Source organism: Polyangium jinanense (assembly GCF_028435365.1).
In genome coordinates, this window is record NZ_JAGTJJ010000031.1 from 1 (window position 1) to 57,671 (window position 57,671).

46 protein-coding genes (1 of these 46 running past the window's edge) are annotated in these 57,671 nt (G+C 69.5%); 24 read left to right on the forward strand and 22 right to left on the reverse strand.

From position 1 onward, the window contains the following. Window positions 1-194: 194 nt before the first annotated feature. Window positions 195-1,037, forward strand: a complete 843-nt coding sequence (locus KEG57_RS34770; protein WP_272424890.1) for a DUF6748 domain-containing protein — start codon at window positions 195-197, stop codon at window positions 1,035-1,037. A gap of 47 nt (window positions 1,038-1,084) precedes the next feature. Then, entirely contained in the window at window positions 1,085-1,300 is a 216-nt protein-coding gene (locus tag KEG57_RS34775) for a hypothetical protein (RefSeq protein WP_272424891.1), read from the forward strand. A gap of 154 nt (window positions 1,301-1,454) precedes the next feature. On the opposite strand, the gene KEG57_RS34780 is transcribed toward KEG57_RS34775, so the two are convergent. Further along, window positions 1,455-5,219, reverse strand: a complete 3,765-nt coding sequence (locus KEG57_RS34780; protein WP_272424892.1) for a serine/threonine-protein kinase — start codon at window positions 5,217-5,219, stop codon at window positions 1,455-1,457. Window positions 5,220-5,328: 109 nt separating this feature from the next. Between KEG57_RS34780 and KEG57_RS34785 the strand changes: the two genes are divergently transcribed. From KEG57_RS34785 to KEG57_RS34800, 4 genes are all read left to right on the forward strand, one after another. Further along, window positions 5,329-5,874: a GNAT family N-acetyltransferase gene (locus KEG57_RS34785; protein ID WP_272424893.1), complete on the forward strand. Its 546-nt coding sequence runs from the start codon at window positions 5,329-5,331 to the stop codon at window positions 5,872-5,874. A gap of 106 nt (window positions 5,875-5,980) precedes the next feature. Beyond that, window positions 5,981-7,543 (forward strand): LA_2272 family surface repeat-containing protein, encoded by a 1,563-nt coding sequence (locus KEG57_RS34790; RefSeq protein WP_272424894.1) that lies wholly within the window; start codon window positions 5,981-5,983, stop codon window positions 7,541-7,543. Window positions 7,544-7,966: 423 nt separating this feature from the next. Then, window positions 7,967-9,118, forward strand: a complete 1,152-nt coding sequence (locus KEG57_RS34795; RefSeq protein ID WP_272424895.1) for a hypothetical protein — start codon at window positions 7,967-7,969, stop codon at window positions 9,116-9,118. Window positions 9,119-9,364: 246 nt separating this feature from the next. Beyond that, window positions 9,365-10,492: a monooxygenase gene (locus tag KEG57_RS34800; protein ID WP_272424896.1), complete on the forward strand. Its 1,128-nt coding sequence runs from the start codon at window positions 9,365-9,367 to the stop codon at window positions 10,490-10,492. A gap of 12 nt (window positions 10,493-10,504) precedes the next feature. Here the strand turns inward: KEG57_RS34800 and KEG57_RS34805 are convergent, their stop codons facing one another. Together KEG57_RS34805 and KEG57_RS34810 are read right to left on the reverse strand one after the other, a co-directional pair. Further along, entirely contained in the window at window positions 10,505-10,903 is a 399-nt protein-coding gene (locus tag KEG57_RS34805; protein ID WP_272424897.1) for a hypothetical protein, read from the reverse strand. Between the two features lie 152 nt (window positions 10,904-11,055). Next, complete coding sequence (locus KEG57_RS34810) at window positions 11,056-12,522, reverse strand: Ig-like domain-containing protein (protein WP_272424898.1); 1,467 nt, start codon at window positions 12,520-12,522, stop codon at window positions 11,056-11,058. 109 nt (window positions 12,523-12,631) lie between these two features. On the opposite strand from KEG57_RS34810, the gene KEG57_RS34815 reads away from it, so the two are divergent. Continuing rightward, window positions 12,632-13,534 (forward strand): dienelactone hydrolase family protein, encoded by a 903-nt coding sequence (locus KEG57_RS34815; RefSeq protein ID WP_272424899.1) that lies wholly within the window; start codon window positions 12,632-12,634, stop codon window positions 13,532-13,534. Between the two features lie 10 nt (window positions 13,535-13,544). Here the strand turns inward: KEG57_RS34815 and KEG57_RS34820 are convergent, their stop codons facing one another. After that, entirely contained in the window at window positions 13,545-15,608 is a 2,064-nt protein-coding gene (locus tag KEG57_RS34820; RefSeq protein WP_272424900.1) for a WD40/YVTN/BNR-like repeat-containing protein, read from the reverse strand. Window positions 15,609-15,685: 77 nt separating this feature from the next. Here KEG57_RS34820 and KEG57_RS34825 point away from each other — a divergent pair, with 77 nt between their 5' ends. Continuing rightward, window positions 15,686-16,267 (forward strand): hypothetical protein, encoded by a 582-nt coding sequence (locus KEG57_RS34825; RefSeq protein ID WP_272424901.1) that lies wholly within the window; start codon window positions 15,686-15,688, stop codon window positions 16,265-16,267. Between the two features lie 39 nt (window positions 16,268-16,306). Here the strand turns inward: KEG57_RS34825 and KEG57_RS34830 are convergent, their stop codons facing one another. Then, window positions 16,307-16,633 (reverse strand): FHA domain-containing protein, encoded by a 327-nt coding sequence (locus tag KEG57_RS34830; RefSeq protein WP_272424902.1) that lies wholly within the window; start codon window positions 16,631-16,633, stop codon window positions 16,307-16,309. A 103-nt stretch (window positions 16,634-16,736) separates the two neighbouring features. On the opposite strand from KEG57_RS34830, the gene KEG57_RS34835 reads away from it, so the two are divergent. Together KEG57_RS34835 and KEG57_RS34840 are read left to right on the forward strand one after the other, a co-directional pair. Continuing rightward, a complete protein-coding gene (locus KEG57_RS34835; protein WP_272424903.1) occupies window positions 16,737-17,417 on the forward strand; it encodes a TetR/AcrR family transcriptional regulator in 681 nt (226 codons plus the stop codon). A gap of 221 nt (window positions 17,418-17,638) precedes the next feature. Continuing rightward, entirely contained in the window at window positions 17,639-19,729 is a 2,091-nt protein-coding gene (locus KEG57_RS34840) for a PAS domain-containing sensor histidine kinase (protein ID WP_272424904.1), read from the forward strand. A gap of 4 nt (window positions 19,730-19,733) precedes the next feature. Here the strand turns inward: KEG57_RS34840 and KEG57_RS34845 are convergent, their stop codons facing one another. Then, a complete protein-coding gene (locus KEG57_RS34845; RefSeq protein WP_272424905.1) occupies window positions 19,734-20,486 on the reverse strand; it encodes an alpha/beta fold hydrolase in 753 nt (250 codons plus the stop codon). Window positions 20,487-20,816: 330 nt separating this feature from the next. Here KEG57_RS34845 and KEG57_RS34850 point away from each other — a divergent pair, with 330 nt between their 5' ends. Together KEG57_RS34850 and KEG57_RS34855 are read left to right on the forward strand one after the other, a co-directional pair. Then, window positions 20,817-21,413, forward strand: a complete 597-nt coding sequence (locus KEG57_RS34850; RefSeq protein ID WP_272424906.1) for a hypothetical protein — start codon at window positions 20,817-20,819, stop codon at window positions 21,411-21,413. Between the two features lie 58 nt (window positions 21,414-21,471). Next, window positions 21,472-21,840: a DUF4180 domain-containing protein gene (locus KEG57_RS34855; protein ID WP_272424907.1), complete on the forward strand. Its 369-nt coding sequence runs from the start codon at window positions 21,472-21,474 to the stop codon at window positions 21,838-21,840. A gap of 6 nt (window positions 21,841-21,846) precedes the next feature. On the opposite strand, the gene KEG57_RS34860 is transcribed toward KEG57_RS34855, so the two are convergent. Together KEG57_RS34860 and KEG57_RS34865 are read right to left on the reverse strand one after the other, a co-directional pair. Beyond that, window positions 21,847-27,399, reverse strand: coding sequence for an Ig-like domain-containing alpha-2-macroglobulin family protein (locus KEG57_RS34860; protein WP_272424908.1), 5,553 nt, complete (start codon window positions 27,397-27,399; stop codon window positions 21,847-21,849). 44 nt (window positions 27,400-27,443) lie between these two features. Then, window positions 27,444-28,811, reverse strand: coding sequence for a hypothetical protein (locus KEG57_RS34865; protein WP_272424909.1), 1,368 nt, complete (start codon window positions 28,809-28,811; stop codon window positions 27,444-27,446). 161 nt (window positions 28,812-28,972) lie between these two features. Here KEG57_RS34865 and KEG57_RS34870 point away from each other — a divergent pair, with 161 nt between their 5' ends. Next, on the forward strand, window positions 28,973-29,617 hold the full coding sequence (locus tag KEG57_RS34870; protein ID WP_272424910.1) for a hypothetical protein: 645 nt from the start codon (window positions 28,973-28,975) through the stop codon (window positions 29,615-29,617). A 3-nt stretch (window positions 29,618-29,620) separates the two neighbouring features. Here the strand turns inward: KEG57_RS34870 and KEG57_RS34875 are convergent, their stop codons facing one another. Beyond that, window positions 29,621-30,187 (reverse strand): hypothetical protein, encoded by a 567-nt coding sequence (locus KEG57_RS34875; RefSeq protein WP_272459224.1) that lies wholly within the window; start codon window positions 30,185-30,187, stop codon window positions 29,621-29,623. Window positions 30,188-30,306: 119 nt separating this feature from the next. On the opposite strand from KEG57_RS34875, the gene KEG57_RS34880 reads away from it, so the two are divergent. Further along, window positions 30,307-31,695, forward strand: coding sequence for a PAS domain-containing sensor histidine kinase (locus KEG57_RS34880; RefSeq protein ID WP_272424912.1), 1,389 nt, complete (start codon window positions 30,307-30,309; stop codon window positions 31,693-31,695). Here KEG57_RS34880 and KEG57_RS34885 read toward each other — a convergent pair. Genes KEG57_RS34885 through KEG57_RS34895 form a run of 3 tightly spaced genes read right to left on the reverse strand, consistent with a single transcriptional unit; the run spans window position 31,692 to window position 37,378 of the window. Next, window positions 31,692-33,572, reverse strand: a complete 1,881-nt coding sequence (locus KEG57_RS34885; protein ID WP_272424913.1) for a cytochrome-c peroxidase — start codon at window positions 33,570-33,572, stop codon at window positions 31,692-31,694. The two genes, KEG57_RS34880 and KEG57_RS34885, sit on opposite strands and share 4 nt — an antisense overlap. Continuing rightward, window positions 33,544-34,977 carry a phospholipase C gene (locus KEG57_RS34890; RefSeq protein ID WP_272424914.1) on the reverse strand — a complete coding sequence of 478 codons (1,434 nt, stop codon included), beginning with the start codon at window positions 34,975-34,977 and terminating at the stop codon, window positions 33,544-33,546. Before KEG57_RS34890 ends, KEG57_RS34885 begins: the two co-directional genes overlap by 29 nt. A 46-nt stretch (window positions 34,978-35,023) precedes the next feature. Further along, entirely contained in the window at window positions 35,024-37,378 is a 2,355-nt protein-coding gene (locus KEG57_RS34895) for a transglycosylase SLT domain-containing protein (protein WP_272424915.1), read from the reverse strand. A gap of 98 nt (window positions 37,379-37,476) precedes the next feature. Here KEG57_RS34895 and KEG57_RS34900 point away from each other — a divergent pair, with 98 nt between their 5' ends. Then, a complete protein-coding gene (locus KEG57_RS34900) occupies window positions 37,477-38,166 on the forward strand; it encodes a Uma2 family endonuclease (RefSeq protein WP_276074139.1) in 690 nt (229 codons plus the stop codon). 124 nt (window positions 38,167-38,290) lie between these two features. On the opposite strand, the gene cheB is transcribed toward KEG57_RS34900, so the two are convergent. The 7 genes from cheB to KEG57_RS34935 are packed head-to-tail and all read right to left on the reverse strand — an operon-like array spanning window position 38,291 to window position 46,487. Further along, complete coding sequence (gene cheB / locus KEG57_RS34905) at window positions 38,291-39,403, reverse strand: chemotaxis-specific protein-glutamate methyltransferase CheB (RefSeq protein WP_272424916.1); 1,113 nt, start codon at window positions 39,401-39,403, stop codon at window positions 38,291-38,293. Window positions 39,404-39,437: 34 nt separating this feature from the next. Further along, a complete protein-coding gene (locus tag KEG57_RS34910) occupies window positions 39,438-40,340 on the reverse strand; it encodes a CheR family methyltransferase (protein ID WP_272424917.1) in 903 nt (300 codons plus the stop codon). Beyond that, window positions 40,340-42,550 (reverse strand): HEAT repeat domain-containing protein, encoded by a 2,211-nt coding sequence (locus KEG57_RS34915; RefSeq protein WP_272424918.1) that lies wholly within the window; start codon window positions 42,548-42,550, stop codon window positions 40,340-40,342. Before KEG57_RS34915 ends, KEG57_RS34910 begins: the two co-directional genes overlap by 1 nt. A 10-nt stretch (window positions 42,551-42,560) precedes the next feature. Continuing rightward, a complete protein-coding gene (locus KEG57_RS34920; RefSeq protein ID WP_272424919.1) occupies window positions 42,561-43,055 on the reverse strand; it encodes a chemotaxis protein CheW in 495 nt (164 codons plus the stop codon). A 30-nt stretch (window positions 43,056-43,085) separates the two neighbouring features. After that, window positions 43,086-43,667 (reverse strand): chemotaxis protein CheW, encoded by a 582-nt coding sequence (locus KEG57_RS34925; protein ID WP_272424920.1) that lies wholly within the window; start codon window positions 43,665-43,667, stop codon window positions 43,086-43,088. After that, on the reverse strand, window positions 43,657-46,047 hold the full coding sequence (locus tag KEG57_RS34930) for a chemotaxis protein CheA (RefSeq protein WP_272424921.1): 2,391 nt from the start codon (window positions 46,045-46,047) through the stop codon (window positions 43,657-43,659). Before KEG57_RS34930 ends, KEG57_RS34925 begins: the two co-directional genes overlap by 11 nt. Next, window positions 46,044-46,487, reverse strand: coding sequence for a response regulator (locus KEG57_RS34935; RefSeq protein ID WP_272424922.1), 444 nt, complete (start codon window positions 46,485-46,487; stop codon window positions 46,044-46,046). Before KEG57_RS34935 ends, KEG57_RS34930 begins: the two co-directional genes overlap by 4 nt. Before the next feature lie 256 nt (window positions 46,488-46,743). Between KEG57_RS34935 and KEG57_RS34940 the strand changes: the two genes are divergently transcribed. From KEG57_RS34940 to KEG57_RS34955, 4 genes are all read left to right on the forward strand, one after another. After that, the gene (locus KEG57_RS34940; protein ID WP_272424923.1) at window positions 46,744-47,820 is read left to right on the forward strand and encodes a VWA domain-containing protein; all 1,077 of its coding nucleotides are present in this window, start codon (window positions 46,744-46,746) and stop codon (window positions 47,818-47,820) included. 83 nt (window positions 47,821-47,903) lie between these two features. Beyond that, entirely contained in the window at window positions 47,904-48,296 is a 393-nt protein-coding gene (locus KEG57_RS34945) for a response regulator (RefSeq protein ID WP_272424924.1), read from the forward strand. Window positions 48,297-48,333: 37 nt separating this feature from the next. Then, window positions 48,334-49,629 carry a sensor histidine kinase gene (locus KEG57_RS34950; protein ID WP_272424925.1) on the forward strand — a complete coding sequence of 432 codons (1,296 nt, stop codon included), beginning with the start codon at window positions 48,334-48,336 and terminating at the stop codon, window positions 49,627-49,629. Window positions 49,630-49,686: 57 nt separating this feature from the next. Next, window positions 49,687-50,040, forward strand: coding sequence for an Hpt domain-containing protein (locus KEG57_RS34955; RefSeq protein WP_272424926.1), 354 nt, complete (start codon window positions 49,687-49,689; stop codon window positions 50,038-50,040). On the opposite strand, the gene KEG57_RS34960 is transcribed toward KEG57_RS34955, so the two are convergent. The 3 genes from KEG57_RS34960 to rlmN form a co-directional block, all read right to left on the reverse strand. Beyond that, window positions 50,030-50,545, reverse strand: coding sequence for a response regulator (locus KEG57_RS34960; protein ID WP_272424927.1), 516 nt, complete (start codon window positions 50,543-50,545; stop codon window positions 50,030-50,032). The genes KEG57_RS34955 and KEG57_RS34960 overlap by 11 nt on opposite strands. Beyond that, window positions 50,542-51,444, reverse strand: coding sequence for a serine/threonine-protein kinase (locus KEG57_RS34965; RefSeq protein WP_272424928.1), 903 nt, complete (start codon window positions 51,442-51,444; stop codon window positions 50,542-50,544). Before KEG57_RS34965 ends, KEG57_RS34960 begins: the two co-directional genes overlap by 4 nt. 150 nt (window positions 51,445-51,594) lie before the next feature. After that, window positions 51,595-52,746 carry a 23S rRNA (adenine(2503)-C(2))-methyltransferase RlmN gene (rlmN, locus tag KEG57_RS34970; protein WP_272424929.1) on the reverse strand — a complete coding sequence of 384 codons (1,152 nt, stop codon included), beginning with the start codon at window positions 52,744-52,746 and terminating at the stop codon, window positions 51,595-51,597. A 173-nt stretch (window positions 52,747-52,919) separates the two neighbouring features. Here rlmN and KEG57_RS34975 point away from each other — a divergent pair, with 173 nt between their 5' ends. The 5 genes from KEG57_RS34975 to mtnA all read left to right on the forward strand — a co-directional run. Then, window positions 52,920-54,575, forward strand: coding sequence for a hypothetical protein (locus KEG57_RS34975; RefSeq protein ID WP_272424930.1), 1,656 nt, complete (start codon window positions 52,920-52,922; stop codon window positions 54,573-54,575). Between the two features lie 2 nt (window positions 54,576-54,577). Continuing rightward, window positions 54,578-55,414, forward strand: coding sequence for a hypothetical protein (locus KEG57_RS34980; protein ID WP_272424931.1), 837 nt, complete (start codon window positions 54,578-54,580; stop codon window positions 55,412-55,414). A gap of 66 nt (window positions 55,415-55,480) precedes the next feature. Beyond that, window positions 55,481-56,329, forward strand: coding sequence for an SDR family oxidoreductase (locus KEG57_RS34985; protein WP_272424932.1), 849 nt, complete (start codon window positions 55,481-55,483; stop codon window positions 56,327-56,329). Between the two features lie 4 nt (window positions 56,330-56,333). Beyond that, a complete protein-coding gene (locus tag KEG57_RS34990) occupies window positions 56,334-56,654 on the forward strand; it encodes a hypothetical protein (protein ID WP_272424933.1) in 321 nt (106 codons plus the stop codon). Further along, window positions 56,651-57,671, forward strand: the 5' portion of a protein-coding gene (gene mtnA / locus KEG57_RS34995; RefSeq protein ID WP_272424934.1) for an S-methyl-5-thioribose-1-phosphate isomerase. 74 nt of this gene lie beyond the right edge of the window; the window shows 1,021 of its 1,095 coding nt (coding positions 1-1,021); the start codon lies at window positions 56,651-56,653; its stop codon lies beyond the right edge, outside the window. The genes KEG57_RS34990 and mtnA overlap by 4 nt, the downstream gene beginning before the upstream one ends.

Here is a 57,671-nt window from a genome sequence, read left to right on the forward strand (position 1 = left end):
ATGTGCCCCTGAACAGAACAACAGGGAAGGATGTTTCCATGACGAACCCCCGTTGCTCTCGGACGAACCCAAAGAGGAGGGCGCGGAGGGATGGGAACGACTACGAACTTTGGGGATGATGTACTAGTCCGACCGGTTTTGGGAGGCCGTACGGCGGCACCCGGCTTGCTGGGGAGCGGATGGAGGAGGTATCCGTGTCACCCCACCGCACCCTTGCTGTTGCCTCTCTTGTATTCGCGCCGATCTTTGCAGGTTGTCTCGGCTCCGACGCCTCCGAGGCGCCGGAGGCCACCGCGACGCACGAAGCGGATATCTCCTTCGCGACGTATTACATCGCCCGGCGGGATCTTCGTCGCTGCGCGTCTCCCCTTTGCGGCGGCTTCTTCGTCTCCGCCGTCAATCAGGACAAGACGGTTTGCGCCGACGGCACCACCGCCGAGGAGTGTTACGTCGCCGATATCCAGTTCTCCAGCCTCCTCCAGCTCGCCGGCGTCGAGGGCACGGTTCGCGAGGCCATCGGCGTGCAGCGCGAATCGACGCGCGCCGTCCTTTTCGGCGATCTCTTCCCCGGCCAGAGCGGCCTCGGCTCGCTCTCGCTCCGGTTTGCCTGGGTCGCCCTCGAGAACGCCGAGCTCCGGGGCGGATTCTACCGCGTCTGGCACAACGGCGTCGTCTGCGTCGCCGCGCCCTGCCCGAGCTTCGATCAGGAGCACCTGAACACGGGCGCGGTGCGGACGATCCACGAGATCGATCTCAAAGAGGTCCCCGGCAATGGCCGGGACGATTTCGAATCGGGGCGCGCGCTCTTCTCGCAGCTCGGCATGATCCTCACCGGCCAGGACGTCCGCATCGAGAACTATGGGCCGGCGGGGGATGCCACCGTCCTCCAGGCGACGCAGGGCTTCCTCCCGGTCATCCTGCCGACGCTCCGCGGTGCCCGCGCGCCCGTCGACAACGGCCCGGTCATCGGCCGCGGACCGGTGGACGGAGGCGGCGAGGGCGGCAGCGGCGGCATCCGCAGCAGGAACGTGCAGTAGGGTCGATCATTGCAGCGCGCGCCCGGACGCGTCACGATCCTGGTGTCATGGACATCGAATGGCGGACGAACGTGGACCCGGGCGCGCGCCGCGCGATCGAGGCGCTCGTTTCTTCGCAACGCACCCTCGAAGACGTCGTCCGCTGGGGCCTCTCGCTCGCGTCGCCTCGGCTCATCGCGGACGTGGTCGTTCAGGACGAATACAACCACGACGTCGTCCTCGAACATTCGGCCGGCGTTTATCTCGTCTACGACACGACCTGACTGGGCGGTTTGACGGCGGTCGCCGTCTGGGATCACAAGCCGACCGCGGCGGAGATGCTCGAAGCGCGCCTCGCGCGCGGCTGGACACCCACGCCCACGGCCACGCGGGACGGGCCCGTCGTCCTCGGGTACGCCGCCTGCGCCGTCTCGCGTCCTAGCTCGCCCCCAGCAACGTGAGCACGGCGCTCTCGCCGAATTGCTCCCGCGCCAGCCGCGCGGCCTCTGCATTCGCCGGCACGTCACGCAAGAGGCGGGTTTGTCCTTCCGGATCCCGCACGTCCGCAAGCTCGCGCCCGATCAGCCGCAGCGCCGCGCGAAGCTCCCCCTCGAACCCGTCGGCGTCGCCCGCTGCGTAGAGCGCCTCCGCCGCCGCCATCCGCAGATCCACCTCACCCGCGCCGAGGCCCCCGGCCGCCCGCATGTCCGCGAGCGCCGCGCGTGAAAGCGCCTCTGCTTCCGCGACCCGCCCGAGCCGCGACAGCGCGCGAATTCGCGTCGCCGTGAGCGACAGCCGCCGCAGGCCCATGCGATCGACGAGCTCGAGCCCCCGATCCACCTCGCCGAGCGCCCGCGCGGCGTCCCCCTCCGCGAGCGACACCCGCGCCGCGATCCCCCACGCGATCCCCGCGTCGAACGGCCCGATCCCCGGCTCCGCGACGAGCTCCGCCGCGAGCGCGCGCGCCTCCTCACGCGCCTCCTTCGTGGCTTGCTCCGCCAAGAACGTCGCGCGCAGGATCCGCACCCCGATCTTCGTCAGCGCGTCATCCATCGCCGTCGCCTGGGCCTCTGCCTCCGCGAACCGCGCCTCGGCCTCGCCGAGCGCCCCGAGCGCGCCGAGCGCCTCGCCGATGCGCGCCACGCAGAGCGCCCGCATCCGCGCGTCGCCCGCCGCTTCGAAGGCGAGCGTCGCGTCCTCGATGATCTCCAGCATCGCGAGTGGCTCGTTCGTCGTGGTCCGACCGTACTCGTAGGCCGCGAGCCGCGCCCACCCGTGCGCGCTCGGATCCACCGCGCCCGTCCGCTCCAGCGTCTCGCGCATCCGATCGAGCGCCTTGTGCGACTCGCCCCGATCGAGCCGCATCGCGAGCAAACAAAGCAGCCGCCCGAGGCACTCCGCGTACGCCCCTTGTGCCTCCAGATCCGGCGTCAGCGCGAGCAGCTCGTCGAGGTACGACGGGAACGCCTCCGCGTTCACCCCGAGCCCCGTCAGCGTGCAGACGAGCCCGAGCACCCGGCAGTGCCACGTCGAGCCCTTCGGCAAGAGCGGCAGCGCCTCGATCCCCATCTGGCACGCCTCGGCCCAGGCCTTGTTCCAGTACAGGATGCAGCACGCCATCCCGCGCACGAGCCCGAGCTCGGCCCCTGCCGCGCCGAGCTCCTCGGCCTTCGCCGCGTGCGTGCGCGTCCCTGCGAGGTCGTTCCGTTCGAACGCCTCGCGCGCCGCGCGCACGTGCAGCACGCGCGCGCGCGCCGTATCGCCCCCGCGTTGCCAGTGCTCGGCGAGCACCTGCGCCTCGTGCTCGCCCGCGGCCTCCAGGAACGCCGCGGCCCGCGCGTGCCCGAGCGCGAGCTCCTCCTCCCCGAGCAGCCCATACGCCGCCTCGCGTACGAGCACGTGCCGGAAGCCGTACTCCACGTCTCCCACGAGCCTGCTCGTTCGTTGCTTCTCCAAGAGCTCCGCCCGCACGAGCGCCGTGAGCGCCTGATCCACGAAGGCCCCGTGCCCCTCCCGATCCATCAACGCGAGCACGCCTCCGCGCCAGAACCGCGTCCCGAAGATGCTCGCCGCGACCAGCGCCCGCCGCGCCTCCGGCCCGAGCCGCCCGAGCCGCGCTTGCAGCATCGCCACGAGCGTCGCCGGCCGCTCCCCCTCCTCGCCCGCGTCTCGCGCCGCGCGCGCGAGCTCCTCCACGAACAGCGGATTCCCCGCGGCGCGCGTCGCGATCCGCTCCACCACGGCCTCGCTCTCCTCCGGGCCGAGCGCGGCCCGCGCGAGCTCCTCCGCGTCGCGACGAACCAGCGGCGACAGCATCATCCGCTCCGCCCGATCGCCCCACAGCCGCGGGTAGACGTCCTCCACGTCCGGCCGCGCCAGCGCCAGCACGAAGAGCGGCTGATCCTGAAGCTCCACGAGCGCGCGTTCCACGAGACGCACGCTCCGCGCGTCGGCGTGATGCACGTCCTCGAGCGCCAGCACCACCGGACGCGCGGCGCTTTCGCCACGCAGGAACTCCAGGAACGTCCGCTCGATCTCTGCCCGCGCGACCCGCCCATCCACGAAGCCCCGCGACGCTTGCCTTTCGCTCGTCGTCGACAGCTCCCGCGGCCCGCGCCCGCGCAGCGCGTCCGCGAGCATCGCGTACGCCGTCGCCCCGAGCGGCTCGGCTCGACCGACGAGGAGCAGCACGTCCTTCTCGCGCGCCTCGATCCTCGCGCGGAGCTCCCGCAAGAGCCGCGACTTGCCCATGCCCGCCGGCGCCACCACCACGACCGCCCTCGAAACCGGCTCCTCGCGTATCGCCTCGAACGACCGCAAGAGCAGCTCGAGCTCGCGCTTGCGCCCCACGAACGGCATGGTTTTTCCGAGCAGCGACCGCGCCTCGTCCCGCGCCGCCCCGCTGCCCGTGAGCAGGAGCCGCCCGCCCTCGCGTGTCGTCGCGAAGCGACCTCCGACGAGCCCCGCCGTCACCGCGTCGACGATCACCATCCCGCGCGGCGCGCCCTCGCGCAGCGCCTCCACCGCGCGCTCCACCGCTTCTCCGACCGGCTGCTCGCCCGACACGAACCCCGGCCCCGTCGCGATCGCGATCGTCGTCTCCGGCTGGGCCGCCTTCACCGCGAGCGCCGCGCGTGCGGCCGCCGCTGCCTGATCCGTCGCGTCTCCGCCGAACCGCGCGAACGCCGCGACCACCCACCGCTCGGACCGTGACCCGTGCGAAAATGCCCCGTTTCGCAGCAGGATCCGCGCGAGCTCCTCGCGCGAGGCTCCCGCGGGTGGTGCCAGCACGAGCACGCTCAAGAGCTCCGGCACGTCCCGCGCGACCGATGGAGAAAACGCGCCCCTCCGCGCGCCGATCTCCAGGAGCGCCGGCAGCTCTTCGAGCAGGTTCGACACGCTCGCCGGCCGTTTGTCCGGATCCTTCTGCAAAAGGCTCCGCACGAGCGCCGCGACCGGCGGCGGCACCCCGGGCCGGAGCGGCAAGAGCTCGGGCGGATCCTCGCTCAGGATCTTCGACATCACGAGCACCGCGTCTGCCGCGACGAATGGCGGCCGACCGGCCAGGCACTCGAACAGGATGCAGCCGAGCGAGAACATGTCCGACGCAGGCCCGATCGGCTGCTCGCTGCCCACCTGCTCCGGCGACATGTATTCGGGTGTCCCGATCGATCGACCCGTCGCCGTGATGCCCGTCGCCGGCCCCATCGAGCGCGCGATCCCGAGGTCCACGATCGTCGCTTGATCGATGTCGCCTCCACGCAAGAGCACGTTCGAGGGTTTGAGGTCCCGGTGCACGATCCGCCGCGCGTGCAGCGCGGCGAGCCCTTCGGTGATGCGCCGGAGCAAGAGCAGGGCCTCGCGGGTCGAGAGCGGCCCGCGGGCCAGCCGTTTTGCGAGGTCCTCGCCGTCGAGCCATTGCATCGCCAGGAAATGCCAGCCGTCCTCGCTCTGTCCGTGCGCCACGTACGACACGACACGCGGGTGCCGGATCTCGGACAGAATTCGCGCTTCCCGGGCGAAGCGCTCCGTATCGAGCGACGTCGCGTCCGTATGCAGGAGCTTCAGCGCGACGTCTTCTCCGGTCTCCTGATCGGCGGCCCGGTAGACCTCGCCCATGCCGCCGCGCCCGGCGAGCGAGCGGACCACGAAACGCCGCGCGACCAGCGTTCCGGCGGGCAGGGTCTTGCTCCTCGGGGCCATGCGCGCCCATTGGTTTCATACCCGGGCGCGCCTGCTGTCAAGCACTTCGCCGCAGCGCGTCGGCCTTTGACACTTGCGAGAGCGCCGAAGCTTTGAGAAATTCGAGGTCGTGTCGTGCCCCAAGCTCATGACCGAGCGCCTCGAGATGGTCCCCATGACCGTGGAGCTCGTCGAGGCCGTGCTCGATGGGCGCCGTGCCGATACCGAGAAGCTCCTCGGCGCGAAGATGCCCAACGCCTGGCCGGGCCGCGCGCTCGTCGAGCGTGCGTTCCTCGCGCGGCTCGACGCCGTGCGTGCCGATCCCGAGCATCGGCTCTGGGGCGACCGCGTGGCCCTGTCGCTCGATCCTTCCCCGCGCGTGATTGGCAGCGTGGTTTTCCATGGCGGACCGGATGAGAACGGCATCGTCGAGGTCGCGTACGGCATCGAGGAGGAATCGCAGCGGCAGGGCTTCGGCTTCGAGGCCGTGAGCGCGTCCGTGGCGTGGGCGCTCGCCGAGCCGCGCGTGCGCGCCGTCCGGGCCTCGACGTTCACGTGGCACTTCGCGTCTTGCCGCATCCTCGAGAAGCTCGGCTTCCGCATCGTGGACAGGGAGGACGACCTGCTCGGCGAAATGCTCAAGTACGAGGTCGTCCCGAGCGCGTTCCGCAGGTAAGCGCCTCCGCCCTGGTTTTCCTGGGGAACCTTCCTGTAAGCTCCCCGGGGGCACCACGTTCATGCTGGACGACATGGGAATTCGTACTCCGAGGCAGAGGGGGCTCGTGGCTTTCCTCGTCGGGCTGGGCTCCGTTTTCGCGAGCGCGCCTCGCGCGTGGGCCCAGGAGGCCGCTGCCTCGCCGCCCGAAGAAGCGCCGCCGCCCCCGCCGATCGAAGCCGCCCCGGAGATTCCCCCGCCGCCCGTCGAACTCGCCACGGACATCCCGCCGCCGCCTCCACCGCCGCCACCGCCACCGCCGTACGTACCGCCGCCGTACGTGCCGCCGCCTTTGCCGACCAAGCCGAGCCGCTGGTATTTCCTGCACCCCGGCGTCTTCCCCGAGGCCGACCTCTTCGCGGGCGCCCTGCAGATCGGCCTCGTCACGCCGTCGGCGAAGGAGTTTTACGGCGGCGCGCAGGTGGGCCTCTTCGGCGCCAAGGCCGAGCACTTCACGGGCCTCGCGCAGGTCGGTCTTTTGCACACCAACGTCGAGCGTGTCTTCCGCGGCGGCGTCGAGCTCACGCTCGGCCGAAACCTTGTGAAGGAGTTTTACGGCGGCGCGCAGCTCGCCCTCTACCGCAACGTCGTCACGGACATTTTCGTGGGCCTCGCGCAGTACGCCTTCCTGCGCAACGACACGCACCGCTTCCTCGGCCTCGCGCAGATCGGTACGATCAACGGCACCGACGCGTTCATCGGCGGCTTGCAGCTCGGCGCCTACAACGTCATTGGCGCGGGCCTCGACTGGGACGACGATGGCGGCGGCGGACCGCGCGGCGGCGGCGGATTTGTCGGCGCGCTCCAGATCGGCGCGTACAACAAGATCGACCACGGCAATTTCTCCGGCATCGCCCAGATTGGCGGCTTCAATGCGGTCGAGGACGGCGATTTCCGCGGCGTCGCCCAGATCGGCCTCCTGAACGGGGACGACGAACGTTTTTACGGCGCGCTCCAGATCGGCGCCGCGAACTTCATCGACGAGGAGTTTTATGGCATCGGCCAGCTCGGCGTCGTCAACATCGTCGATGACGATTTCCACGGCGTCTTCCAGGCCGGCGTCGCGAACCTCCTCCTGGAGGACAGCTTTTACGGCTTTGGTCAGTTCGGCCTCGGCGCGTACGTCGACGAGGAGTTCCGGGGCGTCTTCCAGACGAGCGCCCTCTTCAATTACGTCGACGATTCCTTCTCCGGCGTCCTGCAGCTCGGCGGCCTCTTCAACTTCGTCGACGACGACTTCCGCGGCGTCTTCCAGATCGGCGCCTTCAATGGCGTGCGCCAGGAGTTTTACGGCGTCTCGCAGATCGGCGTCGTGAACATGACCGGCGACGATCAATTCGGCGCGCAGCTCGGTTTCGTCAACCTCGTGAAGGACCACATGCACGGCCTGCAGGCCGGGTTTTTCGCGAGCGCCGAGGAGGTCACGGGCATGCAGCTCGGCGTCGTCAATTTCTCCGATCGCCTGACCGGCACCACGATCGGCCTCTACAACCGCTCGAAGCACGTCCGCGGCGTCCAGATCGGCCTCGTCAACCAGACCGAGCGCCTCCGCGGCGTCCAGATTGGCCTCGTGAACGTCTCCAAGTACGGCGGGCTCCCCTTCTTCCCCGTGATGAACATCGGCCTCTGAGAGGGCGGACCGCCTGTACCCGCGCCCACTCTCGACCCCCGGCGAAGTCGGACCGCCTGTACCCGCGCCCACCCTCGACCCCCGGCGAAGCCGGACCGCCTGTACCCGCGCCCACCCTCGACCCTCGGCGAAGCCGGACCGCCTGTACCCGCGCCCACCCTCGACCCTCGGCGAAGCTGGACCGGCCCTGCCTGCGTCGTTCCTCCGGCTTCATCACGCGCCTCCGGCGGCCCTCTGCGCCCACGCACGAGCGGGTGAGGACCCAAGGCATCACTCGTCGCGGAGTCGAGGCATCGACCTACCCGCGCGTCCCGACACCCCTACGCAGGTTCCTCGGCACTTTCGCGCGTTCTCCCTCTGGCACATCGTTTGCCGTTGCGCGCACAACGTCCCGCCCTGTACACCCTTCGGTTTAGAGGAACCATGTCTCGACGAACCCTCCTATCGGCCTCGATGCTGGCCGCCCTCCTCTCCGCACCTCTCTCGGCCCGCGCGCAGGACGCGGCCGCCAAGCAATACGTCGACGTCAAGATCGCCGAGCCGCCCAAGCAGGTCGGGCTCGAGATCACCATGAAAAATGGCGCCACGTTCTCGCTCGTGGATACCCGCGACGTGGTCGGCGTCACGCCGAATGGCTCCACGCTCACCGTGGGCCTCAAATTCGACGGCGTCGCGACCTACCGCAATGGTGGCCACGAATGGCGCACGGTGCTCGGCATCAACGAGGCGCTCACGAAGACGCCGGCCCTCGAAGAGCCCGTCAAGAGCGCCGATGCTTTCAACGTGGAGAGCACCTACCTCTATTTCGTGCGCCCCTGGTTCGGTCCCTTCGCGCGCTTCACCGTCGGCACGCCGCTCTTCCGTGGCTTCGACGTTCGCCCCACCGACACCACGTACACCATCGCCCGCGTCACCGGCGTCACCGATACCGTCACCTCGCGCCGCCTCACGCTCACCGATCCCTTTCATCCGCTCACGCTGAAGGAGACCATCGGCCCCTTTGCGCGTCCCGTCTCCGGCGATCGATTCAACTTGGAGACCCGCGTCGGACTCGGCGGATTGCAGACCTTCGCGGACGGCCAGCTCATCCTGAAGGACGACGCCGCCACGGCCGATCGCGTCGAGGTCCAGGAGCTCCGCGACGTCCTCCAGGTCGGCGTCGAGGGCTCGCTCGAGATGTGGGGCTCGTTCCAGGCGAAGAAGATCAGTTACAAGGTCGGCGTCGGCGTGCTCATCCCGGCGTGGAACAACGACATGCCCGCGGCTGGAGAAGCGAAGAAGAATCCCATTCAGCTCACGAACCTGGACATTGGCGCGGCCATTTCCTTCAAGGTCGTCGAGTGGGCGACGCTCGATTACGAGCTCAAGCTCGTCCGTCAGCCCCAGCTCACCGAGCAATGGCAGATACGTAACGGAATGATGCTCACGCTCGGCCTCGGATACTCCAGGAAACCCCCGGCGCCGCCTGCGCCGCCCGCAAAACCCACGCCCGACGCGGCTCTGCCCGCGGCCCCTGCGCCCGCGGCCCCCGCGCCCGCGGCCCCTGCGCCTGCGCCCGCCCCCGTCACGAAATAGTCATCGTTCGTGGCGGACGCCCGGCGTGAACGCCGGGCACGTTGCGTGCAAACCCCCGCGCGTCCGTTTACTTCTGCGAAGGGACGGCCCATGAACCACGGGGGGAATCGATTGAAATCCATCAAATACATTGTGTTCATCGCGGCGCTCTTTGCGCCGGCTTGTGCACCCGAAGAACCATCCACCCAGTCTGCGGGAAAATCGCTTCTCGACCCGCCCGCGGATGGCTCGGGACTTCAATATCGCATGACCTCCACCATCGCCCCGGGGAGCGAATCCTATGGTTGTCGCCTCTTCCAGGTGCCGCCGGAGGGGCTCGTGATCCGCGGGCAGGACGTCGCGTTCGGTCCGGGCGGACATCACGTCCTGCTTTACCGGACCCCGTATCGGGCGATTCCGTCCCAAGACGAGCAGGGGATCGCCGTTGACGCCCTCACGGAGCACGATTGCTCCGAGGGCGCCACCGCGCGCTGGAAGGTCGACGCCGTGGTCGGCGGATCCGAGAGCTTCGGCAGCGTGGGTATGCTCCATCGATTGCCCGACGGCGTCGGCGTCGTCCTCGAGCCGAACGTGGTGCTCGTGATGAGCACCCATTACCTCAACACCACGAGCGCCCCGCTCGAGGTCGACGCCCGCATCAACATGCACACGATGCCGCGCGAAGAACTCCGCATCGAGGCCGGGCTCCTCTACATGGACAACCACGTCCTGCGCGTCGCGCCCTTCGGCGAGGCCTCGGCGCGCATGCGTTGCCCCGTGCCCGAAGACGTGCACGTCGTGAGCTTGCAATCGCACATGCACGCGCGCGGCGCCGCCTTCGAGGCCTCGCTCATCGCGCCCTCGGGGACGACCACATCCATCTATTCGACGACGTCCTGGCAGGAGCCGCCCGTACGCGAGCTCGATCCGCCCCTGCTCTTCCCTCGGGGGAGCACCGTCGAGATCCGCTGCGATTACAAGAACAGCGAAGCCCGGCCCGTCGCGTATGGCCTTTCCTCATCCGACGAGATGTGCCAGCTCATCGGCCCGTATTTTCCGAAAAACGCTCGCTTCGAGCGTTGCGAGGACGAGAGCGGCGCGACGGCGGCGACGTGGGTGGGCAGCGGGAAGGCCAGCGGGGCGGAGACCGTCCATTGCCTCAGGGAGGCGATGACGCGCGAGAAGGGCGTGGGTTACGCGTATTACGATTGTGTACACGCCGCCTGCTCTACCCTCGCGGCCGAGGTTTCCGCAGTCGTGCGTTGCCACGAGGCGAAGCGCGCCGCGGACTGCGCGAATCGGTGCCAGGGGGGTGACGCCGAAGATTGCGTGTCCTGCCTCGCGCAAGCATGCGCCGCGGAGGAGCAGGCCGCGCGGCACGCGGACTCTCCTTGAAGGGGCGTCGGGTCAGCCGTTTGACGCGACCGACGCGCCCACCTTCGTGACCTCGGGCTTCATCCGACCCCGTCGATAGGCTCCCACCGCGACCACGATTCCGCCGATGACGTTCATCGCCAGCGCGAGACCGACGTTGTGCAGCGACTCGGCCGTCCCCATCGCGACGACGCGAATGAATTGATCGAGGTCGAAGGTGCGATCGCTGGCGGCGTACGTCAGCGTCGTGATGATCCCCGTGAAGAAGCCGAGGAAACCTGCGGTCAGGGTGAGGAGCGCGAGCACGGCGGGCAGGACGAGCCGCCCTTTGCCGGGGTTTCTGGCGTAACCGATGGCCGCGCCGAAAAGAATGATGCCGAAGAACAGCGTCGGGTACATGCCGAAGCCGCCGTTTCTGAATGCCTCTCCCATGGGATACCTCCGTTTGTCAGGGTCGTTCGTGGGTCGTGCGTCGCCCCGCCGCGCATCCGACCGGAGCTCGGTCCGCGCCGATACGAGATCCAGCGGGGCGGGGCAGACGGACCCCGGGTGCGCGTGGAAGTTCCCGAGGCCCCCCAAAATCGCTAGCGCTTCTTCACCCGCCCGATCGAGCCGTCGTAGTGTCCTTCCCTCCGGACATAGTACACGAAGTAGAGCCACTCCTCGCCGTCTGCCGTTCGCGCCACGCTCGGCTCGCCGATCCCCACGATGTCGCCCGGCCCCTCGGGCGGCGCGTCGAGCCCGACCTCGACGACCGGATCGCCGAACGACGCCGAAAGCGCCGGATCGCCGCCCGAATACGCGCTCGTCGAGATGTCGCGGAAGCCCCGCGAGAAATAGAGCTTCGACGCGGCCTCGTCCACGAACGGCTGGAACTCGTCGACGTCGGGCTTGCTGATCGCGGCCACGACCGTCTCGGAGAACGTCGCGCCCGGCAGCGCGCCCGAGGGTTTGGCGACGAAAAGGTCCTTCTGCACCGGCCCCTCGGTATCGAACCAGACGTAGCCGTGACCGAACGAGGGGTTCGATTGGAATGGATCGAGCGGCACGAGCGGGAGCTGCGTCACGGGGAACGGGTCGGCGATGAGGAAGTTGTTCTCGAACGAATACTTTCCGAGGCTCACGGGCGCGCCGAGCGTGAGGTCGGCGTGATACAGATCGGGCGCCGTATCCGGCCCGTGCAGCGGGTCGAACGCGAAGAGCACGGACGCCGCGCCGTCCTTCGGCGCGCCGAGGTACGTGAAGCCGAACGGCGAATACGTGTATCCGTTCATGTCGATCGCGATCACGAACGGCTCGGCGAACGACCCGTCCGCTTGCTTGCGGAACCCGTACGCGGCCACGGGCGGCAATGCGAAGAGCGCCTCCAACACGCCGAGCTGGGGGATCGTGTGGTCGATCTCGGTCTCGGACAGGATCCGCCCGACGCCGGGCATCTCGGGCCGCTCGGGGGCCGCGGACGGGCCGTACGTCGCATTGCATCCGGGGGACGCCGGGTTCGCGGCCTCGCCCGAGCAGCCGGGCAGATCCTTGCCCGCGATGCAGCAGAGCAGGTCGACGGGTGAATACGTGCTCACGATGAGCCATTCGCCGTCCGGGCTCACCTCGGCCGAATCCTCCGTGCCCGCGGTATTGACGAGCCCGGGCACACGCTCCGGCTGCCCCCACGCCGCGCCCACGACGGGCAGCACCACGGCCGTCGCATCCGCCGACAGATCCGCGACCTTCGCCCGCACCCGCACCTCGCCGGCGTCGCCCGCGGCGAGCGAGGGTGTCACGGTGGACCGATATGCGCCCGCCGCCGTCTCGACGGCCGCGCTTGCCGTTCCGCCCTCGGCCGTGAGCTCCACCGAGAGCCCGGACACGGGTTTTCCGTCGCTCGACGTGATGCGCGCCGTGACCTCGATGGGATAGGGCGCGGGCCCGTCTTGCCGCGCGAGCTCGAGGACGATCCCGGCGGGCGCTCCCGCCGTGGGTTTCGAGGGATCGCTTTCCGAGCTGCAGGCGGCGAGGGCGAGGGGGACGAGGAGCGCAAGAGATCGGTATCGCATCGAGCCATTCTAGACGAGCTCGGCCCGTCTTGTCTTCGCCCCGGACGGCGGCCGCGCGCGGGCGAACGAAGGGGTTCCCAAGGCCGCGCCTCGGTGTAGAGTGCGCGCCATGAGGTTCGATCATTTCCTCCGCTCGGCCCGCGCCCTCGCCGTGGGCCTTTCCGTGTTCGCCCTCGCGGCTTGCGGCGGCGCGCCCTCGCCCGATGCAGAAAGCCCCGCGCCGGCGAACACCACGCCTGCAACGGCCCAGACGACGTCGCCTGCCGAGGGTATGCTGGGCACGCTCTCCGAGGAGGGCTTCAAGGCGCTGCACCAGCTCAAGGCCGAAAAGGCCCCGGCGCCGCGCGGCGAGCGTGTCACGATCGACGGCACGAGCGCCTACCTCAGCCTGCCCAAAGGAAAAACCGCGCCCTTGCCGGGGCTCGTCGTGATCCACGAATGGTGGGGCCTGAACGAGCACATCCAGCACTGGACCGATCGGCTCGCCGAGGACGGGTATGCCGCGATCGCGGTCGATCTTTATGGCGGCAAGACCGCGCAGAACCCCGACGACGCGATGGCCATGATGAAGGCCGTCGACAACAAGAAGGCAATGGCCACGCTCGTCGCGGCGCACGATTTCCTGGAGAAGGATCCGCGCATCCAGGCGAAACGCACGGGCGTGATCGGCTGGTGCTTCGGCGGCGCCTGGTCCTTGCAATTCGCCATGCACGAGCCCGACCTCGACGCGTCCGTGATCTATTACGGCCACCTCGTCACGGACCCGGCGGAGCTCAAGCCGATCAAGGCCGAGATCCTCGGCATTTTCGGCAACAAGGATCAGGCAATCCCGCCGGAGACCGTGAACGCGTTCGACGCGGCTTTGACCCAGGCCGGCGTCACGCACACGATTTACCGCTACGACGCGCAGCACGGCTTCGCGAACCCCTCGGGGCAGCGCTACGACGAGAAGAGCGCGGCGGACGCCTGGGACAAGGTGCGCCCGTTCCTGCGGAGGAAGCTCGCGCAATGAGGAATGCGGCTCAGGGCGTGCGGCTCCGATAAAGGCCGTACGCCCCGAGCGCGAAGGTCGTCTCGCCGTCCGGCAGCCGCGCGACCATCCGGAGCGGATCATCGCCGGGCGTCTCCCGCGGCGACCACGATTGCCCACCATCGTGCGTCATCACGAGCGAACGCACGCCCTGCATTTCGAGCACGACGCTCGCGCGCTTCGGCGTAGCGGCCGCGACCTGCACGATGGACGCCGACGAAACCCCGAGCGTCTGCGCGACCCAGGTCGTGCCCCCGTCCTCGGTGCGAAGAAGAAGCGGCTCTCCTGTGCTCGTCACGCCGCCGGCCCACCCCACGGAGGTGCCCGGCGCGAAAGTCACCGAGACGAGTTGTTCCTCGTCGGGCATTCCGCCGCGACAAACCACGAACGTCTCCCCGGCGTCGTCGCTCGTCAGGATGAGCCCATTCTCGCCGACCCCGACGAGCCGCCCCGATTCGAGCATCTCGAGGTCGCGGATGTACGTCCCGTCCGGGAGCGAAAGCTCGCTGAACGTGGCGCCGCCGTCCTTCGATCGGTAGAGGGGACGAGCGTTCACGGCGCCCCGCGCGGTCGCGACGAACCCGAGCCCGCCCGGCCCGAGCACGGCGGCCGCGAGCGGCTGCCCCTGCGCGGGAAAACCGTCGTGGAGGAAGGTCCGGCCGCCGTCCTCGCTGCGCAGGAAGGTCTGCTGCACGTATTCGCTCGGGAACGCGAGCCAAAGAAGATCCTCGTGCGCCGAGAGGGAAGGGGGGCGGGTCGAGTCGTCCGTGAACGCCGGCAGGTCCGTCCCGTCGTCGAAATGGAACGCGTCGTCCGTGCGATAGAGCCGGAAGTTGAACACGGCGGTCGTGTTCTGCATCGCGATCACGTATCCACGCGCCTTCGTCGGGAAAAAGACGGCCTTGTTTTCGTTCATGCCGCCGGCCCAGTCGGCGGACATCGCGTTTTGCTCGATCGGCTCCGAGCTCTTCGCGCCGTCGGTCGAGCGGCGCAGCCGGTGCGTGAGCAAGAGCCCGTGGTTCGCGGTCCCGAAGCTCACGCGGTTCGCGCCGCGCCACGAGCTCTCGAATTCGGCGCCCCACGTGCCACGCGTGAAGGTTTGCCCTTCGTCGCGCGAGGTCCAGACCTCGAACGTGGTCGGCATGTCGAGGGTGTTGCAATGCGTCATCACGTGGAGCGAGCTCGAATCGCCGGCGATCTGCGGACCCCGCGCGCACTCGGGCGCGAGTGATCCGCGCCGCTCGAACGTGTTTCCCCGCGTGGTCGAGCAATGCAAGGCCAGGCCGCTCGGATACGACGCATCGTCACCCACCACGCAGGCGAGGAGCTCCTGGCGCGAGACCCAGAGCGAATCCACGGTCCCGGTCGTTCCACCGGGGATCTGCGTGTCCCCGTAAAACGCATGGAGATCCGGCTCCTCGGTCGCCCGGATTCGTATCGTCGTCCCGCCGCTCTCGGTCGCGGCCACGAGATATCCCGGACCGACCGCGACCGCCGTGCGCCCGCCGAGCGGCACGTTCGCGATCGCCGCGTCGCCGATCTTGCCGTGATAAAGGCCGCCCTGCGCGGAGCCGCAGACCACGCGGCCGAAAAAAAGCACGCACCGCGATAGCTCCTCGGGCGCCTCGGGCGAAGGCTCGAACGTCCGGCCTTCGTCGAGGGAAACCCAGGCGCGCCGCGCCGCCGTCAGCACGATCGCCTGCTCGTCCGCCCACACGAAGGAGAGATCCTCGCTCGTGCCGACGTCGACGCGCTCGAAGCTCTCACCGCCGTCATTGCTGTGCAATACGAGCCCGCCATGGCCGACGATCCACGCTTCGTGCCCGTCCACGTCCACGACGTCGCGCATACGCAGCGCGTTTGCTGGCAACGGCGCGATTTCCGCCCAGAGAGGCTCTTCGCACGTATCGTCCCGCCGCACGAGCCCCGGGGCGCAGAGCGCACGCTTCGGGCCGATCGACAGGCCGTCCTCGTATTCCCGGTGCACAGGGAGGCAGGACGAGAGCGAGACCGTCGAAAGGACGATCCCGATAAACGCGCATTTTCCTGCAAGCATCGGAGCGTCTCCTCGGCCCGCGGACAGCAAGGTGCATGCCCTTGCCTTGCGCTTCGAGCCCGGCGATGATGCGGGCCATGAAGATCATGCTCAAGCTCGAAAACCTGAAGACCGGCGAGACGTCTTTCCAGGAGTTTGCGGATGAAGAGGCGACGACGGCATGGCTCCGCGAGCGCCCGCGCTTCACCGACGTGCTCGGCGTGGTCTTCGAAGGCCTCTCGCGCGAACAGAACGACCGTCTGAAGGCCGCGATGCGCCCGCTCGATGCGGAGGAGCAAGCGGCCGAGAAGGCCCTCGCGGAGGCGCGCGACAAGGCCGCCGAGGCGCAAGCGCTCGCGCGCGAGAAGGAGAACGAGGCGGCGCGCGCGGCGCATCGCGAGGCGCAGAAGAACCTCGATCCGAACCGCCCGATGGAGGTGCGTTACCGCTACGACACGGGCCTGCAGCTCGCGGATCCGGACGATCCGCGCGGCATCTCGGACGAGGTGCGCGCGGCGTGCACGGCTTGGATCGAGGAGCGCAACGAGTGGGTCGCCTCGCGTGGTCAAATCGTGGGCGAGGCCAAGATCACCGTGCTCCCCGGCGCGCTCCCGAAGCCCAGCGCCGAGCGCGTGCAGCATGGCTCGTTCGTCCCGGTGACCGGCCCCAAGAAAGCCTGACGCGGGGCGGTCTGTCCGGCTGTAACATTCCAGTAACGGCTAACGCCTCGGGACTCCGTCTTCGGCGCGCACGAGCTCGAGGACGATCTGACCGATCCTGATTCGCGCGCCCGGCAAGATCTCCTGCGACGCTCGCAAGAGCTCGTCGTTCACGAACGTGCCCGAGGTGCTCGCGACGTCCTCGATCGTGACGCGCCCTTCCTCCACGGTGATCCGCGCGTGCCTTCGCGAGACGGTATCCGACCGCAGGCGGATATCGGCGCCTTCCGTGCGTCCGAAGACCTGGGCGCCTTCCGCGAGCGGGATGACGCGTCCGATCTCCCCGGGCAGCTCTGCGAGGACGACGAGCGCGAACGACGTGGCCATGCGTCGAGGTTACCACGAGGAGTACGGACCCTCGGTCCCTTCCACGCTTGACGGCGGAGCGACCGTCGCTTACGACCGCGGATCCGTTACGTTGTTGTAAGACATGCGCAGCACGAGCAAGCTCCAGGCGGGCGAGGGATGGCAGAGGGCGCACAGCGCCGAGCAAAAGGAGCAGCGGCGCGAGGCGATCCTCGGGGCCGCCGCGGATCTCTTCCGGGAGCGATCGCTCGACGACATCTCGATCGGCGAGGTCGCCGAGCGCGCCGGGCTCGCGAAGGGCAGCGTTTATCGATATTTCGCCACGAAGGAAGAAGTCTTCCAGGCGCTCTTCCTCCAGGGGCTCGGCGCATGGTTCGACGAGGTCATGCCCGCGCTCCGGGGCCTCCCCCGCGATACCTCGCCGGACGACGTGGCCGCGCTCGTCGTGCGCACGCTCGCGCCGCGCGAGCCCATGCTGAGGCTCCTGGCGATCAATTCTTGCGACATCGAGAAAAACCTCTCCCTCGAGGCGGCGCGCGCCTCCCAGCGGTGGATGCTCGAGCATATCGTCGTCGCGGGGGCGGCGTTCGAGGCGGCGCTCCCGGCCTTGCCCGAGGGCGGCGGGGTGCGGGCGATCCTGCGGCTCGGCGCGCTCGTCTCGGGCCTCTGGCCGATGGGGCACCCGATCGGCGCCATGAAAAAGGTGCTGGCCGCGCCGAAAATGGCCCCGCTGCGCGTCGATTTTTACGGGGAGCTCGAAGTCTCGTTCGCTGCTCTTCTCGCCGGCATGTGCCGCGCGCGGTGAGCCTCGAACGGTGAGGACACACCGAGCGTCACGCGACGCCCCGCGGCCGTCCTTCCTAGAGCACTGTATTCATCAGGCGACGCCGGATTCGACAATCAGGGGCCGGCGGGCTCGAAGGGAAATCCGTCGTCTGACAACATCTGTTGTTGCCTTCACCCAGGAATTCGCGCAGTCGCGGCAAACGCTGGAATCCGGGGGCAGACTCCGCTCTCGCGCCCTTCGTGTTTGCTTTGCACGCGTGCCGGAGGTCGAAGGAGGTCGCCGCCGCGGTCGCCGCGGAGGGCGCGCGGGCGCTCGGCGCTACGTCCGGCCTGCTCGCCGTCCTCGTGGCCGACGAGCTGTCCGTCCCTGGCACGAATGATCCGGCCCCGCGCGGGCTCGCCGCCGCGCTCTCCGCGCCGGGGCCCACGCGGATGCGGATCGCGGGGAGCGACGGGTGGGCCGTCCGGCTCGCCGTCGGAGACAGAGTGCTCGGCGTCGTCGCTTTCCAGGGGCTGCGCCGGGACGCCGCCATCAAAGCATATTTGTCCCGGCTGGCCATGCATTGTGCCCCGGCGCTCGCCCGGGTCCTCGCCGAGGAGGCGGAGCTCTCGGCGCTGCGGCTCAGCCGGGAGCTGCTCCGCGCGGTCACGGAAGGGACGCACGATTGCGTCTTCGTGAAGGATCTGAACCTCCGGTACGTGATGATCAATTCGGCGGGGGCGCGGGTCTTCGGCCTCATGCCGGAGGACGTCGTCGGCAAGGACGACAACGCGCTCTTTTCGCCGGAGGACGCCGTGGAGATCGCGCGGCGCGACCGGGAGATCCTCCACACGCGCCGCACGACGACCTACGAATGCTCGTCGATCACCAGTAGCGGCACGACGCGGTACTGGCAATCGACGAAGGGGCCCTGGTACGACGAGGAGGGCCGGGTGGTCGGGCTCGTGGGAATCTCGCGGGACGTCACGGCGCGGCGGAGAGCGGAGGAGGCGCAGCGGCTCCTCGCCGAGGTGAGCGGCATTCTCGGCGCGTCGCTGGAGTACGAGAGCACGTTCGCGACCATGGCGCGGCTGCTCGTGCCGTCGTTCGCCGACGGGTTCACGATGCACGTGGAGGAGGCCGGCAATCGATATTGCCTCGCGGCGCTCGGGCGCGGGGCCGCGTTCGTCGATGATTTGCTCGACCTCGTCCCGCTGGGGCGCGCGTTCGGCTTCGGCGACCTCGACATTGCCACGCGCCGCGAGCTCGAAGGGCGCGGCATTCATTCGCTCCTCGTCGTGCCTCTCGTGATCCAGGGGCATGCGTTCGGCCACCTGACGCTCCTCGGCGGCGCGCCTGGGCGATTCGTGGCCGAATCGGAGCGCGCCCTCGCCGAGGAGATCGCGCGGCGAGCGGGCATGGCGATCGACCGCGCCAGGCTTTATCGGGAGGTGCAGGAGGCGAGCCGGCTGAAAGACGAATTCTTGGCCGTCATCTCGCACGAGCTTCGCACGCCGCTCACGGCGATCCTCGGCTGGACCGGCATTCTGCGGCGGGACTCGGTGCCGGAGGCGAGCCGCGGCAAGGCCCTCGAGACCATCGAGCGGAATGCGCAGACGCAGGCGCGCCTCATCGAGGACTTGATGGACACGACGAGCATGATCGCGGGCACGCTCCAGCTCGATTTCATGGATGTCGACCTCGTGCAGCCGCTCACGCAGGCCGTGCGGGCGATGCGCCCGGTCGCGGAGGCGAAGGGAATTCGCCTCGATGCCGTGTTCGAGACGAAGAGCCCGCTCCCCGTCCTCGGCGACGATCTCCGGCTTCGGCAGGTCATCGAGAACCTGCTCGGCAATGCGCTCAAATTCACGCCGCCGGGGGGTTCGGTGGAGATTGGTTGCCGCCGCGGCGACAAGGCGATTCTCTGGGTGAAGGACGACGGCGTGGGCATTTCGCCGACCACGTTGCCGCACGTCTTCGAACGGTTCCGGCAAGGCGACAGCTCGTCGACCCGCAGCCATGGCGGGCTCGGCCTCGGCCTCTCGATCGTGCGTTATCTGGTGGAGGCACATGGCGGCGCCGTGATCGCGGAGAGCCCGGGGAAGGGGCTCGGCGCGACGTTCACGGTGGAGCTGCCTTTGCACGTCGAACAGGCCCCGGAGGTGACCGTCGTGGAGGCGTCGCCAGCGCCGCGGTTCGACGACGTGCAATTGCTGGTCATGGGCGAAGCGCCCGCTTCACGCGACCTCGTCACGGGCATTTTCCAAAGCGTACGCCCCGAGATGACCGGGGTTCACAAGGTCGTGGCCCCGAAGCACCCTCGCTCCCGGCAGGACACGGGTCGTTCCTGAGCGGCTATTGCTTCCCCAAAAAGCTCCTCGCCACGCGGACGAACGCCTCTCGCTCCTCGAAGGCGGCGCCGTGACCGCGGCCTGGAACGACCCAGAGCCTTGCGTCGGGGATCGCTCGGTACATTTCGAGGGCGAGTTCGACGGGATAAAATGGATCTCGGTCGCCGTAGACGATCAGCGTCCGCGCCGTGATCGTCGCGAGGTACGGCGGCGTGAAATTCAGGTCATCGTAACGATCGGCGAACGCGCGGGCCTGCTCCCAGAGCGCCACGATTTGCTCGTCGCCGCGCACGTGTCGCTCGCGCATCTCGCGCCATTCTTCCTCGGATCGACTCTCCACGGTGTATTGCCGCATGATGGCGCGCGCCTGCTCGGGAAAGTACGGCGTCGCCGCGGCGATCACCATGGCCTCGACGCGGCTCGGCTGCTCTGTCGCCATGTGCAAAAGCACGTTGCCGCCGCCGCTCACGCCGATGGCGCGGAATCGATCGATGCCGAGCTCGTCGAGAAGCGCGTACATGTCGCGGGCGACCTCCCGGAACACGAACGTGCCGCGGGGGTTTCCCGAAAGGCCGTGGCCGGGGAGATCGGGGACGATGGCGCGGAACCCTTCGTGGAGGGTTTCGCCGAGATGACGAAAATCGCGGCCGCAGCCGAGGAAGCCGTGCAGGAGGACGAGCGGCTCGCCCTCGCCGTGGATGTCCACGTGGATCTCGATGTCGCCGCGAAGATGTGTTTTGCGGATGGGTACGCTCATGCTCGAAGACCTCTCCTTCCGGCGACGTGCATAGAGCATGCCGAAAACGCTTGCTAGCTATCGATTTTTCGTATAAAAGCGTCGTCGGTCGGACGGAACATCGCGAGCGATATCGTTTGGTGTGTAGTCGCGGCCACGGACGCATTCGCGAAGGGCAAGCTCGAGAATGGCGTGGTGACCTTCGAGGTGCACGAGGCCGTTTGATCGGCGGTGCAAGCAGGCGGCCGCGCACGGGTTTCTCGGCGACGCTGCGTGGTCCTTCCTTTGCAATCCCTGGGAGCGGTTGCCGTCGTGGGCAGCCGGAAAAAGTCCAGGATGGAGGGAATGCCCATGCGTTCATTCACGGTCGCGCGTGCCGCGGTGCTGCCTTTCTTCGGCCTCCTCGTCGCCGCTTGCTCGCTCGGAAGCGGAGACGACGAGGACCTCGCGCTGGGTCGGGGGAACGTGTCGGGCGCCGAGAAGGGCAGAGATATCCAGGCGCCCTCGCAAGACGAGGGGAAGGGAAAGGGAATCTCCCTGGAGGGCGACGTCGAGTTCGTGCCGGTCGAGGGCAACGACCACGCAACGGACGAGGCGTCGATCGAAGGCAAAGAGATAGAGAGCAAGGAAATCGAAGGCAAAGGAATCGAGGGCAAGAATCTCGAACAGCCGCTGCCCGACGACCTCGGCAAAGGCGGAGTGACGAAGGAGCACATGCTCCCCCCGAAGGGTGATCTCGGCTCGAGCGGCGATCTCCCCTCGAAGGGCGTTCGCGTGGTGAACAGCGCTTGCCCGAAGGCGCGGGTGGGCGATGTCGTCGGGACTTGCGTGCAGGCGCTCACGTACGCGAAGAACCCGGAGACGGGCGAGTGCTGCGTCTATGCCACGCCGTGCGACGTGCCGAAGACCTGGGACGCGTCGTTCTCGGCGGAGGCCGTTTGCCGGTAACGCCGCCCGCGACTTCGTGATTGACGAGCGCCGAGCCCCTCGGCTTAGATGCGCGGCCATGGAGCCGAACATCGTGGACGAGGGGGGCGTGACGGTCGTGGAAGGCCAGCCGAATCAGGCGTTCCTGACGAGCGCGCGGGACGTCGATCGTGTGATCGAGGCCTGCTTCGGGAGCAGGGCAGGATGCGTCCTGCTTTACACGGCGAACCTGCCGGCGGCCTTCTTCGACCTGAGCTCGCGCGTGGCCGGCGATATCCTGCAAAAATTGAGGAACTATCGGATCCGGCTCGCCGTGGTATGCCCGCCGGGGAGCGTCAGCTATAGCAGCCGTTTCGGCGAGATGGTCACCGAGGAGAATCGCGGTGAGCATTTCGGGGTGTTCGAGACCCGCGAAGCCGCCGTGGAATGGATCCACGCGTTCGCCTGAGGACGCTCATTTTGCTCCCACTCGCACGTACGTCCCACCCGTACGTCCGAACGTCTCGGGCGCATACATCTCCTCGATGTGCGTCGGCGGCGCCACGAATCGGCCCACGTGGGCCGCGCGGGCGAGATACCGGAACCTCGTGATGCCGGCGGGCAACCTGTCGATGAAATAAACGACGCGGTCGCCGCGCATTTCGCGCCGCTCTGCCGGCGTCATTTGCAGGTTCGCGAGCCAGGGGCCGCCGACGTCGTGCGCGAAGCGCATGGGTTCGAGACCGCCGGGGACCGGGTCTTCGAGGACGACGAAGCGGCGGGGCTCGCGCGTGACGACCTCGATTTCGCAAAGCACGACCTGCCCGGGATCGAAGCGGCGCTCGGCGGCGGCGCTGGCCGCGAGGACCGGGCCGCCGAGGTCCGCGACGGGGCGGAAGGATTTTGTCAGGTAAAACCCGGCGTCAAGCGGCTCGCGGGGCATGTCCTCGCGAGCGTATCGGAGGACGGCCTCGTAATGGAGGCGGCCTCCGCCCACAGCCTCGAACGTGAGCGGCGCGCCGCGGCCACGAAGGAGGTCGGACATGGAGACGAAGGCGGTGCGGCGGAGCTTGCCCGATTCGCCGCCGAGGGGCGCGTCCGCGAGCAACGTATCACCGAGGAAAACCCGTGCCTCCACGGGATCGAGGGGGGCTGGGTTTTTCTTGCGGTACGCGTCGAGCGCGAGCAGCGCCCACGCGGCCTCGTGGGTCGTGCGGTAAGCGCCGCCGGCGCGCCCGTCGAGGATGCCGCGCGAGAGGCGGGCGGCGAGGGGATGCGTGGGGTTCGTTGCGACGATCGCGAGCAGGGCCGCGGCGTCGGTGCGCACGCTGGAGTCGAATTCGTGCCAGGGGGCCTTGGCCTCGGACGCGCTTGCCACGTGCGCACCGGGGCCGTCGATTCGAATGTTCGTTTCGAGGTCGCGGAGGAGCTCGCGGCTTTCGTCCCCGCCTCCGCGGCCCGCGACGGCGAAGGCGTGGAGCAGGAGGGCGCGCGCGAGAAGGGGCATGCGCGCGCGTTCGCCGAAGAGCGCGCGCATCCGGCTCTCGTCAGGGCGCCGGGCCATGGCGAGCACGTCGAGCGCGAAGGCGGCGCGTTCGAGCGAAGAAGGGTTTGCCTCGGCGAACGGCGCCGCGAGGCTCGACGCGAGGGAATGGGCGGCGCGATCGAGGGCGCCTGCAGGCACGGGCAGTCCGCGGCGGCGCGCTTCATCGAGTCCCCAGAGCGCATAGGCCGTGATGTAGGGATCTCCCTCGGACGAGCCGGGCCAGAGACCGAAGCTCCCGTCCTTTTGCTGGTGCGTGAGCAGCCGGTCCACCGATTCCCGCAGCGCGGCGTCGACATTGCCGCCCTTTTGTGGGCTGGTTTGTCCAGGCACGAGCGGCACGCCGAGGGAATCGGCGAGGTCGCGAAGCGCGAGGAGCGGGACCATGCGGCTCACGGTTTGCTCCGTGCATCCGTACGGGTATTCGACGAGCTGCTCGATGCCGGCGGCGAGGCCGGAGAGCGGGGTCGAGGCGAGCGATATCGAAAGGCCTCCCACGTCTTTTCGCAGGCCCCCGAGATCCCCGAGGCGCTCGGCAATGGCCGAGGAAGTTTCGCCCGTGAGGGCAGCGGTTTCGAACGTCGTGGGCACGGCAATCTGGGTTTTGAGGTCGACGCCGTCGGTTTCGTCTTGCAGGCTCGCCTCGAACGAGAGGCGCGCTTTTCCGGCGCGCTCGGCGCGGAAGGGAAAACGCACGAGGGCCGGGTGCTCGGGGTCGACCGTGGCCTCGCGCCGCATCGGGCCCGCGGGCGTGAGGCCCTCGGCGCTCGCGGTCACGACGGTATTGCCGCCGGGGATGTCGAGCGCGGACAGGACCACGGAAGCTTCGAATTGATCCCCCGCGCGCAAGGCCAGCGGGATGCTCGGGCGCGCCATGAGGGGCTTCGACGTGAGGACGGTGGCATCGTCCGAGCCCGTACGATCGTCCTCCGCCACGGCCATCGCCATGAATCGATAGGCGGTGAGGCCATCGGGCAGCTTGATGCGGCGCTTCACGCGGCCCGACGCGTCTGTGACGAGGTCCGGAAAGAAAGCGACGGTTTGTCGGAAATCGCCGCGGCGGGGGCTCACGCTGGTCGCGCCCATGCGGACCAGGGGCGGCTTCGCGCGGCGGCCCGAGAACGTGCGGAGGAGATCGTCGCGTACGTCACTCGTCCGGACGCTCGAATAACGAGGGTCATAAATCGCCTCGAAGGGCTCGGGCGTGATGTAATACGTGAGCATCAGCGAGCCCTCGTCCGCCGCCCACAACGTGATTTCGGCCTGGACCGGTTTGCCCGCGGCGTCCTTCGCGAGGACCTCGACGTCGAGCGTCTCGCCGGGCGCCGCCTGGAGCTTGCTCGGGCGCACCTCGACGTCGAGCATGCGGTCCTCGGGGCTGACGGCGATCGCAGCCTCGCGGGATTCCTCGCGCGTGCCCGAGAGCGTGACGACCTTGATTGCCGCGTTCGGCATCATGGAGAACGTGATGGGGACGTCGACGATCGTTTGCGTGCCCGCGGGCGCGAGGGGCACGACGCGTCGGAAGAGCAAGCCCTCGCGCTCGAACGTGACGAGCGCTTGGTTCGGCTTCGAATGCGGTGATTCGAGCACGAGACGCGCGGTTTGTCCGACCCGATACTCGCTCCGGTCGAGGCGCAGGACGAGCTCCGCGGAGGGAGGCGTCGGCGGTGGAGGCGGAGGCGGCGGAGGCGGCGACGGAGTCGTGGCCGGGGGCTCGACGTGGAGGGAATACGAGGCCGCGGCGCGGCGGCCCTTTTCGTCCTTCGTCGTGGCGCGGACGATGAGTTCGACTTCGTATTCGGTCCCGGCGACTTGCGTGGGAATCGTGAAATCACAGCCGACGGGCGCGGCGCCGCTGGTGACGTCGCAGGTGCCGACCGTGCGGTCCTCGACGGCGTTGTCGTCGCGGCGGGCGCGGCGCGAGAATTCGAGGTGCACCGGGTGCGAGCGCCGCTCGCCCGCCGGCGTCACCACGAGCACGCGCGGCGTGACCTTGTCGCCGGGCTTGACCCAGTATCGGTCGTCCTCGGAGAGCGCGACGAGCACGCTGGCAGGGTAGACGAGGGCGCTGTCCTCCGCGTACCGCGTCTGCTGGTTGAGGTCCATGATTTCGACGCGGCAAGTAACTGTCTCGACGGCTGTTTGGCCGGGCAATACGAGGGGGGCAGCGGGCGAGAAGGCGCCATGGCCGTCGAGCTTGCCCGTGCCCTGCGCGATCTGCGCCGAGGCCACCCGCACGTCGTGCTCGGTGAGCAGGTAATCGTCGAGGCCCGGGACGCTCGGTTCGCCGGAGCCGCGCGTGACGACGATCGACGCGCGTCCGCCGGCCATCGGGGCGCCGTAGAGCATCTCGCCGTGCGCGGTGCAGCTCATTCGTTCGCCGGGCTCGTAGACCTGTTTGTCGAGGCGCGCCTCGGCCTTGCTCTCGACCGGGCGATAATGATCCACCGAGAATCCCCAGTGAATGCGCTCGCCGTCGAGCTCGGCCTCGGCGCGATAATGCCCGAGCGGAGCGTCCTCGGCGAGGGGCATGACGGTGGCGAAGGTGCCGAAGCGGGAGAGCACGTGGCGCGTGGTGCTGATCGGGCGGCGTTCGGGGTCGAGAATGCGCAAGGTGACCTCGCGGCCGCGCGGCGTGTCGAGGCCCGCGGTGACCGGGACGCGGAGGACTCCTTTGAGCTCCACCTGTTCGCCGGGCCGATAGATTCCGCGGGCGGAGAAGAGGCGGCCGACGGGCTCGGGCGCGGGCGGAGCGGAGAGCGATTGGTACATCCAATCGTCGCCGCTCCGCGCCACGACGGCGAGCTTGGCCTCGCGCTCGCCCGGCTTTCGCGGGGGAATGCGCAAGGGGATGGACGCGAGGCCCTTGTCGTCGGCCTCGGCCGCGCCGAGGAGCGAGGGGCGGCCGCCGGGGGGAACGTAGTGGACCTCGACCCGCGCGCCTTTCACGGGGGCCGCATTCGAGAGGCGCGTGAGCCAGACGAGCGCCTCGTCCGGGGCAATCTTGGTCAGCGGGCCGAGGTCGGTCAATTGCATTTCGTGTTCGGCCGTCTTCGGCGGCTGCTCCGGCGCGCCGCGAAACCCGGCCCGGACGAGCACGGGGCCACTCGTGACGCCCGGAGGCAAGTGGTCCTGGACGACGAGGCGCGACCAACGATCCTCGTTGCGTTTGCCCGCGGGCGCTGCGAAGGTCAGCGAAGGCGAGACGAGGGGGACCTGGTTTCCCGCGAGTTTTGCGAGGACCTGGTCCTTGTCGAGAGGAATCAGCGAGACCGTCGCGTCGACGGTGTTCGTCACGCCAATCGGCAGGATGCGTTTTCCATCCGGGACCCAGTAGGTGCCCCTCGCGCCGATGATGAGCTCGGCAGGCAGGTCGCCGAAACGAAACTCGCGTCTGACGTTCGCGGGGAGGCGCTGGCCGTGGATGTCCTGGAAGGCACGGCCGGCGCCCTGGGTGCGGACCTCCACGCGATAGGTTTTTCCGGGCTCGAAGTCCCCGTTGACGTACACCTCGCGGCTCGATTCGCCGTCGTCGTAGGAGCCGGACACATGGAACGAGTCCGGGCGAGGATCGACGGCGATGGCGCGCTCGAGGACCTCGTCCGAGATGGGTGTCGCGAACTTGAGCGTGATCGTGGTCTCGGTCGGGTCGCAGCGATCTTTTTCGAGGGGGTGTGGATGGCACTCCGCCGAGGCGAGTCCCGCGGGGCCGAGGGTGCGAAATCGGATTTCCTCGGCCTTTCCGGCCGAGAGCTCGCCCTCGGCGCCGCGGAGCGAGGCGTCGATGCGCACGAGGACGTCCTTGTCGCGCGGGAGCGGGGCGCGCGGAGCGAGCACGGCGCGATCGTCCGTGACCTCGACGATCGAATACGGGACGGGGCCGCGGCCCGCGTCGATCGTGACGGCGCGCGAGATTTCGGCGGCTTTCACGGCTTGCGTGAAGAAGAGCGTGATCGTCGCGTCCGGGCGAATGCCGGTCGCGCCGCGCGCGGGCTCGCTGCCGGAGACGGAGGGCCGCGGGGTCGAAAAGGAAAGGACGAAGGGGGCTTCGAGGGCGCTGCCGTCGAGCGCGCGGGTGTCCGCGGGGACCTCGACGCGGAATGCCGTCGCGGGAGGAAATGGTTTTTCAGGGACGAACTGGAGCGCGCTCGATCCGACCCAGGAGAATGCGCCGGGAAGGGCCGGGGTGATCCGGACGGGGGCCTCGGGCGAGCGCGGATCCGCGCCGATCGCGCGCATGGGTTTGCTGAAGACGAGCGTGATCTCGGGGCTCGGGCCGGTCTCGCCGCTCGGACCTGCATAGACGACGCGGAGCGGGCCGGCCTCCGGAGCGCGCGGGGCGAGGGCCGCGCGGGGCGCGAGCTCGCCCCGGACGGGCGCCACGGGAGGTTTCGGCGGAAGCGCGCCGGGAAAACAGGCCGCGGAGGCGGCGGCAAGGGCGGCGAGCGCGGCGGCGGCAGGCGAGGGGCGGCGCAAACGCATGGGGAGGTGGGGATCGACAGGCGAGGCGGTCCGAGGTTCCCGGTTCATTCGTCTTTGGCAGGACGGTAAAGCTCCACGCCCGACGCACCAAAACGCGTGCGCAAAGGCTCGCGTTCGCCATGCGGCCATGCAGCGGGGGTATGGCGCAAGAGGGGATGGGGGCGGAGGGATTCGAAGAGGATGTGGCAAGGGTCGTCCGCCGCGCCGCCGAGCTCGGGCATGGCCTTGAGCGCGAGGCCGGGGCGATCACGCGGGGGCTCGTCGCCGAGGTTTTCCGCGAGGGCGGCGGCCATGTCGAGCAAGGCTTCGCGACTACGCGCGTCCGCGCTCGCACGCGCCGCCGCGCGCATGGCTTTCACGGCCGGGCGCGCTTCCTTTCCGAGGACCTCCTTGCCGGCCGCGGAGAGGGCCGTCGCGAGGGAGAGGCGAAGCTCAGGCGAGCGCGTGGCGAGGAGGCGTGCGACGAGGCGCGGGGCGATTTCGGGAGGCCATTCGTCGGCCTCGCGGGCGAGGGCGTCGATGACACGAATCGGGGGTTCGTCGGGGGCGGCGAGCGAGAGAGCAATGCGCGTGATGGCGGCGGTGAGCGCGGTGCCGCGGGCGCCCTCTTCGAGCAGGACGACGGCCGCGGCGAGGGAGCCGGGCGAGGGGCCGGCGGCAATACGCGTGAGGCGGGGGACGTGCTCGGGGAAATGGGCGAGGACGGCGTAGAGGCGCGCCCGCTCGTCGAGGGTTTCCGCATGGACCGATTCGAGGCGCGGCAAGGCCTCGGGCGCGGCCGAGCGCTCGATGGTGTCGAGCAAATACGAGGCGACGAGGGGGCAGGCGCGGACGTCGTCCCGATCGAGCAGGCGCACGAGCTCCTCGCTCTCGGTCGGATCGAGGCCGTGCACCTCGAAGGCGAGGGTGGCCGCGAAGAGTTTGTCGGGGTACGTGTCGCGCAGGTGTGGCACGACGAACCGATAGCGACCGGGCGGGAGGATGCGCTCGCCACCCATGAGGGGGAGCTCGGAGACGATGGTCGCCGCAGCGGGCGCGAGCTCGGGCTTTGCGGAGACGGTCAAGCAATACCCCTGCGGGGGCGGAAAGGCGCGATAAACGTCGTCGAGGCCGAGCCTTTCAATCGTACCGAAGAGGCCGGGCCAATGGCGCGCGCCGCGGATGGGGTCGGGGTTCTTGTTGACGAGCCGGAACGCGGAAAACGGGGTATCGCCCTGGTGGGGTTCGAGGAGGACGAGGGAGGTCTGGCCGCCGGGATTCGTAGGTTCGATTGCGAGGAGGTCTGGCGCGGGGATCGCGGGGCCACGCGTGGCGGCCTCGCCTCCGCGCGGGAGGGGCGGCGCGCCGCACCCGAGGACAAAAAGCAGGGCGAGCGCGGCGAGAGCGCTCGCGAGGCGGGCAGAACGGGGCATCGCTGCGTCGTTGGACGCGCGGGCGCCGAGGGGCTTGGGGTTCGATCGATTCCAGCGCCCGAAGCCCGCTCACAGCCGCCCGCGCTTCCCGTTTTCGTCGCGCCGCGCGCGGTGAGGGGGCGCGCTTGCGGGGCTCTGCCCGGGTCGATAAACTCCCCGCCATGTACAAGGAGACGTGGGCCTGCGATCCGTCGCCGGGGCGACATCGAATCGGGGAAGGGCCGTTCCGCGTCCGCGGCGTCATGTACATGGGGTATATCGAATACGCGAACAAACGTACGCCGGGCGGGCTTTCGGCCGTGTACGCCGCGATCGGCCATCCCGAAATCGAGGCGTTCCTCGGAAATACGATTTTCCTCGCGGCGTCGAGTTACGATCTCGTGCCGGTCGTCCATTTCGCTCGCGCGCTGGCGAAGGCCGAGGGGACGCCGCTCGACAAGTTCGTCCGGGGACGCGCGCGCCACGCGGGCGAGAACAACGTGATGGGCCTTTACCGCACGCAGATGCGGAGCTCGTCGGCCGGGGACATGGCCGTCCGGCTGCCGCGCATCTTCGAGCGATATTTCGACCATTGCCGCGCCGAGATGTCGCTCGCGGCCGAGGGGCTCGTGGAGGGGCGGTTCTCCGGCATGCCCGCGCCCATGCTGGGGTATTACCTGTGGTGCAACGAGGGCTTCATCGAGGGCGCGCTGAGCGCCGTGGGCGCGCGGGACGTGCGGTATGCGTGGTCGGCGCCGATGCCCGACGGCGAGCGCGACGGGATTGCCCAAAAGGCCGTCACGGTTCGGATCAGCTGGAGCGCTTGACGCTCATTCGTCGTCCTCTTCCTCCGGCACGACCTTTCCTTCGTACAGGGCAAACGCGACCTCGAAGCCGTCGTCCTCGAACGACGCGACGACGTCGTCGAACGAAGCGTTCTCGTGATAGCCGAACCCGATCTGGTCCGTCGGTCCGAGCAGGGCCTGGAGCGCCTCGCTCTCGGCCGCGGCGAACGAGCGCAGGACGCTGAGCAAGGTCTCCGCCGTGGCGCGCGGGGCGGGCTTTTCGGGGTGCCGGACGAAGAGCTCGACGAGGTCCGCGTCGTCTTCGATCAGGAACCAGACGGGCCGCTCGGCGTACTTCTTGACGAGCGCTGCGTCGGCAAACCCGCGCAGATCGCCGAATCGACCGACGATGACTGTAGGCGCGAGCTCGTCGTCGTCCTCGCCTTCCTCGCCCTCTTCGAGCGCCTCTTCGTCGAGCGGCGCCGGTTCCGCTTGCTCGGGCGCTGGTCGTTGCGCCTTCGGGTCCCTTCGTTTGTCCATCGTGCTCTCCGGGGGTCCTCGCTCCACGTCGCCGTCGTGCGTCGCGTGGGTCTTCCCGATGGACGTGTCCATCGACACCCACGCGCGCCGTCGTTTTTACCCCACCCGGGCCGCGTACGCGACTAGGATGGCGCTTTACCTCGCGTCGGCCCCTCGCTTTTCGCGGAGGGGGGATGGCCGCGGAGCCGCCCATGCGTTTCTCGCCCCTCGCCGATCCCCGCCTCGAAATCCTGCATTTGCTCGATCTGCCCGTCTGGATCACGGACCCGGACGCCGTGCGGATCGTGTGGGCGAACCGCGCTGCCGTGGCTCTCTGGCGCGCCGAGGATCTGCACGAGCTCGTCAACCGGGACCTCGCCCCGTCGCCGACGATTCGCGCGACGTTGCAGCAGCTCCGCGATCGCGTGGCGGCCGGCGAACGTTTCACGTCGGAGCGGACGATCTATCCGAAGGGCGACACGGTCCGCGTGCACATGAGTTTCAAAACATTCCCGTTGCCCGACGGCCGCGGGGGCCTGCTCGTCGAGGGGACGCCGATTCGCGACGTCGCAGATCCCGAAGTGGTGCGCGCCGCGGAGGCGGTCCGGTATGCGCCGCTCGTGGTGACGACGCACGCGCTCGACGGCTCGCTCTTGCAGGCGAATACGCTGGCGCGCCAGACGTTCGGTCATGCATTCTCGTTCGAGGGGATCTTCGCCGAGCCCGCGGAGGGCGCGCGCGCGCTCGCGCAGGTCGCGGGGGGCGAGCCGTTTTTCGAGGACGTGGAGGTCGTGACGACGGAGGGGCCGCGGTGGTTCTCGGTGGCCGCGCGGCCGATTCCGGATCCGGTGACGGGCAACCCCGGCATTCTGGTGAGCGCGCACGACATGACGGCGCGTATCGAGGCGGAGCGCGCGAAGGACGAGCTCGTGAGCGTGGTGAGCCACGAATTGCGCACGCCGCTGACGGCGATCCGGGGCGCGATCGGGCTCGTCGTGGGCGGCGTGGCGGGCAAGGATCCGGCGCTCCAGGCGGAGCTTTTGCAGATGGCGTCGGAGAACGTGCAGCGGCTCGGGCGGCTCGTGGACGATCTGCTCGACGTGCGAAAGCTCGCGGCGGGGGGCATTTCGCTGAAGTTCGCGCAGGCGGACCTCGCGGACGTCGTGCGGGGCGCGATCGAGCTTCACGCGCCGGCGGCGCAGGCGAAGGGGATCGTGGTGGAGACGGACATGCCCGAGGGAATGCCGGTGTTCGTCGATCCGCAACGGATCCAGCAGGTGGTCTTGAATCTCCTGTCGAATGCGATCAAGCATTCGCCGGCCGGCGAAGTCGTGCAGGTGCGCGCGCGGGCGATGCCGGAGGGGGTTCGCGTGGAGGTGGCGGATCGGGGGCCCGGGGTGCCGGAGGCGTTCCGCGACAAGATTTTTCGGCGTTTTTCGCAGGCGGACGCGTCGAGCACGCGCAGCGTCGGCGGGACGGGGCTCGGGCTCTACATCGCGAAGACGATCGTGGTGATGCACGGCGGCCGCGTCGGATACGAGAACGAGAAGGCGGGCGGCGCGGTGTTCTTTTTCGAGTTGCCCACGAAGGTGACGGATTAGCGCGGGGGCGTGGCGAGCTTCTCGGGCGGCGTCTTGTCGAGCAGCGCCTCGCGAAGGAAGGCCAGGAGGGCGCGTTTGTCGTCGGCGGACAAACCGAGCGGACGCACGTCGGGGTCCTGGTTCGGGACGGGGAGGCCGAAGCCCTTGCCGCCGCCCTTGTCGTAGAAATCGACGACCTCTTCGAGCGTGCGGAAAGCGCCGTGGTGGAAATAAGGCGCGGTGCGCGCGACGTCGCGGGTCGTCGGGGTTTTGAGGGCGCCCTCGTCGGCCGGACGTGAGGTGAGCGCCCCGCGGCCCCGATCCGGATCGAGGGTGGGACCGCCGGGTTTGTCGGGGACGCCGAGGACGGCGAAGACGGGGACGGCGAAATCGAGCGGGCGGGAGCCGCCGAAGAAGGGCGGGATGTGGCAGCGGGCGCAGCGGCCCTTGCCGGCAAAGACGTCGAGGCCGCGGCGATGCAGGGGCGAGAGCGCGGTTTCGTCGCCGCGGGCGAACGCGTCGATCGGGGCGTCGCCGGGGACGAAAACCTCGGATTCGAAGGCGGCGAGGGCGCGGCCGACGTTGTCGGGCGTGACGCCCGGCGTGGGGAGCGCCTGGAAGAGGGCGCGGAGGTCCGCGGCGGATTCGATGGCGGTGACGAGCTCGCCGGGTTCGAGGCCCATTTCGGCGCGGGCGTGAATGACGCCGAGGGCCTGGCGCTCGGGCGTGAGCGTGCGGCCGTCCCAGAGCTGCGCGGCGTGCAGCGGGCCGTACAGCAGGGTCGGGGTATGGCGCAGCGTGACGGCCGGATCGAGCGAGGGCGGGCGAGGGAGGCCGTCCGCAAAGCCTTTTTCGGGGACGTGGCAGGTCGCGCAGGAGCGAGCGTTGTTCTTGGACAAACGTTTGTCGAAGAAGAGCTTGCGGCCGAGCGCGGCCCAGGGGGCTTCGTCGCTGCCGGTTTGGCGCGGGCGGCTGCGCGGGGCGGGGAGGGTGAGGGCCGAGACGGGTTCGTCGGCGTCGGTCTTCGCGACCGGGAAACGGGCGCGGTAAGGCAATCGGACCGTCGCGCCGGCGGCGGCGATGAGGCGGCGAAGGGCGACGCCGAGGCGGCCCGTGGCGAGGACGAAGCTCGCGCGGTCGTCGAGGTCGTCCGCGGTCTTCGCGGCGTCGAGGCGGGCGCGGAGGGGCCGGGTGGCTTCTTTGACGGAATCGAGGGCGGCCGGGGTTTGCGCGGTTCCGGGCGTCGCGAGGGCCGCGGCGGCGGATTCGATGAAATCGAGGGTGCCGCGGAGATCGGCGAGGACGGCGGCGGAGCCGTCGGGGACGCCCTGCATCGATTCGAGCGCGAGGGCGCCGAGGTCGTACGCGGCGAGCGAGAGGGCATGCGCGACGATGGCGGGCGCGGGCGGAATGCGGCGCGCTTCGCTGTGGAAGAGGCGCAATGCGCGTTCGAGGGTGAGCATTTCGGCGCGCGCGGCCGCGGCGTCCCCGCGGACGAGGGCGGCGTCGAGGCGGAGGAGCGCGCCGCCGCCTTCGTCCATGGAGCGCGGAGGGCCGAAGACGACCTCGCCGCCGAGGCTCTCCGGCCTGCGCCAGAGCGGCGTGCCCGCGGCGAAGGCGCGGCGAAGGTCGAGGTAATGCGCATCGGCGTCGCCGCGCCCCTGGGGCATCGCGGCCACGAGCGCCTCGAGGGCGTCGAGGCCGCGGCGGGCGGGCGCTTCGACGATATGCGCGAGCGGAGAAATCGGAGATTCGGGGAGGACGGCCCCTGCATCGACGGGCGCGCCTGCGTCCGCGGGGGCGGGGGCCTCCGGCTCGTCCGGGCAGCCTGCGAGGAGCAGGGCCGCGAGGACGAGCGCGGAGAGGTGTTCAGGGCTCGTAAAGCGCCTTGCAGGCATCGATCTTGGCCTGGTCGACCGTGGGCATCGCGAACGTCGGAGGCTCGGCATGCGGGGGGTTTTCGAAGTCGAACATTTCCCACGGCGCCTCGGCGTTCGCATCCCGATTCGTGAGCGCCGGCATCTGGAAGCGGGCCTCGATGAAACGGACGATCGAGGTGTGATCGTACGTCCGGTGACCGACGAAATGCTTTTTCGCGTAGGGAGAGACGACGATGAGCGGGACGCGGACGCCGAGTTGGTCGAATTTCGCGTCGGTATCGCCTTCCTTCAATGCGGGCGCGATGTCGTCGGGCGGGCAGGCGGGCGGGGGCACGACGTGGTCGTAGAGGCCGCCGTGCTCGTCGTACGTGACGAAGAGCGCGGAACGCTCCCAGGCCGAGCTCTTCGCGAGGGCTTCGATGACGCTGGCGGTGAATTGCTCGCCGAGCATGGCGATCGCAGGCGGATGCTCGTCGTTTTGCGCGTAGCCTTCGCGCGCGATGCCCGGATCGACGAAGACGACCTGGGGCAAGTTGCCGTTTTCGAGGTCGTGGAAGTAATTCTCGATCGGTACGAAATGCCCGTGCTCGTCCTTGCTGTACTCGAGGTACTTGTCGACGAAGATCGCGGCGCCGGGGGTGGTCGAGACGTAGACGCGCCAGGAGACCTGCCGCATCTCGAGGTAATCGAAGAGCGTCTTGTCGACCGTGACGAATTCGTTGTGGACGGCGCCGAAGGAGGTCGCCGCGTAGAGGTACATGCGGTTCGGCCACGTGGGGCCGGGGACCGAGGAATGGTAGTGGTCCGCGATGGCGAACTCGTTCGCGAGCCAGTAATAAAACGGCAGATCGTCCTGGGTGTAGTAGCCGAGGGCGCGGCGGCCGCTCAGCATGTCCTCGGGGGCGCCGGGGCTCGGCAGCTCGTGCCAGCCGTCGTTGGTCTTGAAAAACCCGTCCATCTTGCCGGCGTTGATCTGCTCGTGCGTGCCGGTCCATTCGTGGTTCGTGTCCACGAAGCAGAACTGGTTGTCACGGAACGGGGCGACAGCGGTGCCGGTCTGGTCGAGGTTCGTGAAGCTTTCGGGCGCGACCTCGACGTCTTGCTGGCCGTACTCGGGCAGCTTCTGGAAGTAATGGTCGAAGGAGCGATTCTCCATCATGACGACCACGATGTGGTCGACGGGAATCTCGGCGCCGTAAGGGCGCGATGCCCCTTGTGTTTCCGCGGGGAGCATGCCCTCCGTGTATCCGCACGAGGTCCGCTTCGCAGCGGCCTCGTCGTCGCTCGGCGGGACGACGTCGCGGTTCCATTCCGCGGGTCCAGGGAGCGGAGGCGTGGTCTGCGGATCCTCGTCGGACGTGCAGCCGACGAGGGCGAGGGTCGGGAGCAAAACAAGGAGCAGAGGGCTACTAGCGCGGCGCATCGGCTCCCATCATCGCGCGCGAGCCCGGTGGCTGGCTACGAGAAAATCAGGGGGCAGGCGGGGGGAGCGCCGCCGGGGGCTCCTTGGGCGTCACAGGCTTGTCGGAGGCAGGCTTGTCGGAGGCAGGCTTGCTGGCCGCAGGCTTGTCGGTCGCAGGCTTGCCGGTCGCAGGCTTGTTGGCCGCAGGCTTCTCGGGGGCGGGCGCCGGGGTTTCGGTGCGGAAACTCGCGGGCTTGGTCGGTCCCTCGTCAGCCGCGGGCTTGCCGTCCGCCTTGGGATCGTCGGGCTCCTCGGCCTCCGCGGGTTTGTCCTCGACGGGACGCGCGACGGCGACGGCCTCGGCCTTGTCGTCCGAGGTCTCCTTGGCGGGGACGGGCGCAGCCTTGGGCGCGATCGGCTGCGCGACGTACACGACGACCTTGTCGCCCGGCGCGAGGGCGCTCGTGCGCGAGCGGTGGTTGATGCGCTCGAGCATCCCGAGGCTGAGATTGTATCGCTTCGACAAACTGCGCCAGGTATCGCCCTCGGCGGCGGCGATCTCCAGGCGCTTGCGGCCCTTGAGGTTCTCGAAATGGGTGAAGAACTCGGTGGAGCCGACGGGCAGGACACGGGCCTCGGCGTCATCGAGGACGAGCGCATTCGTGAGGGCGCGCTCGCGCGGGACGAAGACCTGCAAGGTCATCCCATCGTGAAGGGTGGCCGAGGGGTCGAGCGTGTTCCAGCGGGAGAGCTCGGCAGCGGAGACGGAGAGCGCGGAAGCGACCTCGCGGACGGTGTCGCCAGCGACGACACGATAAAAGATGCGGCGGCGATCGGGGTAGGTGAAGGCCTCCGCGGGGACGACGATGGTGGGTTTTTCGCCGCGGGCGCCGGAGAAGACGCTGGCGACGGTGGGTTTGTCGGGGCCGCCCTCGGGGACGAGGAGGACGGTGCCAGGGCGGACTTGCTCGCCGGAGCGGAGGCCGTTCAGGGAGAGCAAGGTGCTCTTCGTGGTGCCGCGGAGGGTGGCGACGTCCTCGATCGACTCGCCCCAGCGGACGAGGTGACGTTCGAGTTTGTCCTCGCGCTCGAGGTGCTTGGCGACGGTCTTGGCGGCGCGGGCGCCCGTGCCGGGCGGGACGCGGACGACGAAGGAGGCGCCCTCCTTGGCGTCGGGGCCGAGCGGCGGGGTGCGGCCGACGGGCAGCTGCGGATTCAAGTCTTCGACGGCGTCGAGCTCGACGCCGGCTGCCGCAGCAACGGTGCGGAGCGCGACGCCGGGGCCGACCGCGAGTTTGTCGAAGGTGACCGCAGGCTCGGGCTCGACGCCGTCGCAACCGAAGACGGCGCAATTCTTGGCGACGATCGCCATGGAAACGATCTTCGGGACGTACAGCGCCGTTTCGAGCGGGAGGCCCGCTTCGAGGCGGCTGAGCTCCCAGAAATCGTTCGTGTTGTATTTGCGAATGGAGGCGAGGAGGCCGCCATACCCCATGTTGTAGGCGGCAAAGGCGAGCTCCCAGGTCCCGAAGCGGCGGTGGAGGTCGGAGAGGTAACGCGCGGCGGCGAGGGTGGAGCGCTCGGGGTCGAGGCGCTCGTCGATCCAGCGGTCGACGGTGAGGCCATAGATGCGGGCGCCCTCGGGCATGAACTGCCAGAGGCCAGCGGCGCCGACGGGTGAATGAATGGTCGGATCGAATCCGCTTTCGACGAGCGCGAGCCAGACGACGTCCTCGGGCAAACCCTGCTCACGAAGGACGCGGCGAATGGCCGCGCCGTAACGGCCGCTCTTCTTGACCCACGAGGCGACCATGGCGCGACCGCGAGGGTTGTTCTTGTAAAACTCGAGGTAACGGAGGACGCGCGCATCCCAGCGGACGGGGATGTCGGGGAGATCGAGTTTTTTGATGAAGGAGAGGTCGGCCGGCGGAGGGGGCTGGAGGGGCGCCGGGAGCGGCGCCGAAGGGGGAACGCCGGTGGCGAGGAGGACGGGGCCGCCACGATCGAGGGTAGGCAGGTCGTCCGAGGGCCAGGGCGCGCCGGCATGAGGCGCCGGGGAGAAGAGGGCGAGGTCGAGCTCACGGAGGGCGCGGAGCTCGGTAGACTCGTCGACCCCACGATGCTGCGTGGGAGGCAGGCCCGCGATGGCGCGGCGGGCATTCTCGTCGGGCTCGCCGGGGTCGCCGGGCTTGCGCGTGGCGGGCTTTTTGCCGGTGGGCTTTTTCGCGGCGGGTTTCTGCGCGGGCTTGGCGGCCTGGGTTTTGGGCTTCTGCGCGGGCTTGGCGGCCGCGGGCTTGGGGGCCGCGGGCTTGACCCCGGCGGGCGCGGGCTTCGGCTGCGCGAGGCTCGACGCGGGGGCGAGCGCAGCGGCCGTGAGGAAGGTCGCCGTGAGGAGGAAGCGTGCAGCCCGACAGAAGCGCATGGGCAGGAGGGGTGTGTCTCACGGGGGCGGCGCGGGGTCAACTTTTCCTGCGCGGGCGTGGGGTTGCTTTCGGTGGGGGGGAAGGGCAATCTTCGGCTATGGGTTTTGCCGCGGAGAAGCGTGCGCGTGCCACGATCGCCGATCTCGATGCCGTCCCGAGCAACATGGTCGGCGAGATCATCAACGGCACGATGTACGCCTTTCCACGCCCTGCGCCGCGGCACTCGAGGGCTTCCTCCGTGCTCGGTGGCGACTTGATGGGCCCCTTCCAGCGTGGTCGCGGCGGTCCGGGCGGGTGGCAGATCTTCGATGAACCCGAGCTGTTGCTCGGTCCCGCAGGCGAGGAGGACGTTCTCGTCCCCGACATCGCTGGCTGGCGGATCGAGCGCTTGCCGCGGCTACCGAAGACGGCGAGGTTCATGCTCGCGCCCGATTGGGTATGCGAGGTCCTGAGCCCGAGCACGGTAACCGTCGATCGTGCCGAGAAATTGCCAGCATATGCGCGTCACGGCGTGCGGCACCTCTGGCTCGTCGACCCGATTGCACGGACGCTCGAAATCTTCGTGCTCGAAAAAGGGCGCTGGACGCTGCTGGGCGTGCATCACGGGAGCGCGCTCGTACGCGCGGAGCCCTTCGACGCGATCGAAATCGAGCTTGCGGCATTGTGGGCCGAGGTCGAGGAGGACGAGGCGCGAGCCGAGGAGGCGCCGGCCCTCACGAGCGCGCCGAAGAAGGCGGCGCGCAAGGCGACGGCCGCGGGAAAGAAGGGGCGCGGCCGCAGCCGGTGATCATTCGAATGCGAGCGTTCCGTTGTGGCGTGACCTCGCGCTCATCCTGCAGAAACGCGAATGTCGGTTCCGTTTGCCCCGTAAAACCGCGCGACAGCGCGTCGGGACGCACGAGGACCCCCGCTCAGGAGAGCTGCGCCACCCAGTCCACGATCTGCGGCAAGCCCATGACCTCGTTCACCACGCCGGCCTTCACCGCGGCGCGTGGCATGCCATAGACGACCGCGGTCTCCTCGCTCTCGGCGATGATCGTTCCGCCGCCGGCCCGGATCGCGCGGGCGCCGGCGACGCCGTCGTCGCCCATGCCCGTGAGGATGACGCCGTAGGCACGCGAGCCGACGGGCGCGAGGCTGCGCAGGAGACGGTCGGCGCTCGGGATGTAACGGTCGTGCTGCGAAGGAGGGCCGACGCGGAGGCGGATCTCGTTCCAGCCCATGCCACTCGCGCCCTGCGAGACGACCGCCTCCATGCACATCTTGCCCGGGCAGATGAAGGCCCGGCGCGCCGTGACGAGGTCGCCGTCGACGGCCTCGCTCACGCGGATCGCGCTCTTGCGATCGAGGCGCTCGGCAAAGGTGCGCGTGAATTTCTCCGGCATGTGCTGGGCGATGAGGATCGCACCGGGGAACTTCTCGGGGACGCGGCTCAGGATCTCGAGCAGCGCCGTCGGTCCGCCCGTCGAGGAGCCGATGCCGACGATGAAGCGCGCCGCAATGTTGGCGACGGAGCGCGCGCTCGGCTGATCGGGCTGCGCCGTGGAGAGGACGGGCGGCGTGGCCGTGGAGCGTGGGAGCGGCGGGATCGCGCTGTTGCGTTGGCTCACGGCCGCGAGCGGGCGCAGGTAGCGGACGAGGAGGACCTTCTGGAGGATTTCGCGGCGGAGCGCGGCGTCGGGCGCGAGCCTCTGGCTGGGTTTGGCGACGAAGTCGACGGCGCCGAGCTCCAGGGCCTTGAAGACGTTCTCCTTCTGGCTGTAGCTCGACACCACGATCACGGGCGTCGGCTGCCGGACCATCAGGATGCGGAGGAAGGTAAAACCGTCCATCCGCGGCATTTCGAGGTCGAGCGTGATGACGTCAGGCTTGAGGCTCAAGGCAAGGCGTAACGCCTCCTCGCCATCACCCGCCTTGCCGACGACCTCGACCTCGTCGCTGCCGGTCAGGATGTCCGCAATGTTCCTGCGGTTGTAGGCGGAGTCGTCGACGACGAGTACCCGCAGCGGACCGGTCTTCACCACCGTTTCACCTCTGCTGCATCCCTTGCCGAAGTGCTCATGGCTTCCCCGATCCGTGCGTGCTGCCCTCCAAACCCTGCGGGGCAAACCGCGAGGCCGTGATGGGCTTTCGATAAACGAGGTCGTCGCGCAAATGGACGAGCTCGAACGCGGTCGAGACGTTGAGGAGCGACTCCGAGTGGCCGAGGAGCAAGAACCCGCCCGGCAGGAGTCGATCGTAGAACATGTCGATCACGCGGCGCCGCGAGGCATCGTCGAAGTAAATGAGAACGTTGCGGCAGAAAATGATGTCGACCCGGCCGACGACCGAAGCCCGGACCGGATCGAGCAGGTTCAAATGGCCGAAATGGCACCACGCCCGGAGGTCGTCCTGCACGTGCATGCCGTCGGGCTTCTCGATGAAATACTTTCGTTTGAGATCAAGGGGAATCGCCCGGAACGAGGAGGAGCCATACACGCCGCGGCGCGCGTGCGCGATGCAGCGGCGCGAGATGTCGCTGCCGAAGATGCGGACGTCACGGCGGCCGGACAAACCAGCCTCCTTGGCCGTGAGGGCGATGGAGTAGACCTCCTCGCCCGTGGAGCAGCCCGCGCTCCAGATGGAGAGGCTCTCGCGGGAGAGCGGCGGGCGGCGGAGCATCGGGAAGAGCTCGGTACGCAGCGCCGTGAGCTGGTAGTCCTCGCGGTAGAAATAGGTCTCGTTGATCGTGACGAGGTCGAGCGCTTCGTCGAGCTCCGCCCGGCCCCGGTCCGGCGAGCGGAGGAGCTGGTAGTACTCGCCGAACGAGTGCAAGCCATGCACGCTGAGGCGCTCGCGCAAGCGCCGCTCGATCACAGGGCGCTGCTCGGGGCTGAGCGCGATGCCGCAATGCTGGTTGATGAGATCCCGCAAGAGGCGGAACTCGTCCGGCGCGAGGCGGATCTCATCCGGGTAGCGCATCACGACCCGAAGAAACCCCTTTCCCCCCGCCACCGGATCGACGAGAGCGCGCCCTCGAGGGTGTCGCGGACGTCCCGATCGAGCTCGTGCGACGCACGCTGCGCCAGGCGCTCCCGCAAGCTCGCATTGTCGCTCGCCGCGATCGTCTCGGCCGCGAGGAGCCGGACGTCAGGCGAGGGATGGTCGAGGCAACGAAGGAGCGCTTCGCCCTCGGGGCCGCTCGTTTCGAGCTTGAGCATCGCCGCCTTGACGACGGCCGCGTCGGGATGGTCGAGCGCAGCGACGAGCGCGGCCTGTCTTCCCGATGTGCCCCAGCGCAGGCGCCCGATGGCCTCGGCCGCGGCGATCGCCACGACAGCCTCGGCCTCGCGGGCGAGCGGCGCGAGGGCCTCGATGAGCGTGGCCGCGGCGCGCCCCGCGGCGTCCGGCGGGATCGTGGAGAGGGCCTCGCCGAGCGCGCGGATCGCGGTGGCCACGAGCTCGGCATCCATGGAGCGGCCCGCGATGTCGAGGATGGTGCGGAGGCTCGGGGTCGCGTGCGCGTCGGGCGAGCCATCACGTCTTCGCGCCGCCGCGCCGAGGTAGCCGAGCGCGCGGGCCGCGGCGAGCTGGACCTCGCGTTCTTCATCGGCGAGCGCGAGCGAGAGGACGTCGAGCGCCGAGTCGCCGCCGATCTCGGCGACGGCGCCGATCGCGGCGCGACGCGTGCGTACGTCCTCGGCCGCGGCGGCGCGCGCGAGGAAGCCGAGGTCGCCGGGCGACGGGGGCGGGCTTTCGGCGCTGCGCGTGGCGGCGAGGGCGCCGAGGATGATCGCGGCGGCGAAGGTGTCGTCACCGGGGCCCCGCACGAGGGTGTCGCCGAGCGCGCGTGCAGCCTTCTCGTGGCGGGTCGCGAGCGAGGCGAGCGCGCCTTCGGCCGCGTGGGCGACGGGGCGGAGCGGTGAGGCGACGAGGCGCACGGCGAGCGCGAGGTCTTCTTCGGTGCCTAGCTTCGAGAGGGCGAAGAGCGCGCTCGTGGCGATGCGGCGCTCGTCGTCGAGCGCCGCCTTGCGCAGGGCTTCGAGCAGCGCCGTGGGCCTTTCGGGCGCACCAGGCGCGAGGGCGATGCCGGCAGCGACCTCGATGAGGGCGGCGCGGACGTCGGGGGCGAGCGGCGTCGTGCCTTGTTCAGGCGCAATCCGCGCGACGAGGCCCGGGAGCGCGGCGGGGCCGAGGAGGAAGAGCGCGCGCTCGGCCTGCTCGGTGAAGGTCTCCTCGGCGAGCGCGGCGGCGGCCGCGTCGACGACGCCGGGCGCGCGCGCGACCGCGGCGAGGAGGAGCGCCATGGCGCGGTGGTGCGGCGGGTCGGTTCCTTCGGCGCTGGCGACACGGACGAGGCGCTGGCCGAGCTCGGGACCCTCGGCCGCGAGGGCTTCCGTGACGGCCGGAAGGAGCGGGCCCTCGGCGAGGCGCGCGAGCGCGCCGATGGCCTGCAGGAAGGTGCCGCCGCGCGCCTTCTGGAGCATGCGAGCGAGCGCCGAGGCCGCCGCGGGGCTCTCGGACACGGCGGCCGCCGAGAGGGCCGCGGAGCGCAAGGAAGGGTGCTCGAGGAGCGGCGCGAGGCGCTCCCAGGGGATCACGGCGCCGAGGGCGTTGAGGCCTTCGAGCGCGGCGAGCCTGGCGAAGGGATCGGCGCTGTCGAGGCAGCGGTAGAGGAGGCGCTGGACCTCGGCGGGCGCGATCGGCCCGAGCTGCGAGATGGCCTCGACCGCGCCCTGGCGGACGTTCTCGTCGGGGTCGCGCAGCGAGCGCTCGAGGATGACGAGCGCGTGCGGATCCCGCGTGTAGCCGAGGGCCTGGACGGCGAGCTTGCGGCCGTCGGCGTCGAGACGCGCGAGCGAGGCTTCGAGGGGCGGGGTCGCGGCGCTGCCGCAGTTCGCGAGGACCTCGATCGCAGCGTTGCGCAGGCCGACGTTGTCGCAGGGCTCGAACGTCTTGACCATGGCCGCGATGAGGCTCGGCGCCGGGATGAAGGCGCGCGCGGCGTACGTGGCCTCCTTGCGCACGCGCCAGTCGGTGTCGCCGAGCGCGCGGACGAGGAGCGGGAGCGCGTCGTAGAGCGGCAACTCCGCGGCGAGGGAGGTGGCCTGGCGGCGCTCCTCGGCGTCCGGGGCGTCGAGGGCCGCTTCGATCAGCAGAGGCGAGACGGAACGGCTCGAAGGGGGGTTCACGGCGCTCTCCTCACAAGTCGTCCAACGGCGGCAGGACATCGGCGATGTCGTCGACGATTTCCGTGAACCGCTTCGTATCGAGCACGAAGACGAGCAGCCCGTTGTGGTTCGTGACGCCCGAGATGCCGCGCAGATCGCGGCCGCCGCCGACCGGAGGCGTCGGGCGGATCTCGTCGGCGCCGGTGCCGAAGACCTCGGAGACGGCGTCGACGATGAGGCCGACCATGCGCACGCCGGCGTCGACGAGGATCCACTTCGTCGAGCGGGTCGGCTCGGTGGGCGGCAAGCCGAAGCGCACGCGCAGATCGAGGACGGGCACGACGTCGCCGCGGTGATCGGCCACGCCGGAGACCTCGGGCGGCGTGTGCGGGAGCGGCGTGACCGGCAAGGGGTTCACGATCTCGCGCACCTGGCCGATCCCGATCGCGTAGTGCACGTCCCCTACGACGAAGCCGACGAGGCTCTTCTGGGGATCGGCGCGGTGTCTCTGGCCATAGTCGGGCATCTGGGTCCGTCTCTCCTGATCGGCGAGCCGTCAGGACGAAAGCACCACCTTCAAATCGAGCAGGATGATCACGGACGCGTTCTGCCGAACAACGCCCACGCTCTTCAACGCGACCCCCTTCCCCTCCTGCTGCGGCGCCTGCGCCTGCGCAGGACGCGCGATGCCGGCGATGTAACTCGCGACCTCGCCGCCGAGCGCCGTCGCCGTGTGCTCGATCTCGCTGTCGGCGAGGCGATAGACCTGCAAGACCTCGTCGACGTAGAGGCCGAGCAGCTCCACGCCCATCGGATCGACGAGCAGGATGCGCGCCTTGCTCGTGACGGGCCCCTCGGAGAGGCGCAGGCGGCGGCGCAGATCGATCACCGTGACGAGCTGCCCGCGCACGCTGATGATGCCCATGATCGACGAGGGCGCGCGCGGCACGGGCGTGAGCGGGTGCAGCTTCAGGATCTCGCGAATGATCGAGACCGGCGCGGCGTAGACGTCGCCCGCGAGGCGGAACGCGAGGTACTCGGTGATAGGGCCACGATCGCGCTGCGCCTTCTTGCGCTTGGTGCCCGCGGCAGCGGGGACTACCGCGGAGGAGGTGCGGCGGGCCAGGTTAGAAGCCATGGGTCCCTCCGTGCATGCGGGCACGATCCGCGTGCGCGAACATCTCCTCGACGAGCGCGGGCGCGTCGAGCACGAGCGCGATGCGCTGGTCGGCGAGCTGCGTGGCGCCCGCGAAGCCCGCGACGTTCTTGAGGCTCGGGCCGAGGCCCTTGATGACGACGTCCTGCTCGCCGACGAGCGAGTCGACGACGAGGCCGAGGCGGCGGGTGCCGACCGCGGTGACGACGATGAACCGACGCTTCTGCCGCGGCGCGAGCGCGGTCCGCGCAGAGGGCGACGAGCTGCCCGCGGGGCGGTACGGGAAGGCCGCGGCCGCGTAGTCCTGGCGGATGCTCTCGCTGCGCAGCGAGCCGCGCGGCGGGACCCCGGCATGGCCCATCGGCGGCGCATCCATGCCCATGCTCGTGCCAAAGGGGCCGGTGCCGCTCGAGTCCGGCGTGTCCGAGAGGCCGAAGAGGCGCGCGAGGTAGCAGAGCTGGAGCGTGCTGCCGCGCAAGGTGACGGCTTCGCGGCCGTCGATCACGCGCACGGCCTCGACGTCGAGCCACACGGCTTCCTGCACGTTCGCGAGCGGGATGGCGAACTGCTGGTCGCTCACCTTCACGATGAGCGCGCTGATGATCGCCAGCGTGATCGGCAGGGTCACCGTGAACTTCGTGCCGATGCCCGGCTCGCTCTGGACGTCGATCACGCCGCCGAGCTTCGAGATGTTCGTCTTGACGACGTCCATGCCGACGCCGCGGCCGCTGATCTCGCTGACGGAGCTCTTCGTCGAGAGGCCCGGGACGAAGATGAGGTTCAGGACCTCGCGGCGGCTCATCGTGCGCGCCTCGTCCGCCTGCACGACGCCCATCCGGATCGCCTTCTCCAGCAGGCGTTCCGTGTCGATGCCCTTGCCGTCGTCCTCGATCTCGATGACGACGTGGTTGCCCTTCTGGAACGCGTTCAGCGCGATCGTGCCCACGGCGGGCTTGTTCACCGCCTCGCGCATCTCGCGCTCCTCGATGCCGTGATCGATCGCGTTCCGCATCATGTGCATGAGCGGATCGCTGAGCTCCTCGACGATGAGCTTGTCGACCTCGGTCTCGGCGCCCGTGATGACGAGGTTCACCTGCTTGCCGGCCTCGCGGCTGATCTGCCGGGCCACGCGCGCGAGTTTGTCGAAGACCTGGCCGAGCGGGACCATGCGGACCTCGAGGATCCCGCGGCGCAGGCTGATGACGTTGCGCTCGAAGTCACGCTGCAGCCGATGCAGGTTGATCCGGAGCTCGCGGTTCGTGTGCGCGTCGCGCATCTTCTCGAGCAGGCGCTCGAGCTCCGTGCGCACGATCGACAGCTCGCCGACGATGTTCATCAGGACGTCGAGCTTCTGGATGTCGACGCGTACCGTCTGCGCGACGCTCTTGATCGTGCCGAGCTCCTGCGCTTTCGGCGGGATGCTCGCGCTCGTATCGAGGCGCGGCGCCGGGAAGGGATGCGGCGCCGTCATGTCGAGCGGCGCATGGCCGAGCGGCGGCATCGCGCTCGGCGTGCCGCTCGGCGCGACCGGCGGCGGCGAAGGCGTGGGCGTGGGGATGTGATGCGCCGGCACGGGCGCAGAGACGGCCGGCGCGGGCGCGGGCGCGGGTGCGGGCCCTCCGCCCTGCCGCGGCAGCTCCTCGACCTCCACGCCGAGGTGGTGGAGCGCGTTCCGAAGCGTCCCCGCCGACGCGCGCGAACCCATCAGGATCTCGAGCGTGATCGAGTCGATGTCGTCGCCGTCGCTCGCGGGCAGGTACGTGATGATGTCGCCGTGCGGCTTCGCGGTCGCCTTGAGCTCGTCGAGCCCCTGGTCGATCGTCGCGAGCTGGAACCGCACCTTCAGCCGGTAGAGCGTGTTGCCCTGCGCGATGTTCGTCTTGAGCTTGTGCTCTTCGAACTCGGTGAGCACCGCGAGCAGGTTCGGGTCGATGATGTGCCCGCCGCTGCCCCCTCCGCCGCCTGTGCTCGCGCCGCGATCGAGCTGCGCGAGCAGCTTTTCGAGCTCGGGCATCGGCTGGTCGCGGCCCTCTTTCTCGGCCTGGAGCAGCTTGCCGTAGAGCTGCACCGAGAGGAAGAGCAGGTCGAGCACGGGGGCCGTGACGTCGACCTTGCCGAGGCGCAGATCGTCGAGCAGTTCCTCGAGCTTGTGCGAGAGGCTCGACATCCGCGTCGCGCCGAACAGGCCCGCGAGGCCCTTCAGCGTGTGCACGGCGCGGAAGACGTCGTTGATCAGATCCGGGTCGACGTGGCCGGACTTCTGCGCCTCGTCGAGCGCGAGCAGATCTCGCCCGAGCCCTTCGACGATCTCCTGCGCCTCGGAGAAGAACTCCTCGCGCGCGCGTTCGCTCTCGCTCGTCAACGCGACCCCTCGCTGCTCTCGGCCGGAAGGGAGCTCCGCGCTTGCAGGATCGTCGTGATGGCGCGCTGCAGCGCCTCCACCGTGAAGGGCTTCGCGAGGAACGCGTCGGCGCCGAGCGCGAGGCCGCGCGCCCGGTCCTTTTCGGAGGATTGCGTCGAGATGACGATCGTGGCGACCTTCCGGTGCCGCTCGCTGTCGCGCATGAACCGCAGGAGCTCGAGCCCGTTGATGTCCGGCATGTTGATGTCGGTGATCACGAGGTCGTAGTGCCCGCGCGGCAGGAGGCGGAGCGCGTCGAACCCGCTGGCAGCCTCGACGACCTCCACCTCGCCGTGCGTGTCGTCCGGGCTCGTTGCGAAGAGCCCCGGCGCATCCTCGAGCGCCGCGCGGATGAACGCCCGGAACGCAGAGGAGTCCTCGACGACCAGGATACGAGCCATGCCGTGAGGTTAGCGGAAACGCCCCGCGATCAGGAGGTTTTTGGCGGAGCTCCGCGCGCCCCGGGGGGGCCGCGGCGTGACCGGTCTCTGACCGACGCTGATTTCTTGCCCGGAAATGTGCCCTCGCGGGGGGAACGCCAGGGCGGAAGCGGGCCGAGCCCGCGCGCCTCGTGACCCGGGGTGGGAACCGTGGTCACGGACGATCCCACGCGCCGCGAATTGACAGGCCCTCGAAGGTCCTGCCCTAATGCGATCCGTGAACGACAGAAACAAGGCCGCGCTCGGCGCGGGTACCTCTTCCTACGCCTGGGTGACGCTCGTGTCGCTCCTCGCGCTTCTCCTCGCTGCGTGCGGGGGCGGCTTGAACGTCCGTCTCATCAACTCGGCGCAGAAGAAGCCCAACAACGTCTGGGTCTTCTTCACGGTCGACGCGGGCAAGGACAAGCCCGTCGGTGGCCTCGCCGCCGAGGACTTCAAGATCTACGAGGACGGCGAGCTCGTCTCGGCCTTCGAGAGCAAGCAGACGATCCAGAACCCGGAGGTCGCGGCCGTCATGTACACGATGCTGCTCGTGGACATGAGCGGCAGCGTGACCGAGTCCGGGCAGGCGGACGCGCTCGTCGATGCCGCGAAGGCCTTCGCCGAGCGCGTCGGCAAGACGCAGAAGGTCGGCGTGTACGCCTTCGACGGCTCGGAGAAGATCCACTCCGTCGTGCCCTTCACCGAGGCGCAAGGCTCGGTCGAGGGTGGTCTCGAAGGGCTGCGCAGCTACAAGCCCAAGGACCCGTCGACGAACCTGCACGGCGCCGTCGTCGAGGGCCTCGCGACGCTCAAGAAGGAGCTCGACAAGGACAAGCGCCCGCTCAAGTTCGGCTCGCTCGTCGTCTTCTCGGACGGCACGGATCGCGCCGCGCGCGTGACCCGCGACCAGATGAAGGACGACATGGGCAAGGACGAGTACGAGAACTACCAGATCTATGCGATCGGCGTCGGCGCCGAGATCGGCAAGGCGAAGCTCGACGAGATCGGGCGCGACGGGACCGAGCTCGCGACCGATCAGGCGAAGGTCAAGGAGGCCTTCGACAAGATGGCCGCGCGCATCGAGGCGCACATGAAGCGCTTCTACCTGCTCTCGTACTGCACGCCGGCCCGCAAGGGTGAGCACGAGGTCACGATCGAGGCGATCAGCAAGAAGGATCCCGAGGGCTCCGGCGAGGTCGAGTACAAGTTCAACGCCGACGGCTTCGGGCCTCCGCCCGACTGCGATCCGAAGGCGCCTCCGGCCTTCGACCTGAAGGAGCCGGCGCCGAAGCCGGCCGAAGCCGCCAAGTAACACGACGCCGAAACATCGGCCCAGCAAGGCCCGCGCGCATCGAGGTATGCTCGCGGGCCTCGTTCATTTCGAGGGGAGGACGCATGCCCGTTTCGAAGGTGCTGCTGGTCGATGACGAGCCGCACATCCGGCGAATTGGTGAGCTGAGCCTGAAGGGCGTCGGCAAATGGAAGGTCGTGCTCGCGTCCTCCGGTCACGAAGCGCTGGAGGCCGCGGCGCGCGAAGCACCCGACGTGATCCTGCTCGACGTGATGATGCCCGACATGGATGGCCAGGAGACGCTCCTCGAGCTCCGCGCGCGCGAAGCCACGGCCGCGATCCCGATCATCTTCATGACCGCGAAGGTGCAGAAGCACGAGGTCGATCGCTACCGCGAGCTCGGCGCCGCGGGCGTCATCCCCAAGCCCTTCGATCCGATGGCCCTGCCCGGACAAATCCGGGACATCCTCGCTTCGTACGCGGGCCCACGGGCTTGATCGTGGCTCACCGCGTGCAAGGGACACGGGAACCGACATGAAAGCAGCCCCTGCCCCTGCCGACGAGATCGAGCGGCTCGCGGCCCTGAGCGACGCGGCGATCCTCGACACGCCGCCCGAGCGTGCCTTCGACGATCTCACGCGCCTCGCGGCCTCGATTTGCCGCACGCCCATCGCGCTCGTCTCGCTCGTCGATCGTGAGCGTCAGTGGTTCAAGTCGAAGGTCGGGCTCGACGCGAGCGAGACGCCGCGCGAGGTGGCGTTCTGCGCGCACGCGATCCTTGGAGATGAGCTGTTCCTCGTCCCCGACGCGTATGACGACGAGCGGTTCGCGGACAATCCGCTCGTGACCGGCGCGCCGAACGTGCGGTTTTACGCGGGCGCGCCGCTCGCGACCGCGGACGGTCACAACATCGGGACGCTTTGCGTCATCGACAACGGCCCGCGCCAGCTCGATGACGATCAACGAAGCGCGCTCTCGGCGCTCGCGCGTCAGGTGGCCGCGCAGATCGACCTTCGCCGCGCGAACGGGCGGCTTGCAAAGTTGAACGGCGAACTCGTTGCACGGGCGCGCGAGGCGCAGGCAGTGATCGAGCAACGCAAGGTGATCGAGCGCATCAAAGACGAGTTCGTCTCGACGGTCGCGCACGAGCTGCGGACGCCGCTCACCTCGATCCGCGGCGCGCTCGGCCTGCTGGAAGGCGGGGTGCTCGGCGCCCTGCCCGACGAGGCGATGGAGGTCGTGAACATCGCCCGGACGAACACCGACAGGCTCGTGCGGCTCATCAACGACTTCCTCGACCTGGAGAAGATCGAAGCGGGCAAGCTCGAGCTCACGCCGAAGCACGTCGACGTGCGGCGGCTCGTTTCCAGCCTCGTCGAGAGCCTTTCTCCCGTGGCCGCGGAGGCCAAGGTCGAGCTCTGGGCGGAGGTGCGGGGAGATCTCGACCTCGTGGCGGATGAGGACCGGATCGCTCAGGTGCTCACGAACCTGATGTCCAATGCCCTCAAGTTCTCGCCGTCCGAGGCGCGGGTCGAGCTCTTCGCGGAGGCGACGGCGACCGGCCACGTGCGCTTCGGCGTGCGCGATCGCGGACCCGGGATCGCGGAGGCGGACCTCGCGCGGCTCTTCAACCGGTTCGAGCAGCTCGGCGGCCATGGCCCGCGCAAAGTCGGCGGCACGGGGCTCGGGCTCGCGATCTCGAAGGCGATCGTCGAGCAGCACGGGGGTACGATCGGGGTCGCGTCGACGCTCGGGCAAGGCAGCACATTCTGGTTCGAGTTGCCGCCGCGGGACACGCGGCCGAGCCTCACAGCGCCGAGCGAAATGTAGATCTGGTCGAAATCTCGGGGCCTGCCTCGCCGACTCCGCCTATGATCGACGCACCCGATGGCGCATACGAAGGACGACGAGATCCGAGCGGCGCTCCTGGAATTACGCAGGGAGTACCTGGCGGAGCTGCCGGGGCTCCTGGAGCAGCTCGCCGAGGTCGTGTCCGCGGCGAAGCAGGGGAGCGCGAAGGACGCGATGCGCGTCGCGGTGTCGAGGGCGCACGCGCTGCGCGGGACCGCGGGATCATACCGGTTTCAGGACATCAGCGACGCCGCTGGCCTCATCGAGGACGGGCTGCTCGGCATCCAGGGCGGCTGGTTGCCCCCGGAGCAAGCGTGGCCCGAGATCGAGCGCGCGCTCGCGAGCGCCCGCGCGGCGTGTGATCGCGCGGGCGCCGCGCTCAAGCCGTAGGGGCCGCGCCCCAGCTGGCCCGCTCGACGATGCCGTCGATCGTGTCGACGAGGCGGCGCAGATCGATCGGCTTCGCCACGAACTCGCGTACGCCGAGGACCGCGAACTTCCAGCGCTCCTGCGGGCCGACGCGGCCGCTCAAGACGACGACACGCGCGTGATCGCCGCGCGGCAAGGCGCGCAGGTGCGAGAGCGTGTCCACGCCGTCGAGGTCGGGCATGTCGAGGTCGAGCAGCACGAGATCGGGCGGCTCGTCGCGCGCGGCGTCGAGAGCATCCTGGCCCGAGCGCGCGACGCGGATGCGCACCGATCGGCCCTTCAAGGCGAGCTCGGCCGCCTTGGCGGCGAACTTGCCGAACGCGGGATCGTCGTCCACCGCGAGGACGCGGATCGGCCGGAGGATGTTCTCCCCGGGCATCCGGGTGCTCGGCGGCGGCTCCTGGATCGACGGCGCCGCGGCGGCCTTGGGGGAGCCTGCGCGGACGAGGTCACGCGCGAACGTCACGCAGCTCGGATACCGATCGACGGGGTGTTTCGCGAGCGCGCGAGAGAGCACCGCATCGAACGGAGCGAGCTCGGGCGCACCGACGAGGCGAGGGGAATGGGCGCGCGCTGATGGGCCTGCAGGAGCCGCACGATGTTGCGGTCGAGGTAGGGCGTGCGCCCCGTGAGCAGCTCGAACGCCACGCATCCGAGCGCATAGATGTCGCTCCACGGGCCTACCGTGATCCCGTCGGCGCCGAGCCCGGCTTGCTCGGGGGCCATGTAGATCGGCGTGCCTTCGATCGTTTCGGGATCCGGATCCGACGACTGCTGTGCGAGCCCGAAATCGATGAGCACGGGCCTGCCGGTGTCCTCCTCGATGACGATGTTGCCGGGCTTCACGTCGCGATGGACGATGCCGCGCGCGTGCGCGGCGTCGAGCCCGTCGGCGATGCGGCTCAGGATGGTGAGCGCGCGGTGTTGCGGAAGGAAGCTCTGGCGCTGCCGGTAGTCGTCGAGGATCGCCTCGAGTGAGCGGCCTGCGACGTACTCCATCGCGAAGAAGTACGAGCGCCCGTGGCGGCCGAACGCGTACACCTGCACGACGTGTTGATCCCGCAGCGTCGCGAGCGCCTTCGCTTCCTGCTGGAGCTTCTGCTCCGCGAGCGCGTCGTCCCACGTCGGCACGATGAGCTTCAGCGCCACCGTCCGATCGAGCCAGGTGTCGCGCGCGCGGTAGACGACCCCCATGCCGCCGCGGCCGAGCTCTCGTTCGACGTGGTACGTGCCAGCCACGAGCGAGCCCGGCTCGGGCGTGATCGAGGGCCGCGAGGGCGCGTCGATCACGTTGCCGAACTCGTCGAGGGACGACGTATCGACGTAGGCTTCGCCGGATCTGTCTGGCGACGAAGGTATGCTCATGAGCTGCCCGCCCCGGCTTGAAAATGTGCCGGCCCTTTTCTTTTTTAGGCCGGCTGCTCGGGCGTCGCGAGTGAAAAGAAACGCGGGCGCGGGCGCCTGTGATGCGGATTCCTCCGGGCTTCCGTCGTCGAAGGTGAAGCCGCTGCTGCGTCAGGCGCCCTCGGGCAAGCTGCTTCGTTCGCGCTCGGCGCGCCGCGCGCCCGCGAGCTGGCCACACGCGCCGCCGACGTCGCGGCCGCGCGGCCTTCGGACGAGCGTGGTCACGCCGTGCGACGAGAGCCGCGCGACGAAGGCGTCGAGCCGCTCGGGCGCGGGCGGGCGGAGCGCCGGATCGGGGCCGGGATTGCACGGGATCACGTTCACGCGGCAGCGAATCCCGCGGACGTAGGCGGCGAGCAAATCGGCGTCCTCGGGCGCGTCGTTCCAGCGGTCGAAGAGCACGTACTCGAAGAGCACGCGGCGTCCGTGCGGGAGCGCGGCGAGGATCGCGTCGCGAAGCGCAGCGAGCGGGAAGCGCGCGTTGATGGGCATGATCGCGCGGCGTCGCTCGTCGTCCGGCGCGTTGAGGCTCACGGCGAGCTCGGCGCGCGTGCCGGCGAAGAACGCGGGCAGTTTGTCGGCGACGCCGACGGTGCTCACCGTGACGCGCGAGGGCGCGAAGGCGAAGGCGCGATCGTCCGTGAGCAAGCGGAGCGCGCGCAGCACCTCGGGCAGGTTGTCGAAGGGCTCGCCCATGCCCATGAACACGAGGTTCGAGAGCGGCGGCGCGCCGCCGGCCTCGTTCCAGAGCGCGCGGGCGAGCCGGACTTGGTCGATGATCTCGCCCGTCGAGAGCTGCCGTTCGAGCCCGAGCCGGCCGGTCTCGCAGAACGCGCAGGCGCGCGCGCAGCCGACCTGGCTGGAGATGCAGAGCGTGGTGCGGCCGGGGCCGGGGATGAGGACCGACTCGACGAGGGCGCCGTCCCGGGCGCGAAAGAGCAGCCGGATCGTGCCGTCCTCGGCCGGCGCGCGCTCGTGCAGCGCGAGCGCGGGTGCGGGATCGAGCGCGGCGAGCGTCGCGTGGGCCCAGGCGCCGATGCCGAGCCCGGCGAAGACGTCGGGGCCCCAGGGCACCTCGGCGAGGTCGCGGAAGAACGCATGCCGGACGATCCGCGCAGCGGCCGAGCGCGCGGCCGAGGGAGCTCCGCCGGCTGCGACGAGGCGCTCGGCGAGCGAGCCTGCGTCGTGCGAGGCGAGGAGCGCGTCGCCGCGGGCGGCGCGCGAGACCAGCGGGATCCCCCCGCGCTTGTCGAGAACGTCCACGCCCCTCTGTTACTACGGCGACGGCCGGCGCGGCAGTCACCCAGGGACCCGTCGGAACGACCAGGCTGTCCGAGCCTTCGTCCTCACCTTTTCCACAGCCCTGTGGACAACCTGTGGTGCAGTGGGGTCCGAGTTCTTTCGGCTCCACGTGCCGTTAAGGTAGAGTTCGCCCGATGCGTCCTTTGGGTCTCGCACACCGTGCCCTGCTTGTGCTCGCGTTCGGCTCTCCGCTCCTCTGCGCCCTGCCTGCGCGCGCGGCGGCGCCGAAGGACGCGCAGGCCGAGAAGGCCATCACGCAGGCGATGGATGTCGACTACCTGGAGACGAAGTTCGACCAGGCTGAAAAGCGACTCCGGACGGCGATCGACGCGTGCGGCGCGGACAAGTGCACGCCGAGTGTAAAGGCGCGGGCGCTCGTGGCGCTCGGCGTGGTGCTCGCGGGTGGCAAGAAGCAGCTCGAGGACGCGCGTGAGGTGTTCGTCGAGGCGCTCTCCCTCGACAAGACGGTGAAGCCCGACGAGGACATGAGCTCGGGCGAGGTGAGGTACGCGTACGAGAACGCGCGCAAGCAGCTCAAGCTCGACGGCGCGCCCGGGCCTTCCGCAGGGGGACAACCCGCGCCTTCGGGCCAGGGCATGACGCACACGACACCGCCCGAGCAGCGCGTCGACACGCCGCTGCCGCTCTACGTGCGGCTCGCTCCCGAGCTGATCCAGGACGCGAAGAAGGTCGCGGTCAACTACCTCGCCCCGGGCGCGAGCGACTGGAAGACGCTCGTGATGAAGAAGGTCGGCGAGTTCGGCTTCGGCATCAACGTGCCGTGCACCGAGGTCACGAAGGAAGGCAACCTCGACTATTACATCACGATCACCGACGCGGACGGCGCGATCGTGACGGGCGCGGGCTCGCGCACGCAGCCCCTCCGCACGGCGATCAAGGCGCGCATCGAGGGCGAGCCGCCGAGCTGGCCCGGCTTCGCGCCGCCCGAGCTTTGCGTGAAGGTCGAGTCGGGGCCGAAGCAGTGCCTCGACGACAACCAGTGCAACGCGGGGTATTCGTGCGTCGCCGGCGAGTGCACGCAGAAGCTCGCAGGCGGCGGCGAGGAGCCGAAGGACACGGGCCCGCGGAAGAACTGGGTCTCGATCACGATCGCGCCGGACATCTCGATCTTCTCGGGCAAGGACGTCTGCACGGTCGACGTGCAGGAGCGTGATCACTTCGTGTGCGTGCGCGGCGACGGGAGCCGATACCTCGGCGCGCCCACGCCCGGCGTCGCGAACGACGTGTCCGCGGGCCTCGCGCTCTCCACGATCCGCGTCGTCGCCGGCTACGACCGGCTGTTCCTCGACAACATCCTGGCGGGCGTGCGCGTCGGCTTCGCGTTCCGCACGTCGAGCGCCGAGTCCGCGAGCTTTTTGCCGGTGCACGCGGAGCTGCGCGGCAGCTACTTCATCGGCAAGACCCCGTTTGAAAGCCTCGGCGCGCGCCCGTTCGTCTTCGCCGCGGCCGGGCTTGCGCAGATCGACACGCCCGTCAACGTCGAGGTCCTCGAGGACGGCGTCGCCTGCGGCGCGGCGAACCCGTCCGACCAGAACAGCCCGTGCACGAGGCCCGGCAACCCGACCTACGAGGGCACGTACGTCGAGCCGCGGATCCAGACCTTGAAGGCGTACAAGCAAGCGGGGCAGGGATTTCTCGCGCTCGGCGGCGGGCTCCAGTATGCGCCCCTCGAGCGGGTCGCGATCAGCGTTGGCCTGCGCGCGAACGTGACGCTCCCCGTGGTCACGTTCGTGCTGACGCCCGAGGTCGGCGCCACCATCGGATTCTGAGAATGCCCGAAGCACAACCCAGCAAACTCGACGCGGCCCTTGATCAGGTCCTCGCCGGTGGCCCTCTACGTGGCCTCCTCGATGTGCTCGATCGACACTCGAACCTGCCCGGCACCCGTCCGAACCTCGAGTTCGCCCGTACGGCAGGCATCGCGATCGCATCACGTCGCGGCAAGGCGGACGCGCTCGTTCGCGCGCTGCTCGCCGCGCCCGGCGAGTTTCCGGTGATCGTCGCGGCACACGCGCTCGCCCAGCGAGTGCTCGTGGGGCTCGATGCGCGCGGCGCGATGGGCACGCTGCACGACCTCGCGGACGAGCCGCGGCACCTCGTCCGGATGGGCATCGCCTCCGCCCTGCGGGAGGTGCTCCTCGGGAAGGGCGAGGAGACGCTGCGCGAGCTCGCGACCTGGACGGACGGCTACTTCCACGCGCACGTGGTGCTCGATGCGCTCGCGGATCGTGAGGTCCTCGATCGCCTGCGCGGGCCGGAGGAGGTGATCGCGCGGCTCGACGAGGCGTTCATGCTCGCCGACGTCTCCCCGCGCGCGGCGGAGCGATCCCAGGGCCTGCGCACGTTGCGCGAGGCGATGCCGGCCGAGGTCGCGGTGTTCGCGGCGCGCTTCCCCGAGGTCGTCGCGTGGCTCGAAGCGAAAACGTCCTCGAAGCGCCCGGAGACGCGCGAGGTCGTATCGCAGGCCATCACGGCGCTGCGCCGGGGAGGGCTGAAAAACGCGGAGGCCGCGCGGATCGCGGGTCTCTTGGAGGCGAGCAAGAAGCCTCCCCGCGACGCGGCTCGTATCGTTTCGGGGACGCGAAAGCGGAGCAAGGGCCGGCGTTGACGGCGCGCACCCCTGGCGCGACGAAATCCGTCGCGGAGGGTGCCGGCGTGCAGTATGGAACCCGCCATGCGGCTCGAGAACAGGGTTGTCTTCATCACGGGCGCCTCGCGGGGCATTGGCCGGGCGGTCGCGCTCGCTTGTGCGCGGGAGGGCGCCGACGTCGTCATCGCGGCGAAGTCGGAGGTCGAGGCGAATCCCCGGCTTCCGGGGACGATCCACAGCGTGGCCAAGGAGGTCGAGGCGCTCGGCCGCCGGGCCCTGCCGATCAAGCTCGACGTGCGCGACGCGGACGCGTGCGAGGCGGCGGTCGCGCAGGCGGCGGCGCATTTCGGCCGGCTCGACGTGCTCGTGAACAACGCGGGCGCGCTCTGGTGGGCGGACGTCCTCGGGACGCCGGTGAAGAAGTTCGACCTCGTGATGGGCATCAACGTCCGCGCCTCGTTCACGCTCGCGCGTGCGGCCTTGCCGCACATGATCGAGCGCAAGTGGGGGCACATCGTGATGATGTCGCCGCCGGTGGACGTGAACGGCATCGCGCACCATGGGGCCTACGCGGTCTCCAAGTTCGGCATGACGATGATCGCGCTGGGGATCGCGGAAGAGGCGAAGGCGCACAACGTGACGGCGAACGCGCTCTGGCCGGCGACGGCGATCGAGAGCTACGCGACCATCAACTTCGGCCTCGGCGGCCCGGAGTTCTGGCGCAAGTCGGACATCCTCGCAGACGCGACGCTCGCGTTGATCACGAAGGAGCCTTCGGCGCGGCCGGGCAAGGCCTGGATCGACGAGGAGCTTTTGCGCAGCGAGGGCGTCACGGATTTCTCCAAGTACCAGTGCGCGCCTGGCCATGAGCCGCCGCATTTCCCGTTCTCGGCGCTCCCGACGACGACCGAGACCGTCGACAAGAAGAAGTGAGGCCATGTCTTCGAGCGACGACGACGACGACCGAACGATCGGATCGAGCTCCGCCTTCTCGGTGGATCCGACCCGGGAGATCGCGAGCGTGTTCGACGATCTCGAGGATCTCCTGAAGAACGGTGACGTGATCGAGGCCCTGTCGCAGAAGGGCGTGAACGCGAGCATCGCGCTCACGGCGATCGAGGGGCTCCGGGCCTACCTCGAGGGGAAAAAGGCCGATGCGGCCGAAGATTTCGCCATGGTGGCGGAGGAGATCCGGGGTCGCCTCGAGCTCGCCCGCGCGGCGGAGGGCCCGATGAACGGGCATGGAGGGCATTCGTGACCACGGTAGCGCCTCCGCCCTGGTATCCGGCCCCGGCGCTCTCGGGCGCGGGCTACTCGGCGGCCGAGCTCGCGGAGAGCTGCGACCGCGTGTTCCTCCTCGACCAGCGGGATCTGCCAGCGCGCGAGGTCTACGTGGCCCTGCGCTCGGCCGAGGAGGTCGCGGAGGCGATCCGCGCGATGGTCGTGCGAGGCGCGCCGGCGATCGGGATCGCGGCGGCCTACGGCATGGTGCTCGCCGCGCGTGCGCTGCGTCCGGCGGCGGGAGAGCGGTACGTCGCCGGCCTGCGTGGTGCGGCGAGCATGCTGGTGGCGGCTCGACCGACGGCGGTGAACCTCTCTTGGGCGGTTTCGCGCATGCTCGTCTCGGCCGAGGCGCACGCGAACGACCCGCCCGATGCGCGCGTGTCGGAGCTCGCGGTGCTCGCGCGGCGGATTCACGTGGAGGACCGCGAAGCGTGCCGGCAGATGGGGCGAGTCGGCGCGGCACGGATCCCGGACGGCGCGACGATCCTGACCCATTGCAACGCGGGCGCGCTGGCGACGGGCGGTTATGGCACGGCGCTCGGCGTGATTCGCGCGGCGGCGGAGGCGGGCAAGCGTGTGCGGGTGCTGGCGGACGAGACGCGGCCGTACCTGCAGGGCGCGCGTCTGACGGCGTGGGAGCTGTCGCAGGACGGCATCCCGGTCGAGGTGATCACGGACTCGATGGCGGGCTATTTCCTGCGGCGGGGCGAGGTCACGGCGATCGTGGTGGGCGCGGACCGCATCGCGCGGAACGGGGACATCGCGAACAAGATCGGCACGTACGGGCTCGCCTGCCTGGCGAAGCACCACGGCGTCCCGTTTTACGTGGCCGCGCCGTGGAGCACGATCGACCTCGCGACGTTCGACGGCGATCACATCCCGCTCGAGGAGCGCAGCCGGGACGAGGTGGTCCGGGTGGGAGGCGCGGTGCTGGTGCCGGAAGGCGTGCCAGCGCGGCATCCGGCGTTCGACGTGACGCCGGCCGAGCTGA

Coding starts and splice junctions, on each gene's coding strand:
- KEG57_RS34775 (WP_272424891.1), top strand. CDS start 1,085: ATGGACATCGAATGGCGGACGAACGTGGACCCGGGCGCGCGCCGCGCG.
- KEG57_RS34780 (WP_272424892.1), bottom strand. CDS start 5,219: ATGGCCCCGAGGAGCAAGACCCTGCCCGCCGGAACGCTGGTCGCGCGG.
- KEG57_RS34795 (WP_272424895.1), top strand. CDS start 7,967: ATGTCTCGACGAACCCTCCTATCGGCCTCGATGCTGGCCGCCCTCCTC.
- KEG57_RS34800 (WP_272424896.1), top strand. CDS start 9,365: ATGACCTCCACCATCGCCCCGGGGAGCGAATCCTATGGTTGTCGCCTC.
- KEG57_RS34805 (WP_272424897.1), bottom strand. CDS start 10,903: ATGGGAGAGGCATTCAGAAACGGCGGCTTCGGCATGTACCCGACGCTG.
- KEG57_RS34810 (WP_272424898.1), bottom strand. CDS start 12,522: ATGCGATACCGATCTCTTGCGCTCCTCGTCCCCCTCGCCCTCGCCGCC.
- KEG57_RS34815 (WP_272424899.1), top strand. CDS start 12,632: ATGAGGTTCGATCATTTCCTCCGCTCGGCCCGCGCCCTCGCCGTGGGC.
- KEG57_RS34820 (WP_272424900.1), bottom strand. CDS start 15,608: ATGCTTGCAGGAAAATGCGCGTTTATCGGGATCGTCCTTTCGACGGTC.
- KEG57_RS34825 (WP_272424901.1), top strand. CDS start 15,686: ATGAAGATCATGCTCAAGCTCGAAAACCTGAAGACCGGCGAGACGTCT.
- KEG57_RS34830 (WP_272424902.1), bottom strand. CDS start 16,633: ATGGCCACGTCGTTCGCGCTCGTCGTCCTCGCAGAGCTGCCCGGGGAG.
- KEG57_RS34835 (WP_272424903.1), top strand. CDS start 16,737: ATGCGCAGCACGAGCAAGCTCCAGGCGGGCGAGGGATGGCAGAGGGCG.
- KEG57_RS34845 (WP_272424905.1), bottom strand. CDS start 20,486: ATGAGCGTACCCATCCGCAAAACACATCTTCGCGGCGACATCGAGATC.
- KEG57_RS34850 (WP_272424906.1), top strand. CDS start 20,817: ATGCGTTCATTCACGGTCGCGCGTGCCGCGGTGCTGCCTTTCTTCGGC.
- KEG57_RS34855 (WP_272424907.1), top strand. CDS start 21,472: ATGGAGCCGAACATCGTGGACGAGGGGGGCGTGACGGTCGTGGAAGGC.
- KEG57_RS34860 (WP_272424908.1), bottom strand. CDS start 27,399: ATGCGTTTGCGCCGCCCCTCGCCTGCCGCCGCCGCGCTCGCCGCCCTT.
- KEG57_RS34865 (WP_272424909.1), bottom strand. CDS start 28,811: ATGCCCCGTTCTGCCCGCCTCGCGAGCGCTCTCGCCGCGCTCGCCCTG.
- KEG57_RS34870 (WP_272424910.1), top strand. CDS start 28,973: ATGTACAAGGAGACGTGGGCCTGCGATCCGTCGCCGGGGCGACATCGA.
- KEG57_RS34875 (WP_272459224.1), bottom strand. CDS start 30,187: ATGGACACGTCCATCGGGAAGACCCACGCGACGCACGACGGCGACGTG.
- KEG57_RS34880 (WP_272424912.1), top strand. CDS start 30,307: ATGCGTTTCTCGCCCCTCGCCGATCCCCGCCTCGAAATCCTGCATTTG.
- KEG57_RS34885 (WP_272424913.1), bottom strand. CDS start 33,572: ATGCCTGCAAGGCGCTTTACGAGCCCTGAACACCTCTCCGCGCTCGTC.
- KEG57_RS34890 (WP_272424914.1), bottom strand. CDS start 34,977: ATGCGCCGCGCTAGTAGCCCTCTGCTCCTTGTTTTGCTCCCGACCCTC.
- KEG57_RS34895 (WP_272424915.1), bottom strand. CDS start 37,378: ATGCGCTTCTGTCGGGCTGCACGCTTCCTCCTCACGGCGACCTTCCTC.
- KEG57_RS34900 (WP_276074139.1), top strand. CDS start 37,477: ATGGGTTTTGCCGCGGAGAAGCGTGCGCGTGCCACGATCGCCGATCTC.
- KEG57_RS34910 (WP_272424917.1), bottom strand. CDS start 40,340: ATGCGCTACCCGGATGAGATCCGCCTCGCGCCGGACGAGTTCCGCCTC.
- KEG57_RS34920 (WP_272424919.1), bottom strand. CDS start 43,055: ATGCCCGACTATGGCCAGAGACACCGCGCCGATCCCCAGAAGAGCCTC.
- KEG57_RS34925 (WP_272424920.1), bottom strand. CDS start 43,667: ATGGCTTCTAACCTGGCCCGCCGCACCTCCTCCGCGGTAGTCCCCGCT.
- KEG57_RS34935 (WP_272424922.1), bottom strand. CDS start 46,487: ATGGCTCGTATCCTGGTCGTCGAGGACTCCTCTGCGTTCCGGGCGTTC.
- KEG57_RS34945 (WP_272424924.1), top strand. CDS start 47,904: ATGCCCGTTTCGAAGGTGCTGCTGGTCGATGACGAGCCGCACATCCGG.
- KEG57_RS34950 (WP_272424925.1), top strand. CDS start 48,334: ATGAAAGCAGCCCCTGCCCCTGCCGACGAGATCGAGCGGCTCGCGGCC.
- KEG57_RS34955 (WP_272424926.1), top strand. CDS start 49,687: ATGGCGCATACGAAGGACGACGAGATCCGAGCGGCGCTCCTGGAATTA.
- KEG57_RS34965 (WP_272424928.1), bottom strand. CDS start 51,444: ATGAGCATACCTTCGTCGCCAGACAGATCCGGCGAAGCCTACGTCGAT.
- KEG57_RS34975 (WP_272424930.1), top strand. CDS start 52,920: ATGCGTCCTTTGGGTCTCGCACACCGTGCCCTGCTTGTGCTCGCGTTC.
- KEG57_RS34980 (WP_272424931.1), top strand. CDS start 54,578: ATGCCCGAAGCACAACCCAGCAAACTCGACGCGGCCCTTGATCAGGTC.
- KEG57_RS34985 (WP_272424932.1), top strand. CDS start 55,481: ATGCGGCTCGAGAACAGGGTTGTCTTCATCACGGGCGCCTCGCGGGGC.
- KEG57_RS34990 (WP_272424933.1), top strand. CDS start 56,334: ATGTCTTCGAGCGACGACGACGACGACCGAACGATCGGATCGAGCTCC.